Genomic DNA, 57671 nt, shown 5'->3' on the forward strand with positions numbered 1-57671 from the left:
GCGGCCAGGGCGAGGCCGTCCTCTTCGCCCGCTCGGCGACCGCGGGCGGCCAGCAGTACCCCGCCACCCCCCACAGCCCGCCGCAGGCACCCCGCGCAACCGCCGGAGGCCCAGGCGCTCACCCCCGTCGCACAACCGCCCCCGCCCCGCCCAGCGCCCCCCGCTGTGGCGCGATGCCCGCCGGTACCGCGCGTTGGCGGGCCGGGGTGCCGGTCCAGCAGGTGCCGCGGCGGGCGAGAAGGCGACCGAGCCACAGCTCCAGCGAGACGAGGTCGGCCAGCCCGTCCAGCGGCAGCGGCTCACCCGCGGCCACCGCCCGCACCGCCTTGCGCACCACCCGCGCCTCCACGAGCCCCGCCTCCGCGAGCAGCGGCCGGTCGAACAACCCCAGCAGCGAGTCCGCGGCGACCCGCAGCCCCGTCCGCGCCGTGGAGGCGGCCAGCGCCTGCGTGGGCGCCCCCCACCCGCTCGGCAGCTCGCTCACCCCCGACCCCTCCAGCACCGTCCGCAGGATCGCCGCCCGCGCCCCCGGCTGCACCCGCAGCGCCTCCGGCAGGGCACGGCAGGCCCGCACGACCTGGTTGTCGAGGAACGGCGTGTGCAGCCGCTGGAAGCGGATCTCCGCGGCCTGCTCCAGCACCCGCACCTCGGAAGCCTGCCGCGCCAGCGCCGCCCGCGCCCGGAAGTCCCCCGGACGCTGCCCCGGCCCCACCCCCGACCGCTGCGAGGACGTCTGCAGGCGAACCGATACTTCAGCCAACGCCTCTCCGGTCAGCCACCGCGCCGCCGGCCCGGCCCCGGCCCAGGTCAGCGCGGCCAGGGACGCGTCCATCGCCCCGTCACCGGGCGGGTCGAACCGCCGCCGCAGCAACCGCTCGGCGAGCACTTCGAGACCGCTCCGGTACGGCGTGCGCGCCAGCCGCCGCGCCGCCGCGTACACGCGCGCGGGGACCAGCACCGACCCGTCGGCCTTGGCGAGCGCGGCGACCGGCCGGACCAGGTGCCGCCGCTTGCGGTCCATGAGCAGGTCGGCCAGCCGCGCCGGATGCGCGTCGAGCACCTGCCGCGCCCCGTACCCCGTGAAGTGGTCCGCACTGCCCGCCGCCAGCCGCGCCCGGTGCCGTGCCGCGGCGACCAGGACGGAGCCCGGTTCGTCGGTCAGCGGCCCGTCCAGCGCGGCGTACGGCAGCATGTCCTCGCCGCCGGTGACCACCACGTGGTGCAGCCGCGGGTTGGCGGCCAGCGCCCCCGCCCGCGCCAGCTCGGGCTCCTGCCCGCCGACGGCGAGGTCGTTGAAGGTGACGGCCAGCAGCCGCTCCCCCGCCCCGGTGCCGTGCCCCAGCACGGTCCCCGGCATCCCCGGCAGCCCGGCCGCCAGCAGCGCCAGCGTGCCCGAGGCCGGCCCGCCGGACAGGTCGGCCCCGATCCCCGGCACCGGCATCCCGCGCGCCGCACGGCGTTCCGCGGGCCCCATGCCCGGCACCGGCCCGGGGTCGATGCCGTCCCCGGGGACGTGCCGCGGCGCGGCGAGCCGGGTGCGCACCGCCTCGACCAGGGCGTCCCGCACGCCGTCCACCGCACGCTCGGGGTCGGCCGCGGGCGCCGCGACGGCGAGCGAGGCCACCGGCTCGTACCCGGCGATCTCGCGCGCCCCGGCGCGCAGAATCAGCGCGTGCCCCGGCGGAACGCGTTTCACGCCGTCGTACGGGGTGGAGTCGTCCAGCGCGGCCGGCACGTCGGGCGTGGCGAGCAGCGCGGCGAGGTGGCCGAAGTCGAGGTTGGCCTCGACGAGATCGGCGAGCGGCAGCGCGGCGGTCGCGTAGGCGGTGCCGCCGGCCCAGGGGGTGTGGAACACGGGCCGCGCGCCCGCGAGGTCGCCGCAGACGGTGATCCGCCGCCCGACCTGGACGACGGCCGTGTAGCTGCCGGGCCAGGCCGTCAGATGCCGCAGCGCGCCCCCGCGGGCGGCGAACAGCGCGACGCGCAGCTGCTCGTCACTGGCGCCGCAGATGCCGAGGACGGCGATCCGGGTCTGCGGGTCCGCCGTGACGACGCGCACCTCGTCGGGCCGCCAGTCGCCGACCGCCCACAGCGGATCGGGGTCGCCCCACAACGCCTGGGCACCCACGGGCTGCACGGTCTCCCCGTCGTAGCCGGTGACCCCCGCGGAGCCGGTGACCCCGGCGGAGCCGGCCGCTCCGGCGATCCCCGCTGCTCCTGCTCCCACGGCGGCGCTGCTCCACCCCACCAACCACCGCATCGACGCCTCCACAGGCTGGGGACAACCAGTGCACCGTACGAACTGGTTCCCCATGCTGCCATGAAGGGCGCGCCACAGAGCGTCGGCGGAGCCGCGTGTGCTCCCTGAGTGCGCTCTCGCGAAGGCCCACGCGAGGGCGCCGACTCTCTTGCACCGCCCTGGGGAGGCCGTTGGGAGGCCGCTCCGAAGGGAGGTGAAGACGACGCGAATGCGCCCCCGCAACGCGCCCCTTGGCTCCCCCACGCGCCCTCAACTCCCGTGGTGAGGGCGGTAGTACCCCGAAATCACCAGAGGTGATTTTCAGCCAAATCGACGTCACGCAGTCGCACCCGAACACGCTCCGTACAAACTCTGCGCACCACCGGCGGAGTGCGGTCGGCGCGCGGTCCGGGGGACGGGACTCGCCCCCCGGACCGGTCCGCCGCCCGCGGGGATGTAGGCGGCGGCGTCCCCCAGCCCACTGGATCCAGTACAGCGGGCCGACCCACGCACCGCCCATGGAATCGCTCCCGCCGTGGCCGGAGAAGAGCGCACGCACGGGCGCACGGCCACACATCGGGAGCACGCGGCAACGGACCGTACATACACCGCACTTGAGTACGGACCACAATCCCGCCATCCGGAACAATGCCTCTTAACGCCTGGGATGCGGCGAACTACGCTGGGTTTACGAATGCCGCGTGGTTATGCCAGCGCGGCAGCCGTCTGTGTCGAGGGGTGGCGCATGTCCAGGGAGCAACGCGGGCCGAACGAAAAGCTCGGCGCCGTTCTCGCCCTCGCGGGAATCAGCAACGCAGGACTCGCCCGGCGCGTCAACGACCTCGGCGCCCAACGCGGGTTGACACTTCGCTACGACAAGACGTCGGTGGCGCGCTGGGTGTCGAAGGGCATGGTGCCCCAGGGCGCCGCGCCGCACCTCATCGCGGCGGCCATCGGCCAGAAGCTCGGCCGCCCGGTGCCGCTGCACGAGATCGGCCTGGCGGACGCGGACCCGGCACCCGAGGTGGGCCTCGCCTTCCCGAGGGACGTCGGGCAGGCGGTCAGGTCGGCCACCGAGCTGTACCGTCTCGACCTGGCCGGCCGCCGGACCGGCGGCGGCATCTGGCAGTCGCTCGCCGGATCGTTCGCGGTCAGCGCGTACGCGACGCCCGCCTCGCGGTGGCTGATAACCCCGGCCGACAGCTCGGTGGCGCGCGAGGCGAGCCCGGCCGAGGGCTCCGGCGCACCGCTCAAAGTCGGCCACAGTGACGTCCAGAAGCTGCGCGAGGCCGCCGAGGACGCCCGGCGCTGGGACTCCAAGTACGGCGGCGGGGACTGGCGTTCGTCGATGGTCCCCGAGTGCTTACGCGTCGAGGCGGCCCCGCTGCTCCTCGGCTCCTACTCCGACGAGGTCGGCCGCGCCCTGTTCGGCGCCTCGGCCGAACTGACCCGGCTGGCCGGGTGGATGGCCTTCGACACCGGCCAGCAGGAGGCGGCCCAGCGGTACTACATCCAGGCGCTGCGCCTGGCCCGCGCGGCGGCCGACGTCCCGCTCGGCGGCTACGTGCTCGCCTCCATGTCCCTCCAGGCGACCTACCGCGGCTTCGGCGACGAGGGCGTGGACCTCGCCCAGGCCGCCCTGGAACGCAACCGCGGCCTGGCCACGGCCCGCACCATGAGCTTCTTCCGCCTGGTGGAGGCCCGCGCCCACGCGCGCGCGGGCGACGCGGCGGCGGCCGGCGCCGCCCTGAAGGCCGCCGAGAGCTGGCTGGAGCGCGCCCGCCCCGGCGACAGCGATCCGTCGTGGCTGGGTTTCTACTCCTACGACCGGTTCGCCGCCGACGCGGCCGAGTGCTACCGCGACCTGAAGGCACCACGCCAGGTCCGCCGCTTCACCGAGCAGGCGCTGTCGAAACCGACGGAGGAGTTCGTACGCTCGCACGGCCTCAGACTCGTCGTCTCGGCGGTGGCCGAGCTGGAGTCCGGCAATCTGGACGCGGCCTGCGAGCAGGGTGTGCGGGCGGTCGAGGTGGCCGGCCGCATCTCCTCGGCCCGCACCACCGAGTACGTGAAGGACCTCCTGCACCGCCTGGAGCCGTACGGCGACGAGCCGCGCGTCGTGGAGCTGCGCGAGCGCGCCCGCCCGCTGCTGGTGACTCCGGCCTGACCGGCCGGCCCGCCGCACACACCGCATCCGCCCGCCCCGACGGGTTTGAGGGCATTGTCAGTGGCGCAGTGCACTATCGAAGCCGGGAGGTGGACCGGGGAGATGGAACGAGTGTTCGACTGTGATGTGCTGGTGATCGGCGGCGGGATCGTCGGCCTGTCCACGGCGTACGCGATCACGCGCGCCGCCCCGGGCACCCGGGTCACGGTCCTGGAGAAGGAGCCGGGCCCCGCCCGCCACCAGACGGGCCGCAACAGCGGCGTCATCCACAGCGGGGTCTACTACCGCCCCGGCTCCCTCAAGGCGCGCTACGCGGTCCGGGGCGCCGCCGAGATGGTCAAGTTCTGCGCCGAATACGGCATCGACCACGCCGTCACCGGCAAGCTGATCGTCGCCACCGACCGCGCCGAGCTGCCCCGCCTGCACGCTCTCGTCCAGCGCGGCCGGGAGAACGGCATACCGGTGCGCGAGCTGGGCGGCGCCCAGATCCAGGAGTACGAGCCCGAGGTGCGCGGCCTGGCCGCCATCCACGTCGGCACCACCGGCATCTGCGACTACGGCGCCGTGGCCCGGCAGCTCGCCCGTGCCTCCGGCGCGGAGATCCGCTACGGCGCCGAGGTGCACCGCGTCGACCGGCGCCCCGGCCTCGGGGTCGCCGTCCGCACCCGCGCCGGGGACGTGCTCCGGGCCCGGGTCATGGTCAACTGCGGCGGGCTGCACTGCGACGAGATCGCCCGGCTGACCGGGGACGACCCCGGCATGCGGATCGTCCCCTTCCGGGGCGAGTACTACGAGCTGGCGCGACCGGAGCTGGTGCGCGGGCTGGTGTACCCGGTGCCGGACCCGGCGTTCCCGTTCCTCGGGGTGCATCTGACCCGGGGGATCGACGGGGGCGTGCACGTCGGGCCGAACGCGGTGCCGGCGCTGGCCCGCGAGGGGTACGGCTGGGGCGTGGTGCACCCCCGCGAGCTGGCCGCGACCCTGGCCTGGCCCGGGTCGTGGCACATAGCCCGGCGGCACTGGAAGTACGGCGCGGGCGAGCTGCGCCGGTCCCTGTCCAGGACCGCGTTCACGGCGGCGGTCCGCAGGCTGCTGCCGGCGGTGACGGAAGGCGACCTGGTCGCCGCCCCGGCCGGGGTGCGGGCGCAGGCGGTGCTGGCGGACGGCACGCTGGTGGACGACTTCCTGATCAAGGAGGGCGCCCACGCGGTGCACGTGCTGAACGCGCCGTCGCCCGCGGCGACCGCGTCCCTGCCCATCGGCCGTGAGGTGGCGCGCAGGGCACTGGCGATGCTGGGGACGGACCGGCCCTAAGACCTGTCCCCGTCGCCCCCGGGCGCGCTGCTGCCGGCGTACGAGCCGAGGCCCTCGATCAGGGCGACGAGGGCCGGGTCCCCCGCGAAGCGCTCGGCGTGGATCTGCCGGATGAGGTCGCCCGTGGCCGGGTCCTCGTCGTCGGTCAGGTCGTGGGAGACCATGTTCCGCACCAGCGGCAGCCCGATCTCGTCGACCTGCCGGTGCAGCGGGGCGTACATGTACGCCCGGTAGGCCTCGATGTCCTCGACCGCGAACATCGCGCCGTAGTCGAAGTCACCGCCCACGTCCCGCCCAACCGCCCAGTACGCGACGGCGTCGATCTCACGTCCCATCCTGCGGAGCATCTCCAGCGCCTCGTCGACCTTGTCCTGAGGTGCGTCGGGCCGCATGGCGAGGCGGATCTGGTGGTGAATCACGGCGGTTCTCCCCTGCGTGGTCGTCTCTCGTCGTGTCTCGTCGTACTCGCTTAAAGTTATCGCTCGCGTTATAGATTAAAACTGCATCGATAGGTCTTCGCAACCGCGTGCGCCGACTAAAATCGACGCATTGTGTCTGACTCGCACCGCACCCCCGAAGCCCAAGCCGCTCCCCCGCCACCCCCGGGCGGCGCCTCCCTGCGGCACGTCCGCGCCAAGGGCGAGCCCCGATTCCCCGACGGGCCGAAGGCCGATCCCGCCGGTTCGCACTTCGAGCGGCGGATCCGCAGCTTCCAGCCCCGGCGGAGCCGGGTGACCGCCGGCCAGGCCGACGCGCTGCAGCGGCTGTGGGGCGTCTGGGGGCTGGACATCGACGGACAGCGGGTCATCGACCTCGCCGCGCTCTTCGGCAACGCCCGCCCCGTGGTCCTGGAGGTCGGCTTCGGCATGGGCGAGGCGACCGCCCGGATGGCCGCCGCCGACCCGGACACCAACGTCCTCGCCGTCGACGTCCACACCCCCGGCCAGGGAAACCTGCTCGGTCTCGCGGAGCGCAAGGGGCTGTCCAACATCCGGGTGGGCAACGGCGACGCGATCATCCTGCTGCGCGAGATGCTCGCCCCCGGCTCCCTGGCCGGGCTGCGCGTCTACTTCCCCGACCCGTGGCCCAAGAAGCGGCACCACAAGCGGCGGCTGATCCAGCCGGAGTTCCTGACCCTGGCCGCGACCCGGCTCGCCCCGGGTGCCGTCGTGCACTGCGCCACCGACTGGGAGCCGTACGCCGAGCAGATGCTCGACGTGCTCACCGCGCACCCCGACTTCGAGAACACCGTGCCCGGCGGCGGATTCGCGCCACGTCCCGAACACCGGCCGCTGACCCGTTTCGAGGGCCAGGGACTGGACAAGGGACATGTGGTGAACGACCTGCTCTTCCGTCGCGTACAGCACAAGGAGCCGCCCCCCACCGGTTAGGGTCCATGCCGTGGCCACCTGTCCCCCGTATCCGACCCGTGCGCACCGGCATACGCACTGGTGGCAGCGCACCTGGGTCCGTTACGGCGCGCTGATCACCCTGCTCGCGCTCTCCGGCCTGGTGATCCTGGCCCTGGTGCGCCAACAGACGGGTACGCAGGGCTTCCTGGTGGGACTCGGCCTCGCCGTCCTGCCCGTGCCGCTGCTCCTGGCCGCGTTCCGCTGGCTGGACCGGGTGGATCCCGGCCCCTGGCGGAACCTGCTGTTCTGCTTCGCCTGGGGGGCCTGCGCGGCGGCGCTGATAGCGATCGTCGCCAACAGCTTCGCGACCCGCTGGATAGCGACCGCGACCGCCGATCCGGCCGGCGCGGACACCTGGGGTGCCACGGTCATAGCCCCGGTCGTCGAGGAGTCCGCCAAGGCCGCCGCCGTCCTCCTGGTCTTCCTCTTCCGCAGACGGGACTTCACCGGCATCGTCGACGGCGTGGTGGTCGCCGGGGTCACCGCCACCGGCTTCGCCTTCACCGAGAACATCCTGTACCTGGGCACCGCCTTCGGTACCGACCAGTTGACCGGCGACCGCGGCATCGCCTCCGTCACCGCGGCGACCTTCTTCGTGCGGGTCGTGATGTCGCCCTTCGCGCACCCGCTGTTCACCGTGCTGACCGGCATCGGCTTCGGCATCGCCGCGCTCTCGGCCGGGCGGCACCACCTGCGCCGGTCCCTGCTCCCGCTGGCCGGGCTGCTGCTCGCGATGGGCATGCACGCCCTGTGGAACGGCTCGGCCGCGTTCGGCGAGTACGGCTTCTTCGCCGTGTACGCGGCGTTCATGGTGCCGTCCTTCGGCCTGCTGACCTGGCTGGTGATCTGGACCAGACAGCGCGAACTGGGCACCGTACGGGCCGAACTGCCCGCGTACGTCACGGCCGGATGGCTGACGCCCGCGGAGCCCTACGCGCTCGGCTCGATGCGGGCCCGCCGCATCGCCCGGCAGTACGCCCGCCGGCACGCCGGGAAGGAAGGGGCGCGGGCGGTGGCGCGGTACGAGGCCTGCGCGACCTCGGTGGCGTTCCTGCGCCGGCGCGCCCGCCGGGGCCGGGCGGGCGCCGACTTCACGGTGCGGGAGCGGGCACTGCTGGAGGCCCTGTGGCACCTGCGGGACGTGGCCCGCCCGGCGCTGGACCACGCGGCCCGGGCCACGGCACCACCGCCGCGGCCACTGCCGCCGTGGGCGCATCCGTACGGCGGACCGCACGGCGCGTACGCCCCCTGGACGGCACCCACCCCGTACGCCCCGCACCCCGCTCCCACCCCGTACGCCCCCTACGCACCGCACGCGCCGTACGGCCCGGCCTCGGCGCCGTACGGCCCGCCCTCGCCGTACGGCCCGTACGCACCGCCCGGCCCGCACCGGCCGTAGGCCCGCGCCGTCCGTCCGCTCAGGCGGACGCCCGGGTCAGCCGCGCGACCTCGTCCTCCGTGAGGCTCAGCTCGGCGACGCCCAGCAGGTCCGGCAGCTGCTCCACCGTGCGCGCGGACGCGATCGGCGCCGCCACCGTCCGCTGGGCGGCCAGCCAGGCGAGCGCGACCGTGGCGACGGGGGCGTCGTGCGCCGCGGCGACCTCGTCCAGGGCGGCGAGCACCCGGCGGCCCCGCTCGGTCTCCAGGTGCTTGGCCGCACCGCCCGCCCGCGGACTGTCCACGTCGGCGCCGGGGCGGTACTTGCCGGTGAGGAAGCCGGCCGCGAGGGCGTAGTAGGGGACGGCGGCGAGACCGGCCTGCTCGGCGAGGTCGCGCAGCTCGCCCTCGTACGTGTCGCGGGAGACGAGGTTGTAGTGCGGCTGGAGGGCCACGTACCGGGCGAGGCCCTCGCGGTCGGAGAACTCCAGGGACTCCGCGAGCCGTTCGGCGGAGATGTTGGAGGCGGCGATGTGCCGCACCTTGCCGGCCTTCACCAGCTCGTCGAGGGCGCCGATGATCTCCTCGACGGGCACCTCGGGCTTGTCGTAGTGGGTGTAGTAGAGGTCGATGTGGTCGGTGCCCAGGCGGCGCAGCGAGGCGTCGGCCGCGGCCTTGATGTTCGCGGCGGACAGGCCCGGGTACTCGGGGTGCTCGCTGACCTTGGTGGCGAGGACGACGTCGGCACGGTTGCCGCGGGCCGCGAGCCACTGCCCGAGGACGGTCTCGGACTCGCCGCCGCTGTTGCCGTCGACCCAGGCGGAGTAGACGTCGGCCGTGTCGACGAAGTTGCCGCCCGCGGCCGTGTAGGCGTCGAGGACGGCGAAGGAGGTGTCCCGGTCGGCGGTCCAGCCGAAGACGTTGCCGCCCAGGGCGAGCGGGAACACGTCGAGGTCGGAGGAGCCGAGCTTGCGCAGAGAAGTCATGTCACTACTCAACACCCGCACCGGAGCCGACCATTCCGACACGCACCCACGGGCACCCGCACGCAGGCACGCGAAAACCCCGCGAACCGGCAGCCCTGACGTCGGGGGGTTGCCGTCAGGACCGCCGGGGTTCGGCGGGGCGGATCAGGGAGCGGGGCGGATCAGGGGGTGAGCCCCTTGCTCTGCAGCCAGGCCATCGGGTCGATGCCGCTGCCGTCGGCGGTGTGGACCTCCAGGTGGAGGTGGGCGCCGGTGACGTTGCCGGTGGCGCCGACGCGGCCGATGACGTCACCGGTGGTGACCTTCTGGCCGACGCTGACGTTGATGGAGGACTGGTGCGCGTACCAGAGCTCGGTGCCGTCGTCGAGGGTGAGCACGGTCTTGTAGCCGTACGACCCGTCCCAGCCCGCCGACGTGATCGTGCCGCTGTGCACCGCCTTGAGCAGCGTGCCCGTGGGGGCGGCGAAGTCGAGGCCGGTGTGGTGGCCGGAGGCCCACAGGGAGCCCGCCTGGTTGAAGGTGGAGGAGATCGTGTACGAGGAGGTCGGCAGCGTGTACTGCTTGGCCAGCTTCGCCAGCCGCTCGGCCTCGGCCTTCTTCGCGGCCTCCTCCTCCGCCTTCTTCTTGGCGGCGGCGGCCTTCTCCTGGGCTTCCTTCTCCGCCTTGGCGGCGGCTTCCGCGGCCTTCTTCTCGGCGGCGGCCTGCGCTTCGGCGGCGGCCTTGTTCTCGACCTGCGCCTGCTGCTGCTCGGCCTGCGCCATGATCCGGGCCCGCAGCGACTCTCCGGCGCCGGTGGTGCCGGTGCCTTCCGTGCTGTCGGCGGCGACGGCCTGGGTGATGCCGCTGAGCGGGGTGGCGGACCCCTCGGGCTCCGACTCCCCGTCGTCACCGGGCAGGAGCGAGCCGACGTTCGGCAGGTCCGGCATGGAGATGGACACCGGCGGCTTGCCGGTCTGCGCGCTGGCCATGCCGCCCGCGCCGACGGCGGCTATGACACCGACGCCGAGGACGGTGGAGCTGCGGGCGAGCCCGCCGCGCTGCTTGGCGACGCGGTGCCGGCCGCGGACGGGGCGGATGGACTCCGCGGTGGGGTTCCACTCCTCCCAGGGGCCCTCTTCGGCGCGGGGGGCGTCGTAGCCGAAGGTGTCGGTGCCGTGCCCGGTGGGCACGAACGGGGCCTCGGGGGCAGGCCGGTTGGACGCCACGTGGGCGTACTCCTTTCCTTCCTTCTCGCCTACCGGGTTAGCTGACGGGTTCGGAGCAGGAAGGTCTCCTACGAGTGCCCGACGACCGTGTCTCCACGGCGGCATACACCCGATTCACCCCAATGTGGTGGTTCCCCGGTTCCCTTGCGGGATTCGGCGCGTGCGCACGGAGCCGCCTTCTGTGACGGCTGGGACGACCGCGCTGCGTTATCGAACGTTAATAGACGCGGGGCCGTGATTCCAAGCCGTTCCTCTTGATCATTAACGAAAACGGCCCGGACGTACACCTCACGACCGGCGAAAATCGGGCGAGTTGACCCTGCCTCAGTATTCCCCTTCACGCCACATGTTTCTGATGGTGCATCAGTTGTTATGCGGAGGGGGTTCGGGCTGTCACGGCTCGTGACAATGATCATGGTCGCCGCGCCGGGGCCGCCGTACCGCGAGCAGCGCCATGTCGTCCGCCATGCCGCCGCCGGAGTGCCGGCGCACGTCCTCGGCGAGGGTGTCGAGCAGGGTCGCCGGATGCGGGAAGGCGCGGCCGGCCAGCCGCGCCTGCGGATCGTAGAACTCGCCCTTCGCGTCCCGGGCCTCGGTCAGTCCGTCGGTGTACAGCAGCAGCGTGGCCCCACCGGGGAAGGCGACCTCCTCCGCACGGTCGGGCCACACACCCAGCTCGCCCATGCCGAGCGGCAGCGCCGACTCACGGGCGGGCAGCGGGCCCAGGGTGCCGTCGGCGTAGAGCAGCAGGGGCGGCGGATGCCCGCGGTTGACGATGCGGACCGTCCCGTCGCCGTGCGGGAGTTCGGCGAGCACGGCCGTGGTGAAGCCCTCGAAGGCGTCGAGTCCGTCGCGCCGGGTGCCCTCGCGCGCCAGCGCCCGCTCCAGCCGCTGCGCCACCGCCTCCAGCGTCGCCTCCTGCTCGGCGGCCTCCCGGAAGGCGCCGATCACGACGGCGACGGCGGCCACCGCGCCCATGCCCTTGCCGCGCACGTCGCCGACGATGAGCCGGACGCCGCGGGCGCTGTCCTGCACCGCGTACAGGTCGCCGCCGATGAAGGCGTCCGCCTGCGCGGCCTCGTAGCAGACGGCGATCTCGAAGCCCGCGATCCGCTCGGCGGGCTGGGGCAGTACGGCGCGCTGGGCAGCCTCGGCGATCTCGCGGACCGAGACCAGGCGTTCGCTGCTGCGCCGGACCAGGCCGTTCACGATGACGGCCAGCACGGCGACCGTGGCGATGGTGATCAGCTCGGTGAGGGAGTCCACGTAGTGGATGACGCCCTTGCCGAGCTGCAGCCCGATGACGGCGGCGACCACGGCGACGCCGGTGAGCGCCGTGCCGCGCCGGGAGTAGAGCGGGGCGGCGATCAGGGGCGCGGCCGTGTAGAGGGGGCCGGCGGTGAAGTACCTCGGGGTGAGGATGTCGTACAGGATGGCGACGACGATCAGCAGCACCGGGAGCGCGTGCACGAAGGTGCGCCCGTACCGGGCCCGCCGCCGGGGCGGCGGCGCCGGGGGCGGCAGGGGCTGCGACTCGTCGCCGAGGCCGAGGCCCGGGTCGGGCACGGGATCGCCGGGGAGGCGGCCGCCGGCTCTGGCGTACGCTCCCTCGTCGTCCACGTCACCTGGCCGCACCACTCGTCTCCCGCCACCCCGCACGTCCGTGCCGCTTGCCGTCCCGGACTCCAGGTTTCCGGCAGCGGGCGCGGGCGGCGAGCGGTGAGGGCCGACCGGATGACACGGCGGATGCGCACACACGCACCGAGGGCCGGAACCCTTTCGGATTCCGGCCCTCGGCCTTCAGTAGCGGGGACAGGATTTGAACCTGCGACCTCTGGGTTATGAGCCCAGCGAGCTACCGAGCTGCTCCACCCCGCGTCGTTGTGTCCACCACTGTACGTCATCCCCGGGGCGGAATGCACATCGGTATCCCCGCGCCCTGCCCTGCTACCCCTCCAGGTGGCGGTTCGGCGCCTTAGCCCGCGCCTCGTACTCGGCCAGTACGACGACGGTCGCACCGGCGGCGGTGAGCACCCCGGTGCCGTCCGCGCCGGGCACGAAGGTGTCCGGCTCCCGCCAGGCCGTGACCACGCGGCGCACCCCGGCGTCGAGGATCAGCCGGGCACAGGGGGCGGGCCGGGAGGCACGGCGGGCACAGGGCTCCAGGCTGCTGTACACGGTGGCGCCGGCGAGCCGCCGGTCGGCCGGATCGACCTTGGCGAGCGCGGCCTCCTCGGCATGCACCACCGGATCGCCGCCCTCCCGCGAGTACCCCCGCGCCAGCTCGCTCCCGTCGGCGGCGACCACGACCGCCCCGACGCTGAACGCGGTGTCCGACGGCGGGCACAGCTCGGCCAGCTCACAGGCGAGCGCCAGCCAGTGCCGGTCGGCGGCGGCCACCCGTTCGCCGGTGCCGGGCGCGGTGGGCAGGTACCGGTTCAGCACCACGTCCTCGATCCGCCGCGACTCCACCAGCCGCAGCCGCCCGCCCTGATAGGCGCCGGGCCCGAACAGCCGGGGCGCGGCCGGGTCCCCGACCAGGAGCGGCGCGAGGACGAGCTGCAGTTCGTCGGCGAGTTCCTGCTGGAGCAGCTGGGTGTGGACGGTCCCGCCGCCCTCGACCATGAGCCGCCGCACCCCCCGCCGGTCGTGCAGGTACTCCAGCGCGCGGCGCCAGTCGAGCTGCGGCCCCAGGGACACCACATCGGCGCCGATCCCCAGCGCCCGGGCCCGCCGGGCCCCGCCGTCCGTGGTCAGCAGCACCTTCTCGCCGCCCGTGTGCCAGAAGCACGCCGCCGGATCCAGCTCACCGCTGCCGCTGACCGTGACCTTGAGCGGGTACTCCGCCCTGCCCTCCGCGACCCGGGCCGCCCGCCGCTCGGCCGAGTTCACCAGCAACCGCGGATTGTCGGCCCGGACCGTCCCGGCCCCTACCAGGATCGCGTCGACCGAGGCCCGCACCTCGTCGACCCGGTCGAAGTCGGCGGGCCCGGACAGCAGCAGGCGTTCCGGCCCGGTGTCGTCCAGGTAGCCGTCGAGGGAGACGGCGGCGGAGAGGAGGACGTGGGGGAGGGGCATGGGCGGCACTCCGAGGGTGCGGGCGGACGGCTGGGCGGGGAGTGCCGCCATTGTCGGTCATGGCCGGCAGCGGCCCCTTCGCCGCGCGGCGGACGCCCGGAAGCCGGGCAGCGCCCTCCGGCTTGACTCTCCAGTGACTGGAGACCGCAGGGTGGGCTCATGAACGGCGCGACGCCCCCGCACTCGATCGGTGAACTGTCGGCCCGTACCGGCGTCCCGGTCCGGACCATCCGGTTCTACTCGGACACCGGACTGCTGCCGCCCACGGACCGCACCCCCGCCGGCTACCGCCGGTACGGCGAGGCGGCCCTCGGCCGCCTTCACCTCATCTCCGTCCTGCGGGAGCTGGACGTCGGCCTCGCCACCATCCGGCGCGTCCTGGACGGTGACCTCTCCGTCGCCGAGGTCGCCGCCGCGCACGCCGAAGCCACCGCCCTGCAGATCCGCGCGCTGCGGCTGCGCCACAGCCTGCTGCGGCTCGTCGCCCGGCGCGGTTCCGGCCCCGAGGAGACCGTACTCATGCACCGCATCGCCCGCCTCACCTCCGACGAACGGCGGCGCCTGATCGCCGACTTCGTCGCCGCGCTCGATGCCGGCACGCCCCAGGCCCGCACCACCGCCGCCGCCCTGCGCACCGCCCTGCCGGAACTCCCTGACGAACCGTCCGACGCCCGGCTCGCCGCGTGGGTGGAGCTGGCGGAACTCGTCGCCGACGACGACTTCCGGACCCGCATGGCGCACGCGGGGCTCCCGCCCGCCGACGAGGACGTGCTGCCGGGGGCGGCCCCGGAGGCGGTGGCGGAACTCGTCCCGTACGTCCGGCAGGCCGTCGCCGAGGCGAGGGCGGCGGGCATCGACCCGGAGGGCGACGAGGCCGTCCCGGTGGTCGACGCCGTCGTCGCGCGCTTCGCCGCCGTGCTCGGGCGTCCCGACGACGCCGGGCTGCGGGAGTGGATGGCCCGGCGGTTCGAGGCCGGGCACGACCCGCTCGTCGAGCGGTACTGGCGCCTGGTGTGGACCGTCAACGACTGGCAGGTGATCCCCGGCCACCTGCCCTTCCAGCCCTGGATGGTGCGGGCCCTCCGCCGGTCCGGCCCGGTCAGCTCCAGTCGCCGTTGACCCACGCGACCAGGCGGGCGCGCTTCGTGTAGGTGCAGAAGGTGTGGTCCGTACCGGACGTGGCGTACGGTCCGGACCCGTACCGCAGTTCGTACTCCTGGTCGCCGGGGCCGTACTCGCCGTCACGGCGGCCGTCCAGGTCGTCGGCCCAGTCGCGGATACCGAAGTCGAGACCGAGGCTCTCGACGTAGCGGCCGAGGTCGGCCGGTTCCATCGGTTGGCCGCCCTCGGCCCCGGCCGTGGGCCGTTGTTCCTGGCAGCCGTCGGACCGCACGGGCTGGCCCAGCCACCACCCGGCGAGGAACACGGCGTACAGGAAGGTGACGACGCCGAGGCGGCGCCGGGTGATCCAGGCGGGCATCCGGCGCTACCTCCAGTCGCCCTCGAACCAGGCGCCGAGGCGGGGCCGTTCGCTCGTGTCGTTCGTGCAGGCCACGGAGTAGATGGTGGCCGTGAGGGTCACCGTGTGCCCGACGGCGCCGGGCGAGGCGAGGTCCGGGTACGCCGACGGTGCCGGGGCGAAGTCGGTGAGGGAGGGGCGGCTGGGCGCGGGCGTGGGCCTGGACATGGGCGTGGGTGGGGGTGTGGGGGACGGTTCGGGGGCGTACCGCTCGGCGGCCCGGTCGAGTGCGGCCTGGTCGGCCCGGCACTCGGGGGTCACGGGCTGCCCCAGGTACCAGCCCGCGACGAACACGCCGTAGACCACGGCGGCGGCACCGAGGCGGCGCGGGGTGACTCGGCGGGGCCGTAGGTCAACCAGGCCTTCGTCGGGGGGAGTTGCACTCATGCCGGGGGACTCTACCCGTCGGCCCGACGGTCCCTGGGCCCCGCGTCCAGGTCCCGCGGTCCGCCGAGAGGGCCCGCCTTCCCGATGCCCGCTCTCCCCGCTGATCGAGGTCGCGAATCCTCCCCCTACGACGATCCGGACGACGCGACCGCCTTCGGGACCGCAACGTGCTGTACCGGATCAGCGCTGATCGAACCCAGGTCCACCGTTGCCGAGAAGACGCTGGGCTCCCGTGACGAACCGTGAGCGCGACTGCCGGAACTCGGCGTTCTCGCGGTTGAGCCGCTCGTCCATCTCCTCGAAGGTGAGGGCCCGGTCGAACGCGGTCTCGAAGCGGCGCATGTTCACGTCGTAGATCCCTTTCGCGAGGTCGGCCATGTCCTCCGGGCCGGCCACCCGCACGTTCCAGATCGCGCGGCGCAGCATCCTCATGGCCGCCAGGCTCTCCTCGCGCATCCGCTCCCACCCGCTCGCCGCGCCCGGCGGTCCCGCGGTCTCACGCCGGGCGGCCACGATGTCGTCGAGGGAAGCGATGAACCGCTCGGAGGCGTCCATGACCTCCGCGTAGGAGGCGCGGCGGTCGGTGCGGAGTTGGCCGCGCTGCTCGGCTCTCTCCTGAGCGGCGATCTGCTCCAGGGTGGCTCTGCGCTGCATCCAGGCGCCCATGAAGGCTCCGCCCAGGGCACCGGCGACGCCTATGAGTGCCGCCAGCACGGCGGCCGTGTTCTCGTTCACGGGCACCCTGTCTAGAACAGATCATCTTCCCGCTCAAGGGAGAGGAAGGGGAGGGGGAAGGAGGGGGGTGCGCCGGAAAGGACAGGACCCCAGCTCGTACCTGTGGTGAGCTGGGGTCCGGCGGGTAGGCCCTGTGGGACTCGAACCCACAACCAATGGATTAAAAGTCCACTGCTCTGCCAATTGAGCTAAGGGCCCGGGCGGGGTGCCGCGCGGTGTTGCGTGATGTTGCCACACCGAGCATAGCCCGACACGGCCGGGACGCCGATCGGGTATCGGGGTCACGGCCGCGTCGGAGGGCGCGGGGCCCCGGGCTACGGGTCCACCGGCTCGGGAGCGTGGGCCTGGGCGGCGGCGCGGGCGCGGGTGCGTTCGTGTTCGGGGTTGAGGAACCAGTGCCGGGCCGAGGCCAGCCACCAGGTCGCGGCGAAGCCCAGGACGACCAGGACGGCGACCGGCGCGTAGTTGAAGGTCTCCCAGGTGACCGGGGAGACCTGCGGCAGCATGAACAGGACCGTGATGACGCCGACCCACGTCACCGCGACCACGCCCACCGGCTGCGACCAGCGGCCCAGGTGCCAGGGCCCGCGTTCGAAGGCGGCGCCCCTGCGGACGCGCAGCAGGGTCGGGATGACGTAGGCGATGTAGAGGCCGATGACCGCGATCGACGTCACGGCGGCGTATGCCGTCACGTTGATGAGGTAGGGCAGGCCCAGGACCAGCGCGGCCAGGGCGGCCAGCCAGACCGCGGCGACGGGCGTGCGGGTGCGCGGGTTCACCGAGTGCCAGACGTGGGACCAGGGCAGCGCGCCGTCCCGCGAGAAGGCGTAGATCATGCGGCTGTTGGCCGTCACCGACGCCATGCCGCAGAAGAGCTGGGCGCCGATCACCACGAGGAGCAGCAGCTTGCCCGCCGTCGCGCCGAGGGCGTCGAGGAGGATCTGCGCGGGCGGCGCGCCGGTCGGGGACGTCAGGGCGCCGTCGTAGGACTGGATGGCGAAGGTGAAGCCGAGGAGGAGGACGAAGCCCGCGATCCAGGAGGTCCAGATGGAGCGGACGATGCCCTTCGGCCCGGCCGTGGACGCGTCGTGGGTCTCCTCGGTCATGTGGGCGGAGGCGTCGTAGCCGGTGAAGGTGTACTGGGCCATCAGGAGGCCGATCAGGACGACGTACGCCCCGCTGCTCCAGCCGGTGTTGTTCACGAACTCGCCGAAGACGAAGGACGCCGACTGGTGCTGGTCGGGCGCGAAGGTCAGCGCGCCGACGATGACCGCGACGCCGACGACGTGCCACCACACGCTCACGCTGTTCAGCAGGCCGACGATGCGGACGCCGAAGGTGTTGAGGAGACCGTGGAGGATCAGGATCGCGGCGAAGAGGAGGATCGTGCGGCCCGGGGTCACCTCGAAGTCGAACTGCAGGTTCAGGTACGCGCCCAGGAAGGACGCGGCGCCGAAGTCGATGCCGGCGGTGACCGCGACCTGGCCCAGCACGTTGAACCAGCCCGTGAACCAGGCCCAGGCCGCCGCCGTGCGCGGGGGCGCCAGGCGGTGTGCCCAGAAGTACAGGCCCGCCGAGGTCGGGTACGCCGAGCAGATCTCGGCCATCGCCAGGCCGACGAAGAGCGTCATCAGGCCGACGGCGACCCAGCCCCAGGTGATGACGGCGGGGCCGCCCGTGTTCATGCCGAAGAGGTAGAGGGTCAGGCAGCCCGACAGGACCGAGATGATCGTGAAGGAGACCGCGTAGTTGGAGAACGCCGACATGCGGCGGGCCAGAACCTGGGTGTAGCCGAGCTGGGCCAGCCGTTCCTCGTCCGACAGCCCACTTGCCTTGGCGTCATCTGTCATGCTCCCAGCAATTCCCGCGCGGCGAGCGTGACATGCGTCACGCCGTGGACTTCGTGGCCGAAACCGGACCGCAACGCGAAGCGCCGTGGCCTCCGCCCGGTGGGGCGGAGGCCACGGCGCGTCTCAGGTGTTCAGGCGTCAGCCGTTGCGCTTCCAGCGCGGCTTGTCGTCACGGCGGCCGAAGGACGAACCCCGGTGGTCACCGCGGTGGTCGTCGCGGCGGCCGTACGGGCGGTCGTGACCGCCGGAGCGGAAGCCGGGGCGGTCGCCCTGGCGGTCGCGGTTGAACGGACGGTCGCTGCCACGGTGGCCGCCGCGGTCGTCACGGCGCTCGAAGGAACGGCCACCACGGTCGTCCCGGCGGAAGCCACCGCGGTCACCGCGGTCGTCACGGCGGTCGAACGAGCGGCCACCACGGTCGCCCCGGTCGTCGCGACGGTCGAACGAGCGGCCACCACGGTCGTCACGCCGGTCGTCCCGACGGAAACCACCACGGTCACCCCGGTCGTCCCGACGGTCGTCACGGCGCTCGAAGGAACGGCCACCACGGTCGTCCCGGCGGAAGCCACCGCGGTCACCGCGGTCGTCACGGCGGTCGAACGAGCGGCCACCACGGTCGCCCCGGTCGTCGCGACGGTCGAAGGAACGGCCACCACGGTCGTCACGCCGGTCGTCCCGACGGAAACCACCACGGTCACCCCGGTCGTCCCGACGGTCGTCACGGCGGTGGTCACGGCGCTCGTACGGGCGCTCGCGGTCGTTGCCGCTGCCGCCGCGCTCCGTCTTCTCCACGTCCCGGGCGCCGGGCTGCTCGGGCAGCGAGACCTCGGCCTCGGTCGCGGCGGCCACCTCGGCCAGCACCGTCTCCGGGTCCTCGCCGCGCTCCCGCGCGACCCTGGCGACCAGGCGGTCCGCCTCCTCGCGCAGCTCGGTGGCGCGGCGCTGGGCCCGCTCCAGCTCCTTGGTGAGCTGGGTGACCTCGCGCTCGGCCTGCTGCGCCGCGTTGCCCGCGGACTCGGCCTGCACCTCGGTCATCGACCGGGCGCCGGTGATCTCGGCGACCTCGGGGTCGAAGGCGGCGCCGCCCTGGATGATGTGGCGCGTGGCGTCGACGCCCGCGTCCTCCATCAGCCGGAAGATCTGGCGGCGCTGGTGCGGCAGGGAGAGCGAGACGACGGTGCCGGTGCGGCCCGCGCGCGCCGTACGGCCGGCGCGGTGCAGGTAGTCCTTGTGGTCGCCGGCCGGGTCCACGTTCAGGACCAGGTCGATGCCGTCGACGTGGATGCCGCGCGCGGCGACGTCGGTGGCGACCAGGACGTTGACGTAGCCGTCCTTGAAGTCGGCCAGCGTGCGGGTGCGCGCGCCCTGGGTCATGCCGCCGTGCAGCGCGTCCGCCTTGGCACCGGCGTCGCGCAGCTGCTCGGCGACGCGGTCGGCGCCCAGCTGGGTGCGGACGAAGATGATGGTGCGGCCCTTGCGGGAGGCGATGGCGGCGGTGACCGGCGCCTTGTCCTTGGGCTTCACGACCAGGATGTGGTGCGACATGGTCGTCACCGCGCCCTGGGCGGCGTCGACCTCGTGGCTGACCGGGTCCTTCAGGTACCGGTCGACGAGGGTCTTGATCTCGTTCTCCATGGTGGCGGAGAACAGCATCCGCTGACCGCCGGCCGGGACCTGGTCGAGCAGCTCGGTGACCTCGGGCAGGAAGCCCAGGTCGGACATCTGGTCGGCCTCGTCGAGGACCGCGATCTCCACGTTCTCCAGGGAGCAGGCGCCGCGGTTGATGATGTCGCGCAGCCGGCCCGGGGTGGCGACCAGGATGTCGACGCCCTTCTCCAGGGCGTAGATCTGGTTGCCCATCGAGGTGCCGCCGCAGACGACCTTCATCCGCAGGCCCACGACGTCGCCGTACGGCTGGAGCGCGTCGGCGACCTGCATGGCCAGCTCGCGGGTCGGGGTGAGGATGACGGCGCGGGGCTTGTGCTTCTCGGTGCGGCCGCCGGCCAGGGTGGCCAGGGTCGGCAGACCGAAGGAGAGGGTCTTGCCGGAACCGGTGCGGCCCCGGCCGAGGATGTCCTTGCCCGCCAGCGCGTCCGGGATGGTCGCGGCCTGGATCGGGAAGGGGGTGGTCACGCCGTTCTGCGCGAGCTTGCGCACGACGCCCTCGGGCAGACCGAGGTCGGCGAACGTCGGCTCGGCAGCCTCGGGGGTCTCCGTGGCCGCGGCGGCGGCAGCGGCCTCGACGGCCTCCGGCGCGCTCTCGACGCCCTCGGCGTTCTCGGGCACGACGACGTGATCAGTACTGGTCATGGACATGCGAATGCGAAACCTTCCGGAGTCTCTCGTCGGCACGCGCCCGTCAACTCCGTGAATCGCGATTCGCAATACGACCGCCTCGATGCGGTCCACCACGGCAAGGGGAGAGTACGCGCCACACGGCGCGCTCTGCGGTGGCGCCGGGCAAATGGGATCAAACGATCTACCACCATACGCACCCCCCACCCCCGAAGGCAAACCGACCGCACCCGCCCAGGTCAGCGACCCGCCGTCGCCGTACCGACGGGACCCTGCGCACGCCGGCCCGCCGTCCTACGCCGGTGTCCCGGCCGCCGGAGCCGGCTCCCGCTGTGCGAGCTGGGTCCCGGGGGGCTCGTGCGCCGACGAGGACGGCTCGGCCACCGTCGGGTCCGGCGTCGGGGAGGCGGGCGGCTCCTCGGACCGCGTCGGCTCCGGATCGGCCGTCCGGGTGGGCTCGGCCGGGGGCGTCCGGGTCGGCTCGGGGCCGTGGTTGCCGCCCTTCGGCGGCGGGGCCCCGGTCGGGCGCGCGGCCGGGGGCTCCGAGCCGGACCCGGCCCTGCCCTCCTTGCCGCCCTCGCCGTCCTCCCCCTTGCCGTCGCCCTTGGCCCCGTCCCCGTCCTTGCCCTTGTCCTTGCCCCCGGCCTTCTTCCCCTTGCCGTGCCCCTCGTCGGCCGCCGCCGCGCCGTACCCGGCGTTCCCTCCGGAGACCGCGGGGCCGCCGTCCGGCACCGCGCCGCCCCGCTCCCCGGCGGAGTGCGAGGGCCCGGCGCCCCCGCCGGACTCGTCGCCGACGCTCATACAGCCGGCGGCAGCGGCGACGGCCAGGGCGGTGGCGGCCAGACGGACGGGTACGTACAAGGGGCGCACGGGCGGCCACCTCCGGGGGTCAAGGATTCGACGTGCCCAACTCCCGTCACCCACAAGAGGACACGCGCCCGGCGAGGCGGACTTGACCCGAGCGCGTCACCCGTACCCGCGGCCCGCCCCCGCGCGGAGCGCACGTCACCCGCGCCCAGAGCCCGCCCAGGGCCCGTCACCCGCGCGGAGCGCCCGTCACCCGTACCCGAGGGAGTGCAGCCGTGCGTCGTCGATCCCGAAGTGGTGCGCGATCTCGTGAACGACCGTCACCTCGGTCTCGGCCACGACGTCTTCCCGGGTCGCGCAGAACCGCAGCGTCGGCCCCCGGTAGATGGTGATCCGGTCCGGCAGCACGCCCGCGTACCACTCCCCGCGCTCCGTCAGCGGCGTCCCCTCGTACAGCCCGAGCAGCTCGGGATCGTCCGCCGGCGGTTCGTCCTCGACGAACACCGCGACGTTGTCCATCAGCCGCGTCAGCTCCGGCGGGATCCGGTCCAGGGCCTCGGCGACCAGTTCCTCGAACTCCTCGCGCGTCATCTCCAGCACAGGCCCATTGTCGGGTACGACCGTGGAGTACGACCCGCATATCCGCCCCGGGCCACGGGCATACGGGACCAATGGCCCGCGTCCCCGCCGCAGCCCTGCACGTCCTGGCCGAGGTGATGAACCCCATCCGCAATGCGCCGCGCATCCTCACCCGCCGCTGCCGCGACCGGCTCGCCCGCCGGGACCGGCCCCCGTCCGCCGTCCCCGAGCTGGCCGCCCGCCCCCGCCCCTGGTCCCGCGCCGCCGGTCTCGTCGCCGTCGTCCTGCTCGGCGCCTGGCTGGGGCTGCTGGTCGTCGGCAACGTCCGGGTCCCGGTCGGGCCCATGGACACCACGATGACCCTGCGCCCCTCACTGGCCGGCGGCACGAAGATCAACGTCTCGCCGCTGGGCGCCCTCCAGCTCGACAGCCACGTCGCCCCGGTCCGCCTCGACGTCAACGTCGACCAGCTGGACCCCGCCCGCGCCCAGGCCCTCGTCGACCACCCCGAACGCCTCTCCGGCCTCCAGGACGAGGTCGCCCAGGACGTCGAGCACGGCACGCTCGACCTCGCCGTCCGCTCCTGCGTGGCCGTGGTCACCGGCGCCACCGCGCTCGGTCTCGCCGTCTACCGCCGCCCCCGGCGCGCCCTGGCCGCCGGGGGCCTCGCGCTCACCCTCCTGGTCGCCTCCGGCGGCACCGCCTACGCGACCTGGAACCCCGACTCCGTCCTGGAGCCGAAGTTCTCCGGCCTGCTCTCCTCCGCGCCCTCCCTGGTCGGCAACGCGCGCAGCATCGTCACCGAGTTCGACGTCTACCAGAAGGAGCTGGCCCGCCTGGTCACCAACGTGACCAAGCTCTACGACGTCACCTCGACGCTCCCCGCCTACCAGCCCGACCCGACCACGATCCGCGTCCTGCACGTGTCGGACATCCACCTGAACCCGGCGAGCTGGAAGATCATCGGCTCCCTGGTGCGGCAGTACAAGGTGAACGTGATCGTCGACTCCGGCGACACCATGGATCACGGCACGGCCGCGGAGAACGGCTTCCTCGACCCCGTCGAGGACCTCGGCGCCCCCTACGTGTGGGTCCGCGGCAACCACGACTCCCGCGGCACCCAGGAGTACCTGAAGCGGCTGAAGAACGCGCACGTCCTGGACGACGGCCACGCCCGGACCGTCGCGGGCCTGCGCTTCGCCGGCATGGGCGACCCGCAGTACACCCCCGACCGCTCCGAGGCGGACGGCGCCGAGGCCTCCCAGGAGATGGCCGGTGCCCGCCTCGCCTCCGCCCTGCGCGACCAGAGCGCGGCCGGCACCCCCGTGGACGTCGCCGTCATCCACGAGCCGTCGGCCGCCCGCGAGGTCGACGGCGACGTACCGCTGGTGCTCTCCGGGCACCTCCACCACCAGGACATGGAGGTCATGAAGTACGGCACCCGGCTGCGCGTGGAGGGCTCCACCGGCGGCAGCGGGCTGCGCGCGGTCGAGGGCAAGTACCCCGACCCCATCCAGGCGTCCATCCTGTACTTCGACCGGGACACCCGGCGCCTCCAGGCCTGGGACGAGATCGAGCTGGGCGGCCTGGGCCTGACGACGGCCGAGGTCAGCCGTCATCTGCCGAAGGAGAACCAGCCCGGCGCCACCCCGTCCCCCTCCCCGACCGGCCCCTCCCCCTCCGGCAGCGGGCCGTCCCGCACCGCCCCGGGCAGCCCCGCCCCCAGCCCTCCGTAAACCGTTTTGGCGATACCTCCCGCCATCCCATATGCTTCTCACGTCCCCGACGCGCTGAGAAGCGCCCAGGCGGGCCGATAGCCCTCATCGTCTAGCGGCCTAGGACGCCGCCCTTTCAAGGCGGTAGCACGGGTTCGAATCCCGTTGGGGGCACGCAGTACATGTGCGACACTGTCGTACGAAGCTTGGTCCTGTGGAGCAGTTTGGAGTGCTCGCCACCCTGTCAAGGTGGAGGCCGCGGGTTCAAATCCCGTCAGGACCGCTGAGGTTTCACGTGAAACCTCGCGGCTGGGTAGCTCAGTTGGTACGAGCGATCGCCTGAAAAGCGATAGGTCGCCGGTTCGACCCCGGCCCCAGCCACATACAACCCCCGTCGAGATCATCGACGGGGGTTCTGTGTTGCCCGGACGGAAATCGTTCGCCAGGTTTTTCCCGAGGATGAGATCCTGGAACCCGTATGTCTACGCATCCCGCCCCCGCCCTCGGCACCCTCGCCCCCCGGCTGACCGAGCTGTCCCTGCGCGACGCGCACCGGCTCGGCCGCAGGCTGGAGGGTGCGCGGAAGATCCGTAAGCCGGAGGCCCGCGCCGCCGTCCTCGCCGAGATCGAGACGGAGGTGGCCAGGGCCGAGCAGCGCATCGGCGAACGCCGGGCGCGCGTGCCGGCCGTCACCTACCCCGAGCAGCTCCCGGTCAGCCAGAAGAAGGACGAGATCGCGGCGGCCATCCGTGATCACCAGGTCGTGATCGTCGCCGGTGAGACCGGGTCCGGCAAGACCACGCAGATCCCGAAGATCTGTGTGGAGCTGGGCCGTGGCGTCCGCGGCATGATCGGGCACACCCAGCCCCGCCGGATCGCCGCGCGCACCGTCGCCGAACGGGTCGCGGAGGAGCTGGACACCCCGCTCGGGGAGACCGTCGGCTGGAAGGTGCGCTTCACCGACCAGGTGAATGCGCAGTCCACCTTCATCAAGCTGATGACGGACGGCATCCTGCTCGCCGAGATCCAGACCGACCGCGAGCTGCGCGCCTACGACACGATCATCATCGACGAGGCCCACGAGCGGTCCCTCAACATCGACTTCCTGCTGGGCTACCTCGCCCAGCTGCTGCCGAAGCGGCCCGACCTCAAGGTCGTCATCACCTCGGCGACCATCGACCCCGAGCGCTTCTCCCGGCACTTCGGCGACGCCCCGATCATCGAGGTCAGCGGGCGGACGTACCCGGTGGAGGTGCGCTACCGGCCGCTCCTGGAGGAGGACGGCGACGACGCCGACCGGGACCAGATCACGGCGATCACCGACGCCGTCGAGGAGCTGATGGGCGAGGGCAAGGGCGACATCCTCGTCTTCCTCTCCGGCGAGCGCGAGATCCGGGACACGGCGGACGCGCTGGAGAAGAAGAAGTACAGATTCACGGAAGTACTGCCGCTGTACGCGCGGCTCTCGCACGCCGAGCAGCACCGGGTCTTCCAGCAGCACACCGGGCGCCGCATCGTGCTCGCGACCAACGTCGCCGAGACCTCCCTCACGGTCCCCGGCATCAAGTACGTCATCGACCCCGGCTTCGCCCGCATCTCCCGCTACAGCCACCGCACCAAGGTCCAGCGGCTGCCCATCGAGCCGATCTCGCAGGCCAGCGCCAACCAGCGCAAGGGCCGCTGCGGCCGTACCTCCGACGGCATCTGCATCCGGCTGTACTCCGAGGACGACTTCAACGCCCGCCCTGAGTTCACGGACGCGGAGATCCTCCGGACGAACCTCGCCTCCGTGATCCTGCAGATGACCGCGGCCGGCCTCGGCGACATCGAGAAGTTCCCCTTCATCGACCCCCCGGACCACCGCAACATCCGCGACGGCGTGCAGCTGCTCCAGGAGCTGGGGGCGCTCGACCCGGCGCAGAAGGACGTGCGCAAGCGGCTCACCGACACCGGCCGCAAGCTCGCCCAGCTGCCCGTCGACCCGCGGCTGGCCCGGATGGTGCTGGAGGCGGACAAGAACGGCTGTGTCCGCGAGGTCATGGTCATAGCCGCGGCGCTGTCCATCCAGGACCCCCGGGAGCGCCCGGCCGAGAAGCAGGCGCAGGCCGACCAGCAGCACGCCCGGTTCAAGGACGAGAGCAGCGACTTCCTCGCCTTCCTCAACCTCTGGCGGTACGTGCGCGAGCAGCAGAAGGAGCGCGGCTCCTCGTCCTTCCGCCGGATGTGCAAGCAGGAGTACCTCAACTTCCTGCGCATCCGCGAGTGGCAGGACATCTACACCCAGCTGCGCACGGTCGCCAGGCAGATGGGCATCCACCTCAACGACGAGGAACACCCCGCACCGGACGACCGCGTGCACCAGTCGCTGCTCGCCGGGCTGCTGTCCCACGTCGGCATGAAGGACGTGAAGGAGGGCGCGAAGAACGAGTACCTGGGCGCCCGCAACGCCAAGTTCGCGATCTTCCCGGGCTCGGCGCTCTTCAAGAAACCCCCGCGGTTCGTGATGTCGGCCGAGCTGGTGGAGACCTCCCGCCTGTGGGCCCGCGTCAACGCCAGGATCGAGCCCGAATGGGTGGAGCCGCTCGCCGGGCACCTCCTCAAGCGCACCTACAGCGAACCGCACTGGGAGAAGGACCAGGCGGCGGTGATGGCGTACGAGAAGGTCACGCTGTACGGCGTGCCGATCGTCGCCCAGCGCAAGGTGAACTACGGGCGGATCGACCCCGAGGTCAGCCGTGAGCTGTTCATCCGCAACGCCCTGGTGGAGGGCGACTGGCGCACGCACCACAAGTTCTTCGCGGACAACCGCAAGCTCCTGACCGAGGTCGAGGAGCTGGAGCACCGGGCGCGGCGCCGCGACATCCTGGTCGACGACGAGACGCTGTACGACTTCTACGACCAGCGGGTGCCCGAACACGTCGTCTCGGGTGCGCACTTCGACTCGTGGTGGAAGCACAAGCGGCACGAGCAGCCCGACTTCCTCGACTTCGAGCGCGAGATGCTCATCAACGAGAAGGCGGGGGCGGTCACCAAGGACGACTACCCGGACTCCTGGCGCCAGGGTCCGCTGAAGTTCCGGGTGACCTACCAGTTCGAGCCGGGCGCGGACGCCGACGGTGTCACCGTGCACGTGCCGCTCCAGGTGCTCAACCAGGTCACGGACGAGGGCTTCGACTGGCAGATCCCGGGCCTGCGCGAGCAGGTCGTCACGGAGCTGATCCGCTCCCTGCCCAAGCCGGTCCGCCGCAACTACGTCCCCGCGCCGAACTACGCCCAGGCGTTCCTGGACCGGGCGGTGCCCCTCCAGGAGCCGCTGACGGTGACCATGGCGCGGGAGCTGAAGCGCATGGTGGGCGTGCCGTTCGACGCCGAGGACTTCGACTGGTCGAAGGTCCCCGACCACCTGAAGATCACCTTCCGGATCGTCGACGAACGCCGGCGCAAGCTGGCCGAGGACAAGGACCTGGAGGCGCTGAAGCTCCGGCTGCGCCCGAAGGCGCGCAAGGCGCTCTCGCAGGCCGCGGCGGCCACCGCGGAGCGCAGCGGCGGCGAGTCGCTGGAGCGCTCCGGGCTGACGGACTGGACGATCGGCACGCTGACCCGGGTCTTCGAGACCCGCCGGGCCGGTCAGCCGGTGAAGGCGTATCCGGCGCTGGTCGACGACGGCCCGAAGGCCGGCACCGTCTCCGTCCGCCTCTTCGACACCGAGGCCGAGCAGGCGCAGGCCATGTGGAAGGGCACGCGGCGGCTGATCCTGCGCAACATCCCGGTCAACCCGGCGAAGTTCGCGTCCGAAAAGCTGACCAACCAGCAGAAGCTGAACCTGTCCGCGAACCCGCACGGCTCGATCCAGGCCCTGTTCGACGACTGCGCCATGGCGGCGGCCGACAAGCTGATCGCCGACTTCGGCGGCCCGGCGTGGGACGAGGAGTCGTACCGCAAGCTCTACGACAAGGTCCGCGCGGAGATCGTCGACACGACCGTCCGCACGGTGGGCCAGGTGCAGCAGGTGCTGGCCGCCTGGCAGGCCTGCGAGCGCCGGCTGAAGGCCGTACGCAGCCCCGCGCTGCTGGCGAACCTCCAGGACGTACGGGCCCAGCTGGACGCGCTGGTGAAGCCGGGCTTCGTCACGGAGGCCGGGATCAGGCGGCTGCCGGACCTGATGCGCTACCTGGTCGCCGCGGACCGCCGGCTGCAGCAGATGCCGACGGGCGTGCAGCGGGACACGTCCCGCATGGAGAAGGTGCACGAGATGCGGGACGAGTACGCGTGGCTGCTCGAGCAGATGCCGCAGGGCCGGCCGGTGCCGCAGCAGGTCCTGGACATCCGCTGGATGATCGAGGAGCTGCGGGTCAGCTATTTCGCCCACGCGCTGGGCACGGCGTACCCGGTCTCCGACAAGCGGATCGTGAAGGCCATCGACGCGCTCGCGCCCTGACGCGGGGCGTGACGGAGCTTGCACGGAGGGTGAGTTCGACCGGCGGCCCACCCTCCTGTACAGTCTCTTCTCGCAGCGCAACGCAGAACAAGCGCCGCGAAACCTGGTCCTGTGGAGCAGTTTGGAGTGCTCGCCACCCTGTCAAGGTGGAGGCCGCGGGTTCAAATCCCGTCAGGACCGCAGCGAGAGCCCCGCACCGAGCAATCGGCGCGGGGCTCCTTCTTGTGCGCGGCCGCTCCGGAAGACCTCCCGTCCTCGCGGCCACCCGAAAGCCCTCAGCGGCTCTCTGCCGCCCTCTCGCGGCCTTGACGGCGTCACTTTCGCTCGGTACTCCAAAGACAGGGCACATCCCCCGCGTGACCCCTGGAGGTGGCGTATGGCGACATCGGTCAGGCACGAGACGCGGGCCCTGCTCCGCGCGCACCTGTCGGCCGCGTCGTCGTACCGGCATGTGACGCGCCACTGCCCGATCTGCCACCGGCTCCTGAGGCTGGCGCTGGACGCGCCGGCCCCACAGTCTCCGACAGGTCGTCAAGAGGGCGTCGAGGACGGGAGCGCGCCCACGCCCTGACCCCGCGGGCCCCAACACCCTTGCTCCGCAGACCTCCTGGAGGCCACGCCTCCATTAGCGCACCGGCGCCCGGCCCAACAACCACCGCGAGGTGTGACGGGTGTCACCGCATGAGTTTTTGAAACGGCGGCACTTACACCTCTCCTACAACTGATCAATTTAATATGTGCAATTGCACCACCTTCGACGGTGCTCGCACAGCGGATCCGACACCGCTCCCCAGACTCCGACAAGCCCGCTCACAGGACCGGTCAGGACGCACGGGCCCGGACACAAAAAGAATCGCGCTGGACCCGGCGGAGTCCAGCGCGATCAACGACGCACCTCTGTTGGGGCAGGGACGGCGTCGCTTGGAGCTGTGGTCCAGGCGCCCCGACAGGTTGGGGGACCTGCCGTTCTGCCCGGTTATTCAGTTGTTCAGGCCTCGCTGCGCTGCTGCGGAATGCCCGCGAGCAGAGCGCGGACCTCGGCCTCGCGGTAGCGGCGATGCCCGCCGAGCGTGCGGATCGACGTGAGCTTGCCGGCCTTCGCCCAGCGCGTGACCGTCTTCGGGTCGACGCGGAACATGGTGGCGACCTCAGCCGGGGTCAGCAGCGGCTCGGCATCAGGGGTGCGAGCGGTCATGAGCGGCCTCCTCGGGAGAACCGAACCTTCTCGGTTCATTCCTCTAAATTCTGCACCTTGACCCGCGTTGCCCGAAATGGCGGACGCGAGTCGAGTCGGTTATAGGACGAACGGCTTGTCCTCGGCACTACAACTACACCATCTGTCCAGCCGCGTCGGCCAAACCGATGGAATTGCCCTCCCAGGTGTTCATCAGCGACGGAAGCCGATGGACCATGCCATAGCGGACAGTCACGCCTCTGTGACGATCAGTCACAGAGGCGATCAGGAGTCACCAGACCCCCCAAAGCGTGCAATGCTGAGATTCCACCCACAGTGCATCACAGCAGGACGGAAGGAGCCCTCCCCGGGCTCCTTGTCCTATTTTGGCATGAGGAGGGGGAAGGGGCGCAAGAGTGATGTACGTGCGGTCCGTCACGCTTGACGCATACGCCCGGATCGGGACCTACGTCCCTTGTCGGCAAGGGATCAGCCCATCCCGAACAGGTGTCGGAGCGGAAGACGAAACCCCACATCGGGCGGTACGTCAAACGTCAGTTCGCGGAGCGCCGGTCCCGGACCGCCCGCCAGCGCTCCACCAGCCGCCCGTACGCCGCCCCGGCGGTGACCCCGTCGCCGTGGCGCAGCGCCTCGATCCCCTCGGCCACGTCCGCCGCGGAGTGGTCCGCCTCCAACTCACCGGCCGGCAGGGCGTGCACCAGTCCGCCGTAGTCCAACTCGACCAGGGAACGCGGGTGGAACTCCTCCAGCCAGCGCCCCACGTCCACCAGGCCGTCGATGAGCGGTCCCTCGTCCACCGCCTCCCGCAGGGCCCGCAGCCCCCGGGCCACCCGCCGGCGGGCCTGCACCATCGGTGTCCGGTAGCGCAGCACCGGTGCGGCCGCCCGCCCGCCGTCGCCGCCGTCGTACTCCCGCTCCGCGTCGGAGACCAGCACGAACCAGTTGATCGGCACCTGCCAGGTGGCCGTGCGGATCCAGGGGCGGGCGTCCGGGTTCCGCTCCAGCCAGCGCTCGTAGTCCTGCGCGCTCTGGCGGCGCACGACCGGGGGGATCAGCGCGTCCAGGACCGGCTCCGGGAAGTCCTCGGCCAGCTCGCCCAGCGCCTGCCAGCCGCGCAGCCGGGTCCGCCAGGGGCAGACGCAGACCACACCGTCCACCTCGGTCACGAAGGCGTCCGCGCTCTCGTGCACCGGCACCGCGACGGGCGGGGTGGGCAGCAGGTCGGCCAGGGAGCGGCGCAGCTCGTCCTGGTAGGAGGGCCGGTCGGGGCGGCGGGCGTAGCGGGTCCAGTGGGCGCGTTCCTCTTCGGGGAAGGCCGCCAGCGGCTCGTACACGCGCAGGTACGCCGCGTACGGGACGATCACCGAGGACACCTTGGGCACGCCTGCTCCCTCCCCCGCGCACCGAAGCGAAAACCTGCGGAAACTCGTGGAAACGGATCACAAACGCGCGAGAATCTCTGCAAATCGTCGCACGCCCGTACTCCGTGCGGAGGTGATCCTGAGCACTGTGCGGCGGGCCGGCACCCCCAGGCTCTAATCTCGTGCCACAGTCCCCCGCCACCTTCACGGGGGGCTGCCGCCCATCGCCGCACCTACACAGGAGTCACCACCGTGACCGACGTAAACGGCGCACCTGCTGATGTACTGCACACCCTGTTCCACTCGGACCAGGGGGGTCATGAGCAAGTCGTGCTCTGCCAGGACCGTGCCAGCGGTCTCAAGGCCGTCATCGCCCTCCACTCCACCGCCCTGGGCCCCGCCCTCGGCGGCACCCGGTTCTACCCGTACGCGAACGAGGCGGAGGCCGTCGCCGACGCGCTGAACCTCGCGCGCGGGATGTCGTACAAGAACGCCATGGCCGGTCTCGACCACGGCGGCGGCAAGGCCGTGATCATCGGTGATCCGGAGCAGATCAAGAGCGAGGAACTGCTCCTCGCCTACGGCCGGTTCGTCGCCTCGCTCGGCGGCCGCTACGTCACCGCGTGCGACGTCGGCACCTACGTCGCCGACATGGACGTGGTGGCCCGCGAGTGCCGCTGGACCACCGGGCGCTCCCCGGAGAACGGCGGCGCGGGCGACTCCTCCGTACTCACCTCCTTCGGCGTCTACCAGGGCATGCGGGCCGCCGCCCAGCACCTGTGGGGCGACCCGACGCTGCGCGACCGCACCGTCGGCATCGCGGGCGTCGGCAAGGTCGGCCACCACCTGGTCGAGCACCTGCTCGCCGAGGGTGCCCACGTGGTCGTCACGGACGTGCGCAAGGACGTGGTGCGGACCATCACCGAGCGGCACCCGTCGGTGGTGGCCGTCGCCGACACCGACGCGCTGATCCGGGTGGAGAACCTGGACATCTACGCGCCCTGCGCGCTCGGCGGCGCGCTGAACGACGACACCGTGCCGGTGCTGACCGCCAAGGTGGTGTGCGGCGCGGCCAACAACCAGCTCGCCCACCCGGGCGTCGAGAAGGACCTCGCCGACCGCGGGATCCTCTACGCGCCGGACTACGTGGTGAACGCCGGCGGTGTCATCCAGGTCGCCGACGAGCTGCACGGCTTCGACTTCGACCGGTGCAAGGCGAAGGCGTCGAAGATCTACGACACCACGCTGGCCATATTCGCACGTGCGAAGGAGGACGGTATTCCGCCGGCCGCCGCGGCCGACCGGATCGCCGAGCAGCGGATGGCGGAGGCCCGCTCCCGGCGGTGATCCGGGGGTCGTCAAACGGCGGGCCGGCAGGGCCGTCGCGGGTTTGACGGGTACCCGTCGGGGTGGCAGTTGGAGAGAACTCTCACTTATCCCGGCGGGTCGACCGTCGAAAGGTGGTTAAAATCGCCCTTGACCAGCGAGGACGGGGCGCCTCGGCGGTCCTGTGCAGGGCCACGTGCTGCGGGCGACGTACCGTATGGGCGTGGGCTCAGGTACCGTGGAAGCCCTACGGACCGGTCTCTTCACGGAGAGCCCGTTCCGGACCATGAACGCGTGTCAAGACTCTGGGGCCGTCGAGCCCCGTCGTTGAGGGGGTCGAGCCATGGGGCGCGGCCGGGCCAAGGCCAAGCAGACGAAGGTCGCCCGCCAGCTGAAGTACAACAGCGGTGGGACTGATCTCTCCCGCCTGGCCGAGGAGCTGGGCGCATCGCCGTCGAATGCACAACCGCCGAACGGCGGGCCATTCGAGGACGATGAGCAGGACGACGACGTGTACGCAAAGTACGCCGACCTCTATGAGGACGACGACGAGGACGAGGACGGCCAGTCCCCTTCCCAACAGCGACGCGGCGCTTGACCTTGCACTGAACACCTTCCCGGTCGGTGACCTCTGTCACCGACCGGGTTCTGTGCTACCCGCGTCATCCGCCGCACCCGCGGTGCCTCAGGCGGCGTAGTCCCCGACGAGCTCGGCGCCCGTCGTGTGCTCGCCCCGGTCGGTGATCTCGCCGGCCACCCAGGCGTCCACACCGCGGTCGGCGAGGGCCGTCAGGGCCACGTCCGTCGACTCCTCGGGCACGACCGCGATCATGCCCACGCCCATGTTCAGGGTCTTCTCCAGCTCCAGGCGCTCCACCTTGCCGGTCCGGCCGACGAGGTCGAAGACCGCGCCCGGGGTCCAGGTGGACCGGTCGACCACGGCGTGCAGGCCGTCGGGGATCACCCGGGCCAGGTTGGCCGCGAGCCCGCCGCCGGTGACGTGGCTGAAGGCGTGCACCTCGGCGGTGCGCAGGAGGGCCAGGCAGTCCAGGGAGTAGATCTTGGTCGGCTCCAGCAGCTCCTCGCCGAGGGTGCGGCCGAGCCCGTCCAGGTGCGCGTCCAGGGACAGCCCGCCCTCGTTCAGCAGGACGTGGCGGACCAGCGAGTACCCGTTCGAGTGAAGCCCGGAGGACGCCATGGCGATCACCGCGTCACCCGTACGGATGCGATCCGGGCCGAGCAGCCGGTCGGCCTCCACGACGCCCGTGCCGGCGCCGGCGACGTCGAAGTCGTCCTCGCCCAGCAGGCCGGGGTGTTCGGCCGTCTCGCCGCCCACCAGGGCGCATCCCGCCAGCACACAGCCTTCCGCGATGCCCTTGACGATCGCGGCGACCCGCTCGGGGTGGACCTTGCCGACGCAGATGTAGTCGGTCATGAACAGCGGCTCGGCACCGCACACCACGATGTCGTCCATGACCATGGCGACCAGGTCGTGGCCGATGGTGTCGTAGACGCCCAGCTGCCGGGCGATGTCGACCTTGGTGCCGACGCCGTCGGTGGCGGAGGCGAGCAGCGGGCGCTCGTAGTTCTTGAGGGCGGAGGCGTCGAAGAGGCCGGCGAAGCCGCCGAGGCCGCCGAGGACCTCGGGGCGCCGGGTCTTCTTGACCCATTCCTTCATCAGCTCGACGGCGCGGTCGCCCGCCTCGATGTCGACGCCGGCGGCTGCGTAGCTGGCACCAGTTGTGTCAGGCATGACGATGAGAACCTTCGTGTCGTTCGGCAGAGGGGCCGGGAAGCCAGGGAAACGGGCGGCTACGGGCGACGGATGGCGTCGGCGGCGGCCGTACCGGCGGGCCCGGCGGCCAGCTCGGTCTCCAGGAGCTGCTTGCCGAGCAGCTCGGGGTCGGGGAGCTCCATCGGGTACTCCCCGTCGAAGCAGGCGCGGCACAGGTTCGGCTTGGCGATGGTGGTCGCCTCGATCATGCCGTCGATGGAGATGTACGCCAGGGAGTCGGCGCCCATCGAGGTGCCGATCTCCTCGACGCTCATGCCGTTGGCGATCAGCTCGGCGCGGGTGGCGAAGTCGATGCCGAAGAAGCAGGGCCACTTCACCGGCGGGGACGAGATCCGGATGTGGACCTCGGCGGCACCGGCCTCGCGGAGCATGCGGACCAGGGCCCGCTGGGTGTTGCCACGGACGATGGAGTCGTCCACGACGACCAGCCGCTTGCCCTTGATGACTTCCTTCAGCGGGTTCAGCTTCAGGCGGATGCCGAGCTGGCGAATGGTCTGTGAGGGCTGGATGAAGGTCCGGCCGACATAGGCGTTCTTCACCAGGCCGTTGCCGAAGGGGATGCCGGAGGCCTCGGCGTAGCCGATCGCGGCGGGGGTGCCGGACTCCGGGGTCGCTATGACGAGGTCGGCCTCCGCGGGGGCCTCCTTCGCCAGCCTGCGGCCCATCTCGACGCGCGAGAGGTAGACGTTGCGGCCGGCGATGTCGGTGTCCGGGCGGGCCAGGTACACGTACTCGAAGACACAGCCCTTGGGCTTCGCTTCTGCGAATCGCGAGGTGCGCAGGCCGTTCTCGTCGATGGCGACGAACTCGCCCGGCTCGATCTCGCGGACGAAGCTCGCACCGCAGATGTCCAGGGCGGCGGACTCGGAGGCGACCACCCAGCCGCGCTCCAGACGGCCCAGCACCAGCGGGCGGATGCCCTGCGGGTCGCGGGCCGCGTAGAGGGTGTGCTCGTCCATGAAGACGAGGGAGAAGGCGCCGCGCACCTGGGGCAGCACCCGGCCGGCCGCCTCCTCGACGGTCAGCGGCTTGCCGTCGTCGTCGACCTGGCCCGCGAGCAGGGCCGTGATCAGATCGGTGTCGTTGGTCGCCGCGACCCGGGTGGAGCGGCCGTCCTGCTTGGGCAGGTCGGCGACCATCCCGGCGAGCTGGGCGGTGTTGACCAGGTTGCCGTTGTGCCCGAGCGCGATGGAGCCCTGCGCGGTGGCACGGAACGTCGGCTGGGCGTTCTCCCACACGGAGGCCCCGGTGGTCGAGTAGCGGGCGTGACCGACCGCGATGTGACCCTGGAGCGAACCGAGGGAGGTCTCGTCGAAGACCTGGGACACCAGGCCCATGTCCTTGAAGACGAGGATCTGGGAGCCGTTGCTGACCGCGATTCCCGCGGATTCCTGGCCCCGATGCTGGAGGGCGTACAGCCCGAAGTACGTGAGCTTTGCGACCTCTTCGCCCGGAGCCCAGACACCGAAGACGCCGCAAGCGTCCTGGGGGCCCTTCTCGCCGGGAAGCAGATCGTGATTGAGTCGACCGTCACCACGTGGCACGCCTCCGAGTGTAGGCGAGGTCGACCACTGGTCCGAATTGGGGACAGGGCGTCAGCGGTGGATCACTGCTCGGCGACGGCCCGGACCGTGGCGCCGTCTTCGCTGGTCAGCGTGAGGGTTTCTTGATCGATCCGATAGTCGACCCGGCCGTCGAAGAGGGCGAGGAGCCGCTTCTCGGCGTCCATGAGTGAGCCTTCGCACACCATTCGGGTGGTGGACGGGGCGCCGAGGGTGATACTGCCGTCGCTGACGGTGGCCCCGGCGTTCACACGGTTGCAGGGGAGTCGTCCGGCGACGGTCTTCGCGTCCTGGTCGAAGGTGAGGCGGGCGCGGCCCTTGTCGCCCTTCTGGCCCGGGGCGTCCACGACCCACGCCGTGCCGTACAGGGGTGCGTCCTCGGACCTGCTGAGCCGGACGGTGTCGCCGTCGGCGGTGGTGAGGGTGAGCCGCTCGCCCTCGCTCTTCGTGGTGAGCGAGCCGGTGCTGAGGGCGCGGCCGAGGGACTTCTCGAAGCCGGCGGGGGTCGTGGCGCAGGCCTTCTCGGTGAACATGGCGTCGCTGAGCCGGACCCGCTGGTCCTCGCCTGCGCCCTCGACGTCGGCGCGGGCGCTGAAGCTGTTGCAGCCGGTGCTGCCCGCGGCTTCGCCGCCGTCGTCGATCCGTACGTGTGCCGTGTCCGGCGCGCGGTGGGTGGCGCCGTCGACGGTGACGCTGTCGATGCTCCACCGGACGCCGGTGATGCGCTGTTCGCCGGCCCCCACGGAACCACTGCCGGTGTCGTCGGCCTGCTCGCTGCCGCAGGCCGCGGCGAGCGGGACGAGCGCGGCGACGGCGGCCACGGTCAGGGTCATGCTGCGCTGCTTCGTCTGCCTGTACATGCCGATTCGACGGAGACGGGGAAGGTCCGGTTCCCGTCCGTTCCCCCCACGGCTCCTCCCTCAGCCCAGCAGCGGCAGCAGGGCTGCGAGGTCGGCCCGCTCCCCGCTCGCGCTGACCTTCGCCGCGTCCAGGGCGTCCTTCCAGGTCAGCCGCCCGGTGGCCAGCCGGACCCAGGTCAGCGGGTCGGTCTCGACCACGTTGGGCGGGGTGCCCCGGGTGTGCCGGGGGCCCTCGACGCACTGCACGACCGCGTACGGCGGGATTCGCACCTCCGTCGAGCCGCCGGGCGCCTTCACGGCGAGGGTGTCGGCCAGCAGCCGGGTCGCGGCGGCGAGCGCCTGCCGGTCGCAGGGGATGTCGAGGCCGGGGACGGCGGCGTTCAGGTCGTCGGTGTGCACGACCAGTTCGACGGTCCGGGTGACGACGTAGTCGGCCAGCGGCAGGGCGCCCGCGCCGGTGGGGAGCAGCCTGCCGCCGGGGTGGGTGTCGAGCCGCTCGGTGAAGCGCCGCTCCACCTCGGCGAGGTGGGCGTCGAGGTCGCGGTGCTCGGCGGCGAGCCGCCGGGCCGTCCCGGCGATGGCGTCCGCGTCGGCGCCGATCGCGGACGGCCAGTCCAGCAGCCGCCCGTCCTGCCGCGCCGGTTCCGGCTCCCCCAGCAGCCGGTCCACGGCGGTCAGCGCCATCCCGACGTGCGCGACCAGCTCCCGCACGGTCCAGTCCCCGAGCCGCGTGGGCAGCGCGAGCTGCTCGGGGGTGAGGGTGCGGACGGCCGCCCGTACGTTGCCGAACTGAGCGAGGACGGCGGCACGGGTGCGGGCGGGGTCGTAGGCGCGGGGGCGTTTTCTGGCCGGGGGCATGGGGGGAGCTTATGCGGGGGCCGGGAAGGCGGTCACCCGTACGTGTACACGGCCACGGAGAACGCTCCGGGGCACCGCTGCGCGGCCACACTGGTCTGCGCCAGGAAGGACCCGCGGCAGGAGGGACATGGCCGGACACGCGCCTCAGATGTCGGTCGAGGAGTTCGAGACGATCGCTCACGCCGCACCCAGGACCGTCACGCTTGAGTTCATGGGCGGACAGGTCGGAGTCAAGAAGGGCATGGACGGGGACCGGAGCACCGTCGTGTCCTGGCTGGCCCGGCGGTGCATGCAGAGCCGACCCGAGCTGGATCTCTGCTACGGCCGAGGACTCCGGGTCGACGCGTACCGGCGGAGCAGGGCACGACCGGACGCCGTACTCGCGCCCGAGGCCCATTTCGCCGGGCACGGAGCATGGTCCGACCCGGACGGAGCGCTCATGGTCGTCGAGGTCACCTCGTACGACCCGGACACGGACCGGCTGGCCCGGCACGAGAAACCGGGCGCCTACGGGCAGGCCGGGATTCCCCTGTACTTCCTGATCGACCGGGACTCCCGCACGCTCAAGGTGCACACCCACCCGGACCGGCGGATCGGTGGCTACCGCGACGTCCGCGTCGCGAAGTTCGGCGAGACGGTGACCCTCCCCGACCCGGTCGGCATCGAACTCGACACCGAGATCCTCGAGAACTACGTGCGATAGCGACGACAACGCCGAGGCCCCGTCCAGAAGCGGACGGGGCCTCGGCCGTGTGGGGCCCGCTACGCCAGCAGCCCCGGGATCGTGCCCTCGTGCGCCTCGCGCAGCTCGGTCAGGGACAGCGAGAACTCGCCCTGGACCTCGACCGCGTCGCCGTCGACCACGCCGATGCGGGTGACCGGCAGGCCGCGGGCGCCGCACATGTCGTTGAAGCGGACCTCCTCCGAGCGCGGGACGGCGACGACCGCACGGCCCGCCGACTCCGAGAAGAGGAAGGTGAAGGCGTCCAGCCCGTCCGGTACGACCAGACGCGCGCCCTTGCCGCCCAGCAGCGCCGACTCGACGACCGCCTGGACCAGACCGCCGTCGGACAGGTCGTGCGCGGAGTCGATCATGCCGTCGCGGGAGGCGGAGATCAGGATCTCGCCGAGCAGCCGCTCGCGCTCCAGGTCGACCTTCGGGGGCAGGCCGCCGAGGTGGTCGTGGATCACCTGGGACCAGGCCGAGCCGCCGAACTCCTCGCGGGTGTCGCCGAGGAGGTACAGCAGCTGGCCGTCCTCCTGGAAGGCGACCGGCGTGCGGCGGGCCACGTCGTCGATGACGCCGAGGACCGCGACCACCGGGGTGGGGTGGATGGCGGCCTCGCCGGTCTGGTTGTAGAGCGAGACGTTGCCGCCGGTCACCGGGGTGCCGAGCTGGAGGCAGCCGTCGGCCAGGCCGCGCACGGCCTCCGCGAACTGCCACATCACCGCCGGGTCCTCCGGCGAGCCGAAGTTCAGGCAGTCGGAGACCGCGAGCGGCTTCGCGCCGGTCGTGGCGACGTTGCGGTACGCCTCCGCCAGCGCCAGCTGCGCGCCCGTGTACGGGTCGAGCTTGGCGTACCGGCCGTTGCCGTCGGTGGCGATGGCGACGCCGAGGCCGGACTCCTCGTCCACCCGGATCATGCCCGAGTCCTCGGGCTGGGCGAGCACGGTGTTGCCCTGCACGAAGTGGTCGTACTGCTGGGTGATCCACTGCTTGGACGCCTGGTTGGGCGAGCCGACCAGCTTCAGGACCTGGTCCTTCAGCTCGTCGCCCGTCTGCGGGCGCGGCAGCTTGTTCGCGTCGTCGGCCTGGAGGGCGTCCTGCCAGTCCGGGCGGGCGTACGGGCGCTCGTAGACCGGGCCGTCGTGGGCGACGGTGCGCGGGTCGACGTCGACGATCTTGCCGCCGTGCCAGAAGATCTCCAGGCGGTCGCCGTCCGTGACCTCACCGATCACCGTGGCGATGACGTCCCACTTGTCGCAGATCTCCAGGAAGCGGTCGACCTTCTCCGGCTCGACCACCGCGCACATCCGCTCCTGCGACTCGCTCATGAGGATTTCCTCGGGCGAGAGGGTCGAGTCGCGCAGGGGGACGTCGTCCAGGGTGACGCGCATGCCGCCGGAGCCGTTCGAGGCCAGCTCGCTGGTCGCGCAGGACAGGCCCGCCGCGCCCAGGTCCTGGATGCCGACGACCAGCTTCTCGGCGAACGCCTCCAGGGTGCACTCGATGAGGAGCTTCTCCTGGAAGGGGTCGCCGACCTGGACGGCGGGACGCTTGGACGGCTTGGCGTCGTCGAAGGTCTCGGAGGCGAGGATCGACGCTCCGCCGATGCCGTCGCCGCCGGTCCGGGCCCCGTACAGGATGACCTTGTTGCCCGCGCCGGACGCCTTCGCGAGGTGGATGTCCTCGTGCCGCATCACGCCGATGGCACCGGCGTTGACCAGCGGGTTGCCCTGGTAGCAGGCGTCGAAGACGACCTCGCCGCCGATGTTGGGCAGGCCCAGGCAGTTGCCGTAGCCGCCAATGCCCGCGACGACGCCCGGGAGGACCCGCTTGGTGTCGGGGTGGTCCGCCGCGCCGAAGCGCAGGGGGTCCACGACGGCGACCGGGCGGGCGCCCATCGCGATGATGTCGCGGACGATGCCGCCGACGCCCGTGGCCGCGCCCTGGTAGGGCTCGACGTAGGAGGGGTGGTTGTGCGACTCGACCTTGAAGGTGACCGCGTAGCCCTGGCCGACGTCGACGACACCGGCGTTCTCGCCGATGCCGACGAGCATCGCGTCGGACTCGGGTGCCTTCTCGCCGAACTGGCGCAGATGGACCTTGCTGCTCTTGTACGAGCAGTGCTCGGACCACATCACCGAGTACATGGCCAGCTCCGCGCCGGTGGGGCGGCGGCCGAGGATCTCCACGACCCTCTCGTACTCGTCCTTCTTCAGGCCCAGCTCGGCCCAGGGCAGCTCGACGTCGGGGGTCGCGGTCGCGTGCTCGACCGTGTCCAGAGGCGTCCGGCTCATGCGTTGACCAGCTTCTTGAGGATCGAGGTGAAGAACGGCAGGCCGTCGGTACGGCCCGTACCGATCAGCGACTCGACGGCGTGCTCGGGGTGCGGCATGAGGCCGACGACGTTCCCGGCGGCGTTGGTGATGCCGGCGATGTCGTTGAGCGAGCCGTTCGGGTTGAAGTCCAGGTACCGGAAGGCGACCCGGCCCTCGGCCTCCAGCTCGTCCAGCGTCCGCCGGTCGGCGACGTAGCGGCCGTCCATGTTCTTCAGCGGGATGTGGATCTCCTGGCCGGCGGCGTAGTCGCTGGTCCAGGACGTGTCCGCGTTCTCCACCCGCAGCTTCTGGTCGCGGCAGATGAAGTGCAGGTGGTCGTTGCCCAGCATGCCGCCGGGCAGCAGGTGGGCCTCGGTGAGGATCTGGAAGCCGTTGCAGATGCCCAGCACCGGCAGACCGGCCTTGGCCTGGTCGATGACGGTGTCCATCACCGGCGAGAAGCGCGCGATGGCACCGGCGCGCAGATAATCGCCGTACGAGAAACCGCCGCACAGCACCACGGCGTCGACCTGCTTGAGGTCCTTGTCCTTGTGCCAGAGGGCGACGGGTTCGGCACCGGCGACGCGGATGGCGCGCTGCGTGTCCCGGTCGTCGAGGCTGCCGGGGAAAGTGACGACGCCAATACGAGCGGTCACTTCGCCGCCCCCGCGACTACGTCTTCGGACTCGACCTTGACGGTGAAGTCCTCGATCACGGTGTTGGCGAGGAAGGATTCCGCAAGATCATGGATGCGGGCGAGGGCGGCCTCGTCGACCGGCCCGTCCACTTCCAGTTCGAATCGCTTTCCCTGACGGACGTCCGAGATCCCTTCGAAACCCAGTCGCGGCAGTGCGCGCTGCACCGCCTGGCCCTGGGGGTCGAGGATCTCCGGCTTGAGCATGACGTCGACTACGACGCGTGCCACTGGCACTCCCGGTGTGTGGTGCTGAGCAGGTTCCTTCAGACTACCCGTACAAAATTTCTACGCGCGTAGCCTTGGAGGAAACTACGTGAGCCCAGTCACGATCCGGCATCGGGAGGGGGCGGCCGAGAAAAGCTTCTGGAAAGATCCGGGATCGACCGCCGACACCTATTGCCCAGGGGACACGCGGGCAGATTTAGTCGGTCTTCCCATTGCAATGCCGGGCACTGTACAAATGAAATGTCATTAGCCGATACTTTGCCCAATTACAGGCGAACAGTCGGCATCATCGCGGCGTCCTGGCAGGTTCTGGCACGTCACCGCGGAGATGCCGCACGAAGGGACCGATATTCGTGGCGCAGCGTGTCGTGGTCACTCTCTTTGACGACATCGACGGCTCGGAAGCGGCGGAGACGGTCGCCTTCGGAGTCGACGGCCGTATGTACGAGATCGACCTGAACGAAGCCAATGCCCGGAAACTGCGCAAGGCGCTGGAGCCGTACGTCTCGGCCGGCCGCAAGCGCTCCCGGTCCGGCAAGGCCTACCGGCAGACGGAGGTCGCGCCCGACCCGGCGGCGGTCCGCGCCTGGGCGCAGGCGAACCGGATGGACGTGCCCGCGCGGGGCCGGATCCCGAAGAAGGTGTACGAGGCCTTCGCCGAGGCGCAGTGAGCCGGCACCGGTCAGGAGGGGCCGACGGCCGCTCAGCCGCCCCTCGCGGCAACCGACTTGCGCGGCACCCCGGGTGATCAGCTAAAGTCTGGAGCACGCCGAGGGGCGAGGCCGAAAGGCCCAGCTCACGGAACACGCGGGTGTAGTTCAGTAGTAGAACATCCCCCTTCCAGGGGGAAGGCGCAGTGTGCAATTCCTGTCACCCGCTCTGCATCGCCGTACCGGCCGCTCGATTGGATCAGGTAGGCTGGTGCTCGCACCGATCGGTGAAGGCCGGTCGGAGGCATTGCGGACGTAGCTCAGTTGGTAGAGCGCAACCTTGCCAAGGTTGAGGTCGCGAGTTCGAGCCTCGTCGTCCGCTCGGGAATCAGACCCCGGTCCTCCAGGACCGGGGTCTTTTCGTGCCACCGGCGCCGGTGCCCTGTGGGCCGGGTCTGACATTTGTCATGTCCGGTGATGACGGCTCGCACTGTCGTCCCGCCCGGGGCGCCGGAATCCTTGAGGCATGCAAACCAACGGACACGAACACGTGATTGAGGTCACCGACCTTCGGCGTGTGTACGGGGGCGGGTTCGAGGCCGTGCGCGGGGTCGACTTCTCCGTGCGCCGCGGTGAGGTCTTCGCGCTGCTCGGCACCAACGGCGCCGGCAAGACGTCGACGGTCGAGCTGCTGGAGGGGCTCGCCGCTCCGGCCAGCGGGCGGGTGCGCGTCCTCGGGCACGACCCGTACACCGAGCGGGCCGCCGTACGCCCCCGCACCGGGGTGATGCTCCAGGAGGGCGGTTTCCCCTCCGAGCTGACGGTCGCCGAGACGGCACGGATGTGGGCGGGGTGCGTGAGCGGCGCACGGTCGCCCGCCGAGGTGCTGGCGCTGGTCGGTCTGGAGGCGAAGACCGGCACCCGGGTGAAGCAGCTGTCCGGGGGCCAGCGGCGCCGCCTGGACCTGGCGCTCGCCCTGCTCGGCGACCCCGAGGTGCTCTTCCTGGACGAGCCCAGCACCGGCCTCGACGCCGAAGGCCGCCGGGACACCTGGGAGTTGGTGAGCGCGCTGCGCGACCGCGGTACGACGGTGCTGCTGACCACGCACTACCTGGAGGAGGCCGAGAACCTCGCCGACCGGCTCGCGATCATGCACGAGGGCCGGATCGCCGCCACCGGCACCCCGGCCGAGGTGACCGCCGCGCAGCCGTCCCGCATCTCCTTCGAACTGCCCGACGGCTACTTCGTGGGCGACCTGCCGCCGCTCGCGGAACTGGGCGTGAGCGAGCACGAGGTCGACGGCCGCGTGGTGAAGCTGCGCACCCGGGAACTCCAGCGCGCGGCCACCGGCCTGCTGGTGTGGGCCGGGCAGGCCGGAGTGGAGCTGCGCCGCCTGGACGTGCGCTCGGCGTCCCTTGAGGAGGCCTTCCTCAGCATCGCCAAGGAGGTGTCCGCGAAGGCGGGCGGCCCCACGACGAAGAAGGAGTACGCGGCATGAGCGCCACGGACACACCGGCCCGCGCGGGGCGCACCGCCGGGACCGCGACCACCACGCCGATGAGCCGCATGACCGCCCTCGCCCGCGCCGAGATGATCCTGCTCGGACGGAACAAGGGCACCGTCTTCGCCGCGCTGTTCATCCCGTTCGTGATGCCGTTCAGCGTGCGGGCGGGCGCCGAGGAGATGGACCTCGGCAAGGCCGGGCTGACCGTCGGCACGCTCGTGCTGCCCGCCGCGATCGGCTTCTCCCTGCTGTTCGCCGTGTACTCGGCCCTCGTCGGCGTCTTCGTCGTCCGGCGCGAGGAACTCGTCCTCAAGCGGCTGCGCACCGGCGAGCTGCGGGACGTGGAGATCCTCGGCGGCTCCGCGCTGCCCGCCGTGCTCAGCGGGCTGGTGCAGTCGCTGCTGCTCGCGGTGGGCTGCGTGGCACTGCTCGACCTGTCCGCGCCGTCGGCGCCCCACCTGACCGTCCTCGGGCTGCTGCTGGGGCTGGTGATGTGCGCCGCTCTCGCGGCCGTCACCGCGAGCTTCACCAGGACCGGTGAGAGCGCGCAGGTCACGCCGCTGCCGTTCACGTTCGTGTCGATGTTCGGCTCCGGCCTGTTCATTCCGCTGGACCTGCTCCCCGACCGGCTGGCCTCGGTGTGCGAGCTGCTGCCGCTGACGCCCGTCATCACGCTGGTGCGCGGCGGCTGGACCGGCGACCTGTCGGCCTCCGACGCCCTGGGCGCGACGGCGACGGCGGTGGCCTGGACCGTGCTCGCGGTGTTTGCTGTACGGCGGCGGTTCCGCTGGGAGCCGCGGCACTGACGTACAGGAACGTGCGAGGGCGTACGAGGTGAGCGGGAGCGGCGGACGGATGCGCAGGCCGGGCGGATGGTGGCGGACCAAGAGCACGCCGGAGAAGGTGGAGACGTACACACGGTGGTCGTTCCACTTCTTCGGGGTCATCGAGGTGTTCGCCCTCGGGGTGACCGCCTACGGCCGGACCGGCGCCGGACTCGCCACCGTGCTGTGCCTGCTGGTCGCCGTGCACGCCGCCGCCTGCATGGTGGTCTCGTCCCGGGCGCTGGACTGGACGCGCGGCCGGCGCTCCCAGCCGGTGCGCCTGATGTGGGCGCTCGTCGTCGTCTCCGCCGCGGTCTCGGTCACCGCGGTCGGGATCGCGGAGCGCGGACCGGCCGGTGAGGTGGAGACCGCGGCGGGCTCGGTCTACGGCGGGGTCCTGTGCTACGCCGCCGGTGTCATCACGCTCGGGGTGCGGGGGTGGCGGCGCAGGGTCGCCGTCGTCGGGGCCTTCGCGGTGGGCGCCGGGCTGCTGACGTTCCCGCTGGAGATGCCCCTCCTCGCGTCGGTCGTGCTGGCCGGCCTGGTGATGGTGACCGGCGGGTTCCTCGCCGTCACCTCGATCTTCTCCCTCTGGCTGCTCAACGCCGTGTACGCGCTCGACGACGCCAAGGAGACCCGGGCCAGGCTCGCCGTCGCCGAGGAGCGGCTGCGGTTCGGCCGGGACCTGCACGACGTGATGGGCCGGAACCTGGCGGTGATCGCGCTCAAGAGCGAGCTGGCGGTCCAGCTGGCGCGACGGGGCAGGCCCGAGGCGGTGGAGCAGATGATCGAGGTGCAGCGCATCGCGCAGGAGTCGCAGCGCGAGGTCCGGGACGTCGTGCGGGGCTACCGGGAGGCCGCCCTGGAGGTGGAACTGGCCGGTGCGCGGGGCGTGCTCTCGGCGGCGGGCATCGTCTCGGAGGTCACCGGTGAGACGGCCGGGCTGCCCGCCGAGGTGCAGTCGGCGCTGGGCTGGGTGGTGCGGGAGGCGACCACGAACGTGCTGCGGCACGGGGACGCGAAGAAGGTCGCCGTAAAGGTGCGGATGTCGGAGGGGCGGGTCGTGCTGACGGTGGAGAACGACGGTGTGGCGGAGACGACGGGGGACGGACCCCCGGCCGGCCCGGGCGGTTCCGGGCTCTCGGGGCTGCGCGAGCGGCTCTCCGCGGTGGACGGGACCCTGGAGGCGGGGCCCGTCGGCAGGGGTGTCTTCCGGCTGACGGCCGAGGTGCCACTGCCGGCCGCCACGGCCGGGGCCGCGCTGGAGGTCGCCTCGTGACGACGACCGTCCGTGTGCTGCTCGCCGATGACGAACACCTCATCCGCGGGGCCCTGGCGGCCCTGCTGTCCCTGGAGGACGACCTGGTCGTCGTCGCCGAGGCGGCCACCGGTCCCGAGGCCCTGGCGATGGCGCGGGCGCACGCGCCGGACGTCGCCGTACTGGATCTCCAGATGCCCGGTGCCGACGGTGTGAGGGTCGCCACATCGCTTCGGGCCGAGCTGCCCGACTGCAAGGTGCTGATCGTGACCAGTCACGGGCGCCCCGGGCACCTGAAGCGGGCGCTGGCGGCGGGGGTGCGCGGGTTCGTCCCCAAGACGGTCAGCGCCCAGCGGCTCGCCGAGCTGATCCGCACGGTGCACGCCGGAAACCGGTACGTCGACCCCGAGTTGGCCGCCGACGCGATCTCCGCCGGGGACTCGCCGCTGACCGCGCGCGAGGCCGAGGTGCTGGAGCACGCCGCCGACGGGGCGCCCGTCGCGGAGATCGCCGAGCGGGCCGCGCTCGCCGAGGGGACGGTGCGGAACTACCTGTCGTCGGCCGCGAGCAAGCTCGGCGCGGAGAACCGGCATGCGGCGGTGCGGCTCGCGAGGGAGCGGGGTTGGGTATAGTGGCTGTCGCGCCAGGGAGAAATCCCCGGCACGCAGTGCGAACGTAGCTCAGTTGGTAGAGCGCAACCTTGCCAAGGTTGAGGTCGCGAGTTCGAACCTCGTCGTTCGCTCCAGTGAGAAGCCCCCGGCTCCGGCCGGGGGCTTCTTCGTGTGCGGCGGTCCGCCGCTACGACCAGCTCTGGCCGGTCAGCAGCTCGTACGCCTCCACGTACTTGGCGCGGGTGGCGTCCACGACCCGCTGCGGCAGCGCCGGCGGGGGCTGCTCGCTCTTCCGGTCCCAGCCGGACTCGGCCGAGGTCAGCCAGTCCCGCACGAACTGCTTGTCGTACGAGGGCTGCGCGCGGCCCGGCTGCCACTGGTCGGCCGGCCAGAAGCGGGAGGAGTCCGGGGTGAGGACCTCGTCGGCGAGGACCAGGTCGTCCCCGTCGAAGCCGAACTCGAACTTGGTGTCCGCGAGGACGATGCCGCGCTCGCGGGCGATGTCCCGGGCGCGGGAGTAGACGGCGAGGGTCGCCTGGCGCAGGGCGGCGGCGGTGTCGGCGCCGACCTGGCGGGCGACCTCCTCGTAGGAGACGTTCTCGTCGTGCTCGCCGACCTCGGCCTTGGTGGCCGGGGTGAAGATCGGGGCGGGCAGCTCCGAGCCGTCCACGAGACCCTCGGGGAGGGCGAGGCCGCACACGGTGCGGGACTGGTCGTACTCCACCAGGCCGGAGCCGGTGAGGTAGCCGCGGGCCACGCACTCCACCGGGACCATCCGCAGCGACTTGCAGACCAGCGCGCGGCCCTCCCAGTCGGCGGGGGCGCCGGGGGGCAGCTCGGTGCTCAGCACGTGGTTGGGGGCCAGGTCGGCGAGCTGCTCGAACCACCACAGGGAGAGCTGGGTGAGGACCCGGCCCTTGTCGGGGATCTCGGTCGGCAGCACCCAGTCGTAGGCGGAGATGCGGTCGCTGGCGACCATCACGAGGTCGCCCGCCTCGTTCCGGTACAGCTCGCGCACCTTGCCGGTGTGCAGGTGCACCAGACCCGGAACCTGGATCGGTTCGGGCTTTTCAACGAATCCGGACACGGTTCCTCCCCGTGGTTCTGAACAATACGTCGATTGTCCCGCACGTCGGGGGGAGGGTGACGGGCGGGGCAGTGGGCGGGGCGGCGAGGGCGCGCGGCTCAGTCCCGTTTGCAGATGCGGTCGAGGAGGTTGGCGGTGGCGCGCTGGATGCGCGGGTCGACGTGGCCGGGGCGGTCCAGGGCCGGGGACCACGCGAACGTGCCGGACGCGAAGACCCAGGCGCCCGACGGGGCCCGGTACAGCGACGTCTCCTGGTGGCGCCGGACGCCGTCCACGTCGGCGTACGGGGAGTGGGCGAGCAGCACCCGCTCGTCGTGCTCGGGCAGCGCGGTGCGCGGGAAGTAGCGGTCGGCCTCGCCCGCCACCAGATCCTCGATCTCGTCGCCCTCGTGCGCCCCGGTGGCCTCCCAGAGCCAGTGACCGGCGTTGCGGACGATCATCGGGTGCGGTTCGGGGACGCGGCCGGCGTACTGGATGCCGAGCAGTTGCTGCTCCGGGCGGTCGATCTCCCGCCACAGCGCGGGGCGGCCGGGTCCCTTGCGTTTGCGGCAGGTCAGCAGCCGGTCGGGGGCGCCGGACGGGGAGGGGGCCAGCTCGACCTGCCAGTACATGGTGTTGGCGGAGAGGAAGACCAGGGAGGTGCCCCGGTCGCGGGCGAGTTCCGCGGTGCGGCGCATCGGGACGGACCAGTACTCGTCGTGGCCCGGGAAGACCAGGCCCCGGTAGCGGGCCGGGTCGACGCGGCCGGAGTGCAGGTCGCGGGCGTCGGCGTAGGCGAGGTCGTAGCCGTAGCGCTCGGCGAAGCGGATGAAGTCGTAGGCGTGGCCGACGTGCAGGGGCAGTCCGGCGCCCGCGTAGGGGCGGTCGAAGGAGACGGTCGTCGCGGCGTCCGCCTCGCCGAGCAGCCGGCCCTCCTCGTCCCAGGCGTGGTAGAGGCTGGCACCGGTGCGGCCGTCCTCCGGGTAGAGGTTGTACGCCTGCCAGGTCACGTCCGGCAGGAGGAGGAGCAGGTCGGCCGGGTGGTCGTCGCGGACCGTGAAGGGGATGTGGGAGCGGTAGCCGTCGGCGGTGGTGAGGACGGCGACGTACGCGCCGACGTTCCAGTACGACGGGATCTGCAGCCGCCAGGACAGCCACCAGTGGTGGCAGGAGACGGTGCGGTCGGCGGCGAGCGGCGGGGGCTGGACGATGCCGGACAGGCGGGGACTGGTGGTGATCTTGGCGGCGCCGTCACCGCCGTAGTGCCCGATCCGGTAGACGTCGACGCCGAACTCCTGGGGCGGGTCGACGGTGATGTGGAAGTCGATGGCCTCACCCGGGGCGGCGGCCCCCGTCGCGGTGAAGCCCTTGATCTGACGGCGGACGTCGTCGGCGGCGCGGGGGCCGCCGCCGGAGCCGGTACGGGTGCCGGTGCCGGTGCGGTCCTGGTCCGCGTACCAGGCGACTACCTGGCCGGTGTCGCCGAAGTACGTCTCGCCGCCGCGCAGCCAGGGGACGGGCCCCTGCCCGAAGGGGTCCGTCACGGCGTGCGCGAGTGCTCCCGACTCCCAACGGCGGATCTGCTCGGGCCCCATGGGACAGTCCCCTCCCTCGTGCCCCCGTGGTCGTGCGTATGACGAACGCCTTTGCCATGTGCGCGATCGGTCCCAGCACATCACATTTCGCACGCGGGCTGTCACTGTTCGTTGCGAACTGGCCGAAAGTGGAACGGGAGGGTCCGGATTCGCCGGGCCCAGCGCTCACGGGGTGCACGGGGCGCCGGGAACGGACGGGCCCGACGGGGCGTACGGGCGGACGGGGCGCTCCGGTTCAGACCAGGCGCACCGGCTTCTCCGGTCGTATGCCGAGGTCGGTCATCCAGGCGCGCAGCGGGCCCGGGTCGCCGGTCTCGACGAGGCTGAGCACGCAGGGCGCCAGGTCCGTGGTGCGGGCACCGTCGAGCAGGAGCGACGGCCCGTCGAGCCAGTCGAGGGCGGGGGCCGCGCCGGCGGTGTCCATCGCCGCGCAGCACACCATCGCCGTGATGTGCGCGGTGAGGATCTCGCGCCCGGTGCGCGGCGGCTGCAACGGCAGCAGGGGAAGCGCACGGTCGTCCCAAAGGGCGGCGTCGGGGCCGGCGGCCGGCCCCGGGGCGGAGGACGGCGGCCGCACTCCGGCGGGCCGCGCCGCGGCCTCCTCACGGGCCAGCTGAGCACTGAGCCCGGCGGCCAGGGCGGCACCCCGGGCCGTGGTACCGACGAGGTCGTCCTCGTCGTCGACGACGGCGGTGGTGGCGGCGGTCGCGGTCGCGGTGGTTGCGGCGGTGGTGCGGTCGTCGTAGGGGGAACGGGGAGCGTCGTCGTGATCGCCCGACGGCAGGTCCGAGGCATGCTGGTCGCCGGACGGCAGACGCGCGGCGCCCTGGTCGCCCGACGGCAGACGCGCGGCGTCCTGGTCGTCGGACGGCAGACGCGCGGCGTCCTGGTCGCCCGACGGCAGACGCGCGGCGTCCTGGTCGCCCGACGGCAGACGCGCGGCGTCCTGGTCGCCGGACGGCAGACGCGCGGCGTCCTGGTCACCCGACGGCAGACGCGCGGCGTCCTGGTCGCCGGACGGCAGACGCGCGGCGTCGTGGTCACCCGACCGCAGACCCGAGGCGTGCTGGTCGTCGGACGGCGGACGCGGGGCGTCGGTGGAGGGGGGCCGGTCGCTTCCGGGCTGGGTCTCGGCGTCGGTTGCGGCGGTGCGGGGGGCGGGGCTCGCGGCGACCGGGGTCGTGAGGTGGTCCAGGACGCGGGCCAGGGTCGGGCCCTCCGTGCCCGGCGCGGCGCCCTCCGCGGCGCGACGAACGCCCAGGGTGTCCAGCACTCGGTGCAGGCGGGCCGCGTCCGTGCGCCAGGTCCGGTCGACGACCTCCTCGGGATACTCCTCCCACCCGACCGGCGACCAGTCCGGACCGGTCTCGGCGGGTCCGCCGTGGAAGAGGCGCGCGGCGAGGAGCGAGACCGCCTCGTCCATCACCCCGGGCTCCTCCAGCAGGTCGCAGGCGGGACGCTCCCCCAGTCGGGAGGCGAACCCCTCGGCCAGCCGGTCCCGGCGGGACAGCTCGGTGAGGGCGGCGACGACCCCGACGTCCAGGCGCGAGGGCCAGCGGCCCATCCGCCAGGCGGGCAGCGCCACCCGGGTCAGCAGCCGGTCCCAGCCCGCGTAGGCGAGCCCGACCTGCTCCTGGGCGACGATCCGCAGGCCGTAGTCCACAGCCTGTGCACGCTCGGCGGCCGCGGCCGCGACCCCGCGCTCCATCTCGGCCGCGTGCCCCCGGCAACTGCGCAGCAGCAGCCGGGACGCCCAGCCGAGGCCCGCGCACGCCACCCGGGACAGGGGGTCGCGCCGGCCCGCCGAGGCCACCGCCACGGCGGCGTCCAGACCCCGTATGAAACGCCGGGCCGCGGCTATGTCGGGGTGCGCCGAGGGCCCCGTACCGGCGACGACCGGGGCGAGGACGGCGCGCAGCTCGCCCACCCGCATCCACCACAGGAACGGTGAGCCGATGACCAGGACGGGCGCGGCGACGCTCCGGCGGTGGGCTGGTCCGCCCGGCCCGGCCAGGTCGTCGTGGTGGTGCTGCTCCACGGGCGGCGGGCCGTGCGCCGGGTGGGTGCGGTCCTCCAGCCAGCTGTCGCAGTCCGGGGTGAGCGCTATCGCGGAGGGAGCGGGGACGTCGAGCCGGTCGGCCAGGTCACGCACCATCCGGTAGAGATCCGGCGCCGACTCCTCGGCGACCGTGACCGTGGGTGTCATGGCGGGCCGGGAGCGGGCCACGACCAGGGCGACCCCGGCGGCGGCCAGCAGCACGAACAGCGCGAGGACGGACACGACCCAGCGCAGAACGTCCCAGCCACCGCCCGCCAGGCGCCCGGTGGAGCCGCCGACGAGGAGGATCACGGCGGCGGCAGCCGGCAGCAGGGCCACGGCCAGTGCGCGGCTGCGCACCCGCAGTACCGCCAGCGCCCGGGAACGCGCGGCCTGAGCGCCCATCTCCACACCACCGATACCGGTCACGGCCGGACCTCACCCCCTCATCGCCGTCCTGCCTGTCCTGAACCGTCCTGCTGCTCTGCTGCTCTTCGGGTCGTGCTCACTCCACCCACTGTGGCACCCGGCACTGACATCGCAATGCCGGTGGGCCAAGTGCCGGAATGCTTGCGCGGCACCATAGTTGGGGCCCTCGCCCCCGTCAGCCGTATGGCCCATCGGTCACCCGATGGAATGGCTTTGGGGAAAGGTGGAGACGGACAGCAAAGGTCAGGCCCCGACTCCTGGGACGGAGCCGGGGCCTGTCGGGTTCGGTGACCTGGGGGGCGGAGGGGTTACGCGCCCGCCGCCTTCGCCGCGATGTCGGTGCGGTGCTGTGAGCCGTCGAGGCCGATGCGGGCGACGGCCCGGTAGGCGCGGTCGCGGGCCTCGGTGAGGTCGGCACCGGTGGCCGTGACGGACAGGACGCGGCCACCGGCGCTGACGACGGCGTCGCCCTCGGCGCGGGTGCCGGCGTGCAGGACGTAGGCGTGCGGGGCGTCCTCGGCGGCGACCGCGTCGAGGCCGGTGATCGGGTCGCCGGTGCGCGGGGTGCCGGGGTAGTTGTGCGAGGCGACGACCACGGTGACGGCCGCCTCGTCGCTCCAGCGCAGGGGTTCGAGGTCGGCGAGGTTCCCGGTGGCGGCGGCCATCAGCAGCCCCGCGAGCGGGGTCTTCAGGCGGGCCAGCACGACCTGGGTCTCGGGGTCGCCGAAGCGGGCGTTGAACTCGATCACGCGCACACCGCGCGAGGTGATCGCGAGCCCGGCGTACAGCAGCCCGGAGAACGGCGTGCCGCGCCGGCGCATCTCGTCCACGGTCGGCTGGAGCACGCTCTGCACGACCTCGTCGACCAGCTTCGGGTCGGCCCAGGGCAGCGGCGAGTAGGCGCCCATGCCGCCGGTGTTCGGGCCCTCGTCGCCGTCGAGGGCGCGCTTGAAGTCCTGGGCGGGCTGGAGCGGCCGTACGTTCTCGCCGTCGGTGACGGCGAAGAGGGAGACCTCGGGGCCGTCCAGGAACTCCTCGATGACGACGCGCTCGCAGGCGTTCGCGTGCGCGCGGGCCGCCTCCACGTCGTCCGTGACGACGACGCCCTTGCCCGCGGCCAGCCCGTCGTCCTTGACGACGTAGGGCGCGCCGAAGGCGGCGAGGGCCGCGTCGACCTCGGCGGGGTTCGTGCAGACGTAGGAACGGGCCGTGGGCACGCCCGCACCGGCCATCACGTCCTTGGCGAAGGCCTTGGAGCCCTCCAGCCGGGCGGCCTCCGCCGACGGGCCGAAGACCGGGATGCCCGCCTCGCGGACGGCGTCGGCGACCCCGGCGACCAGGGGCGCCTCGGGTCCCACGACGACCAGCTCGGCGCCGAGCCGGGTGGCCAGCGCGGTGACGGCCGCGCCGTCGAGGGCGTCGACCTGGTGCAGTTCGGCGACCTCGGCGATACCGGCGTTGCCGGGTGCGCAGTGCAGCGCGGTGACGTCGGGGTCGAGGGACAGGGAACGGCACAGGGCGTGTTCGCGGGCGCCGCCGCCGATGACAAGGACCTTCACGGGATGCAGCCTAATGGGAACGGGCCGGTGCGGTTTGTGCGGGCTTCCGAAGGGACGGGGCGCGGAGGCTTGTACCTTCCTCCAGATACGGTTCCTCCGTGCCCGGCGGGGCTACTCGTTCGCGATCTCCTCGACCACCGTGGCGCCCAGCTCGCGCACCAGCAGCTCCTTGCCGGACAGGGCCGACTCGTCGAGGTCCGGGTCGTCGTCCTCGGGGATGTCGTCCTCCGGGGAGACCGGGGGCGGCTCGGGCGCCGAGGGCCGGGGTGCGGGGGCGGGCGCCGGGGCCGGTGCGGGGGCCTGGGGCGGCGCGGCGGGCGTGGCCGCGGGCGACGACGGCCGCGGAGCGGGCGCGCCCCCGCCGAAGCCTCCTCCGCCGCCGAAGCCGCCGCCCCCGGATCCGCCGAAGCCGCCGGAGGGGTCGACGACCGCGTCGATCTTCCACTGCACGTTGAACTGCTCGGCCAGGGCCTGCCGCAGCACGTCCTCGCTGCCGCTGCTCACGAAGTTGTCGCGGGCGCCGGCGTTGACGAAGCCGAGCTGCAGGGAGGTGCCGTCGAAGCCGGTGACCTGGGCGTTCTGGCTGAGCAGGATCCAGGTGAACCGGCGGCGGTTCTTGACGGCTTCCAGGATGTTGGGCCAGAGCGAGCGGGGGTCGACCCCGGAAGCACCCGGCGACGGAGCGGCGGGGGCGGGAGCAGGAGCAGGAGCGGCCGCCGCGGGAGCCGGAGCCGAGGCGGGGCCCGCGCCGGGTCCGGCGGAGGGGCCGGGGGCTGCTGGTGTCCGGGGCTGTCCACCGCCCGCCGGGGCCGCCGTGGGCCACCCGCCGGGACGGCGCCCGCCACCCGCGGGGGCCGCGGTCGGCCAGGCACCGGGCGCGGGCGCCGAGCCGGGGGCGGCGGCGGGCGGCGGTGTGGGAGGTGAGGGAGCGGCGGGCTCGGGAGCGGCGGAAGAAGGCGCGGCCTGCGGGTGCCCACCGTCGGCGGGCGACCCACCCGGATCGGATGCGTAACCGGACCCGGACCCGGAACCGGAACCGGACCCGCCGGTGCCACCGGCAGCAGCAGCCGCGTCGGTGTGCGGGCCACCGCCCGGCGCACCGGCGCCCTGCCCCCGTACCGCCGCACGGGCCGCGGCGGGCCCGCCGCCCGGCGGGACCGGAGCCGCGGCGGGCGCCGCGCCCCCCGCACCGGCGTGCGCCTCGGGCCCGGGCACGTACCCCATGGCGGGCGCCCCCGCACCGGCCGAGAACTGCACCCCGCGCTCGATCCGGTCCAGCCGGGCCATCACGGACCGCTCGTCGCCGTACGCGGCGGGCAGCAGCACGCGCGCGCAGATCAGCTCCAGCTGGAGACGCGGCGAGTGGGCGCCGCGCATCTCGGTGAGCCCCTCGTTGACGATGTCGGCGGCGCGGCTCAGCTCTGCGGAGCCGAAGGACCGCGCCTGGGCCTGCATCCGTTCGACGACGTCGGCGGGGGCGTCGATGAGCCCCTTCTCCGCGGCGTCCGGCACGGCGGCGAGGATGAGGAGGTCACGGAGGCGCTCCAGCAGGTCGGTGACGAAGCGCCGCGGGTCGTTGCCCCCCTCGATCACGCGGTCCACGACGCCGAAGGCGGCGGAGCCGTCCCCCGAGACGAAGGACTCGACGACGGAGTCGAGCAGCGAGCCGTCCGTGTAGCCGAGCAGGGCGGTGGTCATGTCGTACGTCACACCGTCGGCACCGGCGCCGGCGAGCAGCTGGTCCATGACGGACATGGAGTCACGCACGGACCCCGCGCCGGCCCGCACCACGAGCGGGAGCACGCCGTCCTCGACCGCGATCCCCTCGCGGCCGCACACCTCGGCGAGGTAGTCGCGCAGGGTGCCCGGGGGCACGAGCCGGAACGGGTAGTGGTGGGTCCGCGACCGGATGGTCCCGATGACCTTCTCGGGCTCGGTGGTCGCGAAGATGAACTTCAGGTGCTCCGGTGGCTCCTCGACGACCTTCAGCAGGGCGTTGAAGCCCTGCGGGGAGACCATGTGGGCCTCGTCGATGATGTAGATCTTGTACCGGCTGGAGGCGGGTCCGAAGAAGGCCTTCTCGCGCAGGTCGCGGGCGTCGTCCACGCCACCGTGCGAGGCGGCGTCGATCTCGATGACGTCGATCGATCCCGGCCCGTTGCGCGCGAGGTCGCGGCAGGACTGGCACTCGCCGCACGGGGTCGGCGTGGGGCCCTGCTCGCAGTTCAGACAGCGGGCCAGGATCCGGGCGCTGGTCGTCTTGCCGCAGCCGCGCGGACCGCTGAACAGGTACGCGTGATTGACCCGGTTGTTCCGCAGCGCCTGCTGCAGCGGGTCGGTGACATGCCCCTGCCCGATGACCTCGGCGAAGGACTCCGGGCGGTAACGGCGGTAGAGCGCGAGAGACGACACGCATACGAGGTTATAGGCGCCCACCGACAACCGGACCGCCCGCAAAGGAGACGCCCCCCACGCACCCGCCAGAGCCGACCTACCCTTGCTGCCTTCCGGCCCTGGGGGAGTTCAGTCAGATAGCGCCGCGTGAGGGGCTGGGCCACACGTTACCCGATGTGGGGGCCTCAGAACGAGTTCGCAAGCACTCCCCGGCGTCATGTAATGTTCTCGGCGGAGGATTCGCCTAGAGGCCTAGGGCGCACGCTTGGAAAGCGTGTTGGGGGCAACCCCTCACGAGTTCGAATCTCGTATCCTCCGCCAGTGCCTCACCGGGCACGATGTCGAAGGGCCCTCTGGAAACAGGGGGCCCTTCGACGTTGTCCTTACGCCTCGTTGTCCTGGTCTTTGTCCACAGCGAGGTGTTCCGGAGCTCCCCAGATGGCGCGCTCAATCTTCCGGGCCGCCTCCTTGAGCATGGGATCGGTCACGTGCAGGTACCGCGCCCGCATCCGGGCGGCGCCGCCCGGTTCCCAACCCATGATCTGGTCGATGACTCGGTCTGGGACCCCGAGCAGCATCAGCACGGTCCCCGCGGTGTGCCGTGCGTCGTGCAGACGCCCGTCCCGGACGCCGGCGTCTTCCAGTAGCCGCTTCCAGTCGTGGTAGTCGGTGTTCGGGCTGAGCGGCCCGCCCAACGGCTTGGTGAACACGTACTCGGACTCGGTCCACAGGTTCGCGGCCGTCGCCCGCTCCCGGGCCTGCGCCTCCCGGTGGGAGCGGAGCATCACGACCAGGGGGCCCGGGAGGGGCACGGCGCGGCGTCCGGCGCGTGACTTCGTGTTCTTCGTCTCGCGCCGCACCTGCACCCGCGCCGGGCAGTAGCCGGCTTTCCGGCCGCACGGCGCCGCCTCGCCGCACCCGTGCTCGTACTTCGGCCGCAACCGGTTCCGGCGAAGCTTCAGGTACTCGTTGTCCAGGTCCACGTCTGACCACCGCAGGCCGAGCGTCTCCCCCTGCCGCAGTCCGAGTGCCAGGGCCAGCATCCAGCGGGCACTGTTCCGGCGCTTGTTCACTTCGAGTAGGAGACTCTGCACCTCGTCGACCGAGTAGGGCTCTACCTCGTTCTCGTCCTCTTCGATCCGGGGCGGCTTCGCGAGCGCGGCAGCGTTCTTTGCGGCGTGACCGCGTCGCACGGCTTCACCCAGGGCCGTACGGGCCGTCCGGTGAGCCTGGTGGGCGGTGCCTGCCTTGCTGCCGGCGCTCTGCATCCGGCGGTACAGGCTCTCCAGGTGTTCGGGCTCCAGGCGGTCGATGCGGTGCCGACCGATGCCGGGCACGAGGTGCACCCGGACCGCTACTTCGTATCCGTCGTACGTGTTCTCGCTCACGACGGGCTTGGCGATGTTCTGGACCCAGTGTTCAAGCCACTTGGCGACCGTCCACGGCTTCCCGGGCTGCCGAGCGGACCCCTCGTCGCGCTGCTTCTCTAGGCGTCGGACCTCGTCCACCAACTCCTTGCGAGTGGGGCGCGTGAGGTGGCGGCGGTAGGGCGTTCCGTCGTCCTTGTAGCCCATGGGCACACGGGCGTGCCAGCGTCCGTCTTTGCCCAGGTAGATGGCCGATTCGCCGTTGGCTCGGCGAGTGCGCTTCTTCTCCTCTGCCACTGGCAGTTCCTCCGGTTGGTACGAGGCAGACAGACCGGAGCGCCGCCCGCATGTCGGGCGGCGCTCCGGAAGGGGCGAGATCAGGCGGCGCGCTGTTCGGCGCGGCGCCGGGCGAGGTAGGCGGCCGGGGCGTCGGCGGGGACGCGTCGGAGTCCGCCGATGGTCAGGGACTCCAGCTCTCCGGCGCGGATCAGGGCGTAGCACGTGGTGCGCCCGACGCGGAGGCACCGGGCAGCCTCCTCGACGGTCAGCAGCACGGGTGCCGGTTCGCCAGCGTCAGCGAGAGGTGCGATGTCCACGGTGGCGATGCTCATGGAACGGTCTCCTCTGGGCGGAGTCTCGGGAGGTTGCGTCTGTCCGAGGTGTGGATTTCTGCGTCACCTGCGTCATCTGCGTCACTCGCCGCTGTGACCTGCGGCTTCGTGGTGACGCAGCACGGTGGGGGTGCGTCACCGGTGACACAGACCTGCGCCATTGGGTGACGCAGGTGACGCGGGGTGACGCAGGAATCAGCCGTCTGTGTCACTCGTCTTTCAGCAGGTCACCAGACGTTTTTGGGGCCCGGGTGACGCAGGTGACGCAGCGTCTTTCTACTTAGGACAAAGAGGGGTGGTGTCTGTTGTGGCGCGCGGCTCAGAGAGTGAAAGAAGGAGCCGCTTCGCGGCACGTCCATCGCAGGGCGGCGCGGCCGCCGAACAGCAAGAGGAGCACGCGCCCGGGTGCTCCTCTTGCTCGTGAGCGGTAGTAGCGCCGCGCGCTTAGAAGGCCGCTTCCTGCGCGGACGCCGGCGGCGCGGCGGCCGGACGCGCGATCTCGATATAGCGGGATGCGTTGGTGCGTCCCCAGTCGATGAGGACGCCCCGGGCGGCGAGGGTGGGCTGTAGGCGCTTGAGGCGGTCCGAGAGCACCTTGCCCGTGGTCGGCCAGCCTTTCGGCAGTGGACGGAAGTCCTCGCCGGTGTAGAGGCCGGTGAGGCAGTGCAGCCATTCGGCCGACGTCATCCGCTGCTCGGTGCCCGGCTCCATGCTGGCGGCGTGCTTGAGCACCGTCTGTGC

At 72.3% G+C, this 57671-nt stretch carries 46 protein-coding genes, 10 tRNA genes, 1 other RNA gene and 1 riboswitch (1 of these 58 running past the window's edge); of the genes, 24 read left to right on the top strand and 33 right to left on the bottom strand.

The annotated features are described in order from the left end of the window. Positions 1 to 118: 118 nt before the first annotated feature. Positions 119 to 2260 (bottom strand): asparagine synthase-related protein, encoded by a 2142-nt coding sequence (locus tag K7854_RS23830; RefSeq protein WP_226028603.1) that lies wholly within the window; start codon positions 2258 to 2260, stop codon positions 119 to 121. Positions 2261 to 2984: 724 nt separating this feature from the next. Between K7854_RS23830 and K7854_RS23835 the strand changes: the two genes are divergently transcribed. After that, positions 2985 to 4406 carry an NsdA family TPR-like regulatory protein gene (locus tag K7854_RS23835; protein ID WP_226028604.1) on the top strand — a complete coding sequence of 474 codons (1422 nt, stop codon included), beginning with the start codon at positions 2985 to 2987 and terminating at the stop codon, positions 4404 to 4406. A gap of 102 nt (positions 4407 to 4508) precedes the next feature. Next, positions 4509 to 5720, top strand: a complete 1212-nt coding sequence (gene lhgD, locus K7854_RS23840) for an L-2-hydroxyglutarate dehydrogenase (protein WP_226028605.1) — start codon at positions 4509 to 4511, stop codon at positions 5718 to 5720. Here lhgD and K7854_RS23845 read toward each other — a convergent pair. Then, positions 5717 to 6139, bottom strand: a complete 423-nt coding sequence (locus K7854_RS23845) for a Dabb family protein (protein WP_226028606.1) — start codon at positions 6137 to 6139, stop codon at positions 5717 to 5719. The genes lhgD and K7854_RS23845 overlap by 4 nt on opposite strands. A gap of 132 nt (positions 6140 to 6271) precedes the next feature. Between K7854_RS23845 and trmB the strand changes: the two genes are divergently transcribed. Together trmB and K7854_RS23855 are read left to right on the top strand one after the other, a co-directional pair. Continuing rightward, on the top strand, positions 6272 to 7111 hold the full coding sequence (gene trmB, locus K7854_RS23850; RefSeq protein WP_226028607.1) for a tRNA (guanosine(46)-N7)-methyltransferase TrmB: 840 nt from the start codon (positions 6272 to 6274) through the stop codon (positions 7109 to 7111). A gap of 10 nt (positions 7112 to 7121) precedes the next feature. Next, positions 7122 to 8531, top strand: coding sequence for a PrsW family intramembrane metalloprotease (locus K7854_RS23855; RefSeq protein ID WP_226028608.1), 1410 nt, complete (start codon positions 7122 to 7124; stop codon positions 8529 to 8531). A gap of 19 nt (positions 8532 to 8550) precedes the next feature. Here K7854_RS23855 and K7854_RS23860 read toward each other — a convergent pair whose 3' ends face one another. The 5 genes from K7854_RS23860 to K7854_RS23880 all read right to left on the bottom strand — a co-directional run bounded on the left by K7854_RS23860 (position 8551) and on the right by K7854_RS23880 (position 13778). After that, complete coding sequence (locus K7854_RS23860) at positions 8551 to 9495, bottom strand: aldo/keto reductase (protein ID WP_226028609.1); 945 nt, start codon at positions 9493 to 9495, stop codon at positions 8551 to 8553. 161 nt (positions 9496 to 9656) lie between these two features. Further along, positions 9657 to 10700 carry a M23 family metallopeptidase gene (locus K7854_RS23865; protein ID WP_226028610.1) on the bottom strand — a complete coding sequence of 348 codons (1044 nt, stop codon included), beginning with the start codon at positions 10698 to 10700 and terminating at the stop codon, positions 9657 to 9659. Positions 10701 to 10711: 11 nt separating this feature from the next. Continuing rightward, positions 10712 to 10869: riboswitch (cyclic di-AMP (ydaO/yuaA leader) on the bottom strand. A gap of 224 nt (positions 10870 to 11093) precedes the next feature. Further along, complete coding sequence (locus tag K7854_RS23870; RefSeq protein ID WP_226028611.1) at positions 11094 to 12320, bottom strand: PP2C family protein-serine/threonine phosphatase; 1227 nt, start codon at positions 12318 to 12320, stop codon at positions 11094 to 11096. A 184-nt stretch (positions 12321 to 12504) separates the two neighbouring features. Further along, positions 12505 to 12578, bottom strand: a tRNA-Met gene (locus K7854_RS23875). Between the two features lie 69 nt (positions 12579 to 12647). Next, complete coding sequence (locus tag K7854_RS23880; protein ID WP_226028612.1) at positions 12648 to 13778, bottom strand: dihydrofolate reductase family protein; 1131 nt, start codon at positions 13776 to 13778, stop codon at positions 12648 to 12650. Positions 13779 to 13937: 159 nt separating this feature from the next. Here K7854_RS23880 and K7854_RS23885 point away from each other — a divergent pair, with 159 nt between their 5' ends. Next, positions 13938 to 14897: a MerR family transcriptional regulator gene (locus K7854_RS23885; RefSeq protein WP_226028613.1), complete on the top strand. Its 960-nt coding sequence runs from the start codon at positions 13938 to 13940 to the stop codon at positions 14895 to 14897. Here K7854_RS23885 and K7854_RS23890 read toward each other — a convergent pair. The 8 genes from K7854_RS23890 to K7854_RS23925 all read right to left on the bottom strand — a co-directional run bounded on the left by K7854_RS23890 (position 14878) and on the right by K7854_RS23925 (position 21971). Beyond that, positions 14878 to 15258 carry a hypothetical protein gene (locus K7854_RS23890; protein WP_226028614.1) on the bottom strand — a complete coding sequence of 127 codons (381 nt, stop codon included), beginning with the start codon at positions 15256 to 15258 and terminating at the stop codon, positions 14878 to 14880. The two genes, K7854_RS23885 and K7854_RS23890, sit on opposite strands and share 20 nt — an antisense overlap. Positions 15259 to 15264: 6 nt before the next feature. Beyond that, on the bottom strand, positions 15265 to 15684 hold the full coding sequence (locus K7854_RS23895) for a hypothetical protein (RefSeq protein ID WP_226028615.1): 420 nt from the start codon (positions 15682 to 15684) through the stop codon (positions 15265 to 15267). A 180-nt stretch (positions 15685 to 15864) separates the two neighbouring features. Then, positions 15865 to 16419 (bottom strand): hypothetical protein, encoded by a 555-nt coding sequence (locus tag K7854_RS23900; RefSeq protein WP_226028616.1) that lies wholly within the window; start codon positions 16417 to 16419, stop codon positions 15865 to 15867. 125 nt (positions 16420 to 16544) lie between these two features. Then, a tRNA-Lys gene (locus tag K7854_RS23905) sits at positions 16545 to 16617 on the bottom strand. Positions 16618 to 16733: 116 nt separating this feature from the next. After that, the gene (locus tag K7854_RS23910; RefSeq protein ID WP_226028617.1) at positions 16734 to 18269 is read right to left on the bottom strand and encodes an amino acid permease; all 1536 of its coding nucleotides are present in this window, start codon (positions 18267 to 18269) and stop codon (positions 16734 to 16736) included. A 138-nt stretch (positions 18270 to 18407) separates the two neighbouring features. Then, on the bottom strand, positions 18408 to 20585 hold the full coding sequence (locus tag K7854_RS23915; protein WP_226028618.1) for a DEAD/DEAH box helicase: 2178 nt from the start codon (positions 20583 to 20585) through the stop codon (positions 18408 to 18410). A 273-nt stretch (positions 20586 to 20858) separates the two neighbouring features. Then, positions 20859 to 21434, bottom strand: a complete 576-nt coding sequence (locus K7854_RS23920) for a hypothetical protein (RefSeq protein WP_226028619.1) — start codon at positions 21432 to 21434, stop codon at positions 20859 to 20861. A gap of 186 nt (positions 21435 to 21620) precedes the next feature. Continuing rightward, positions 21621 to 21971, bottom strand: a complete 351-nt coding sequence (locus K7854_RS23925; RefSeq protein WP_011029427.1) for a metallopeptidase family protein — start codon at positions 21969 to 21971, stop codon at positions 21621 to 21623. Positions 21972 to 22042: 71 nt separating this feature from the next. Here K7854_RS23925 and K7854_RS23930 point away from each other — a divergent pair, with 71 nt between their 5' ends. The 7 genes from K7854_RS23930 to K7854_RS23960 all read left to right on the top strand — a co-directional run bounded on the left by K7854_RS23930 (position 22043) and on the right by K7854_RS23960 (position 28674). Next, positions 22043 to 23686 (top strand): metallophosphoesterase family protein, encoded by a 1644-nt coding sequence (locus K7854_RS23930; RefSeq protein WP_226028620.1) that lies wholly within the window; start codon positions 22043 to 22045, stop codon positions 23684 to 23686. Between the two features lie 80 nt (positions 23687 to 23766). Further along, positions 23767 to 23839: transfer RNA gene (locus K7854_RS23935), tRNA-Glu, on the top strand. Positions 23840 to 23873: 34 nt separating this feature from the next. After that, positions 23874 to 23948 (top strand) — tRNA-Asp (locus tag K7854_RS23940). Between the two features lie 24 nt (positions 23949 to 23972). Next, positions 23973 to 24046 (top strand) — tRNA-Phe (locus tag K7854_RS23945). A 97-nt stretch (positions 24047 to 24143) separates the two neighbouring features. Beyond that, positions 24144 to 28103 (top strand): ATP-dependent RNA helicase HrpA, encoded by a 3960-nt coding sequence (gene hrpA, locus K7854_RS23950; RefSeq protein WP_226028621.1) that lies wholly within the window; start codon positions 24144 to 24146, stop codon positions 28101 to 28103. A 105-nt stretch (positions 28104 to 28208) separates the two neighbouring features. After that, positions 28209 to 28283 (top strand) — tRNA-Asp (locus tag K7854_RS23955). Between the two features lie 196 nt (positions 28284 to 28479). Continuing rightward, positions 28480 to 28674, top strand: a complete 195-nt coding sequence (locus tag K7854_RS23960; RefSeq protein ID WP_226028622.1) for a DUF6274 family protein — start codon at positions 28480 to 28482, stop codon at positions 28672 to 28674. A gap of 417 nt (positions 28675 to 29091) precedes the next feature. Here the strand turns inward: K7854_RS23960 and bldC are convergent, their stop codons facing one another. Both bldC and K7854_RS23970 read right to left on the bottom strand, forming a co-directional pair. Further along, positions 29092 to 29298, bottom strand: coding sequence for a developmental transcriptional regulator BldC (bldC, locus tag K7854_RS23965; RefSeq protein ID WP_003949541.1), 207 nt, complete (start codon positions 29296 to 29298; stop codon positions 29092 to 29094). Between the two features lie 533 nt (positions 29299 to 29831). Further along, entirely contained in the window at positions 29832 to 30680 is an 849-nt protein-coding gene (locus K7854_RS23970) for a DUF8083 family protein (protein ID WP_226028623.1), read from the bottom strand. Positions 30681 to 30911: 231 nt separating this feature from the next. Here K7854_RS23970 and K7854_RS23975 point away from each other — a divergent pair, with 231 nt between their 5' ends. Then, positions 30912 to 32006, top strand: coding sequence for a Leu/Phe/Val dehydrogenase (locus K7854_RS23975; RefSeq protein ID WP_226028624.1), 1095 nt, complete (start codon positions 30912 to 30914; stop codon positions 32004 to 32006). Between the two features lie 322 nt (positions 32007 to 32328). Further along, positions 32329 to 32583: a DUF3073 domain-containing protein gene (locus tag K7854_RS23980; RefSeq protein WP_052843058.1), complete on the top strand. Its 255-nt coding sequence runs from the start codon at positions 32329 to 32331 to the stop codon at positions 32581 to 32583. Between the two features lie 87 nt (positions 32584 to 32670). On the opposite strand, the gene purM is transcribed toward K7854_RS23980, so the two are convergent. The 4 genes from purM to K7854_RS24000 all read right to left on the bottom strand — a co-directional run bounded on the left by purM (position 32671) and on the right by K7854_RS24000 (position 37060). After that, on the bottom strand, positions 32671 to 33738 hold the full coding sequence (gene purM / locus K7854_RS23985) for a phosphoribosylformylglycinamidine cyclo-ligase (RefSeq protein ID WP_226028625.1): 1068 nt from the start codon (positions 33736 to 33738) through the stop codon (positions 32671 to 32673). Between the two features lie 59 nt (positions 33739 to 33797). Then, positions 33798 to 35324, bottom strand: a complete 1527-nt coding sequence (gene purF, locus K7854_RS23990; protein WP_226028626.1) for an amidophosphoribosyltransferase — start codon at positions 35322 to 35324, stop codon at positions 33798 to 33800. Between the two features lie 62 nt (positions 35325 to 35386). Further along, positions 35387 to 36202, bottom strand: a complete 816-nt coding sequence (locus K7854_RS23995; protein WP_226028627.1) for an META domain-containing protein — start codon at positions 36200 to 36202, stop codon at positions 35387 to 35389. 60 nt (positions 36203 to 36262) lie between these two features. After that, positions 36263 to 37060, bottom strand: a complete 798-nt coding sequence (locus K7854_RS24000; protein ID WP_226028628.1) for a maleylpyruvate isomerase family mycothiol-dependent enzyme — start codon at positions 37058 to 37060, stop codon at positions 36263 to 36265. Positions 37061 to 37187: 127 nt separating this feature from the next. Here K7854_RS24000 and K7854_RS24005 point away from each other — a divergent pair, with 127 nt between their 5' ends. Beyond that, on the top strand, positions 37188 to 37763 hold the full coding sequence (locus tag K7854_RS24005; protein WP_226028629.1) for a Uma2 family endonuclease: 576 nt from the start codon (positions 37188 to 37190) through the stop codon (positions 37761 to 37763). Positions 37764 to 37822: 59 nt separating this feature from the next. On the opposite strand, the gene purL is transcribed toward K7854_RS24005, so the two are convergent. From purL to purS, 3 genes are read right to left on the bottom strand one after another with little or no spacing between them, the layout of a single operon-like run. Continuing rightward, positions 37823 to 40081, bottom strand: a complete 2259-nt coding sequence (gene purL, locus K7854_RS24010) for a phosphoribosylformylglycinamidine synthase subunit PurL (RefSeq protein WP_226028630.1) — start codon at positions 40079 to 40081, stop codon at positions 37823 to 37825. Continuing rightward, positions 40078 to 40758, bottom strand: a complete 681-nt coding sequence (gene purQ, locus K7854_RS24015; protein WP_226028631.1) for a phosphoribosylformylglycinamidine synthase subunit PurQ — start codon at positions 40756 to 40758, stop codon at positions 40078 to 40080. The genes purL and purQ overlap by 4 nt, the downstream gene beginning before the upstream one ends. Further along, a complete protein-coding gene (gene purS, locus K7854_RS24020; RefSeq protein WP_031037010.1) occupies positions 40755 to 41027 on the bottom strand; it encodes a phosphoribosylformylglycinamidine synthase subunit PurS in 273 nt (90 codons plus the stop codon). Before purS ends, purQ begins: the two co-directional genes overlap by 4 nt. Before the next feature lie 350 nt (positions 41028 to 41377). On the opposite strand from purS, the gene K7854_RS24025 reads away from it, so the two are divergent. From K7854_RS24025 to K7854_RS24060, 8 genes are all read left to right on the top strand, one after another. Beyond that, complete coding sequence (locus tag K7854_RS24025) at positions 41378 to 41695, top strand: histone-like nucleoid-structuring protein Lsr2 (protein WP_226028632.1); 318 nt, start codon at positions 41378 to 41380, stop codon at positions 41693 to 41695. A 136-nt stretch (positions 41696 to 41831) separates the two neighbouring features. Then, a tRNA-Gly gene (locus tag K7854_RS24030) sits at positions 41832 to 41903 on the top strand. Positions 41904 to 41983: 80 nt separating this feature from the next. Beyond that, positions 41984 to 42056, top strand: a tRNA-Gly gene (locus K7854_RS24035). A 144-nt stretch (positions 42057 to 42200) separates the two neighbouring features. After that, a complete protein-coding gene (locus K7854_RS24040; protein WP_226028633.1) occupies positions 42201 to 43172 on the top strand; it encodes an ABC transporter ATP-binding protein in 972 nt (323 codons plus the stop codon). Then, positions 43169 to 43984, top strand: a complete 816-nt coding sequence (locus K7854_RS24045) for an ABC transporter permease (RefSeq protein ID WP_226028634.1) — start codon at positions 43169 to 43171, stop codon at positions 43982 to 43984. Before K7854_RS24040 ends, K7854_RS24045 begins: the two co-directional genes overlap by 4 nt. Positions 43985 to 44033: 49 nt before the next feature. Continuing rightward, positions 44034 to 45281 carry a sensor histidine kinase gene (locus K7854_RS24050; RefSeq protein WP_226028635.1) on the top strand — a complete coding sequence of 416 codons (1248 nt, stop codon included), beginning with the start codon at positions 44034 to 44036 and terminating at the stop codon, positions 45279 to 45281. Next, positions 45278 to 45892 carry a response regulator transcription factor gene (locus K7854_RS24055; protein ID WP_226028636.1) on the top strand — a complete coding sequence of 205 codons (615 nt, stop codon included), beginning with the start codon at positions 45278 to 45280 and terminating at the stop codon, positions 45890 to 45892. The genes K7854_RS24050 and K7854_RS24055 overlap by 4 nt, the downstream gene beginning before the upstream one ends. A 37-nt stretch (positions 45893 to 45929) precedes the next feature. Beyond that, positions 45930 to 46005 (top strand) — tRNA-Gly (locus K7854_RS24060). Between the two features lie 53 nt (positions 46006 to 46058). Here K7854_RS24060 and K7854_RS24065 read toward each other — a convergent pair. From K7854_RS24065 to ffs, 6 genes are all read right to left on the bottom strand, one after another. Next, the gene (locus K7854_RS24065; RefSeq protein WP_226028637.1) at positions 46059 to 46958 is read right to left on the bottom strand and encodes a phosphoribosylaminoimidazolesuccinocarboxamide synthase; all 900 of its coding nucleotides are present in this window, start codon (positions 46956 to 46958) and stop codon (positions 46059 to 46061) included. 98 nt (positions 46959 to 47056) lie between these two features. Further along, the gene (locus K7854_RS24070; protein ID WP_226028638.1) at positions 47057 to 48532 is read right to left on the bottom strand and encodes a N,N-dimethylformamidase beta subunit family domain-containing protein; all 1476 of its coding nucleotides are present in this window, start codon (positions 48530 to 48532) and stop codon (positions 47057 to 47059) included. 235 nt (positions 48533 to 48767) lie between these two features. Beyond that, positions 48768 to 50999, bottom strand: coding sequence for a hypothetical protein (locus K7854_RS24075; protein WP_226028639.1), 2232 nt, complete (start codon positions 50997 to 50999; stop codon positions 48768 to 48770). 308 nt (positions 51000 to 51307) lie between these two features. Next, a complete protein-coding gene (gene purD, locus K7854_RS24080) occupies positions 51308 to 52558 on the bottom strand; it encodes a phosphoribosylamine--glycine ligase (protein ID WP_226028640.1) in 1251 nt (416 codons plus the stop codon). 111 nt (positions 52559 to 52669) lie between these two features. Beyond that, on the bottom strand, positions 52670 to 54970 hold the full coding sequence (locus tag K7854_RS24085; RefSeq protein WP_226028641.1) for a DNA polymerase III subunit gamma and tau: 2301 nt from the start codon (positions 54968 to 54970) through the stop codon (positions 52670 to 52672). A gap of 46 nt (positions 54971 to 55016) precedes the next feature. Further along, positions 55017 to 55111: signal recognition particle sRNA small type (gene ffs, locus K7854_RS24090), an RNA gene on the bottom strand. A 74-nt stretch (positions 55112 to 55185) separates the two neighbouring features. Between ffs and K7854_RS24095 the strand changes: the two genes are divergently transcribed. Continuing rightward, positions 55186 to 55273 (top strand) — tRNA-Ser (locus K7854_RS24095). Between the two features lie 62 nt (positions 55274 to 55335). Here the strand turns inward: K7854_RS24095 and K7854_RS24100 are convergent. The 3 genes from K7854_RS24100 to K7854_RS24110 form a co-directional block, all read right to left on the bottom strand. Further along, a complete protein-coding gene (locus tag K7854_RS24100; protein ID WP_226028642.1) occupies positions 55336 to 56616 on the bottom strand; it encodes a tyrosine-type recombinase/integrase in 1281 nt (426 codons plus the stop codon). An 80-nt stretch (positions 56617 to 56696) separates the two neighbouring features. Then, positions 56697 to 56930, bottom strand: coding sequence for a helix-turn-helix domain-containing protein (locus K7854_RS24105; RefSeq protein ID WP_226028643.1), 234 nt, complete (start codon positions 56928 to 56930; stop codon positions 56697 to 56699). A 444-nt stretch (positions 56931 to 57374) separates the two neighbouring features. Next, a protein-coding gene (locus K7854_RS24110) for an AICE element replication initiation protein (RefSeq protein ID WP_226028644.1) crosses the window boundary here: on the bottom strand, positions 57375 to 57671 show its final stretch. It continues 1182 nt past the right edge of the window; the window shows 297 of its 1479 coding nt (coding positions 1183-1479); the start codon falls outside the window, past its right edge; its stop codon occupies positions 57375 to 57377.

It is taken from the genome of Streptomyces hyderabadensis, from assembly GCF_020404845.1.
GTDB classification, from domain to species: Bacteria; Actinomycetota; Actinomycetes; order Streptomycetales; family Streptomycetaceae; genus Streptomyces; species Streptomyces hyderabadensis.

Bases quoted from the DNA above. Each gene is read 5' to 3' on its own strand.
- K7854_RS23995 (WP_226028627.1), bottom strand. From the start codon at position 36,202: ATGTACAGGCAGACGAAGCAGCGCAGCATGACCCTGACCGTGGCCGCC.
- K7854_RS24000 (WP_226028628.1), bottom strand. From the start codon at position 37,060: ATGCCCCCGGCCAGAAAACGCCCCCGCGCCTACGACCCCGCCCGCACC.
- K7854_RS23910 (WP_226028617.1), bottom strand. From the start codon at position 18,269: ATGACAGATGACGCCAAGGCAAGTGGGCTGTCGGACGAGGAACGGCTG.
- lhgD (WP_226028605.1), top strand. From the start codon at position 4,509: ATGGAACGAGTGTTCGACTGTGATGTGCTGGTGATCGGCGGCGGGATC.
- K7854_RS23890 (WP_226028614.1), bottom strand. From the start codon at position 15,258: ATGCCCGCCTGGATCACCCGGCGCCGCCTCGGCGTCGTCACCTTCCTG.
- K7854_RS23830 (WP_226028603.1), bottom strand. From the start codon at position 2,260: ATGCGGTGGTTGGTGGGGTGGAGCAGCGCCGCCGTGGGAGCAGGAGCA.
- purL (WP_226028630.1), bottom strand. From the start codon at position 40,081: ATGAGCCGGACGCCTCTGGACACGGTCGAGCACGCGACCGCGACCCCC.
- K7854_RS23930 (WP_226028620.1), top strand. From the start codon at position 22,043: ATGGCCCGCGTCCCCGCCGCAGCCCTGCACGTCCTGGCCGAGGTGATG.
- bldC (WP_003949541.1), bottom strand. From the start codon at position 29,298: ATGACCGCTCGCACCCCTGATGCCGAGCCGCTGCTGACCCCGGCTGAG.
- K7854_RS23895 (WP_226028615.1), bottom strand. From the start codon at position 15,684: ATGAGTGCAACTCCCCCCGACGAAGGCCTGGTTGACCTACGGCCCCGC.
- purM (WP_226028625.1), bottom strand. From the start codon at position 33,738: ATGCCTGACACAACTGGTGCCAGCTACGCAGCCGCCGGCGTCGACATC.
- K7854_RS23960 (WP_226028622.1), top strand. From the start codon at position 28,480: ATGGCGACATCGGTCAGGCACGAGACGCGGGCCCTGCTCCGCGCGCAC.
- hrpA (WP_226028621.1), top strand. From the start codon at position 24,144: ATGTCTACGCATCCCGCCCCCGCCCTCGGCACCCTCGCCCCCCGGCTG.
- K7854_RS24050 (WP_226028635.1), top strand. From the start codon at position 44,034: ATGCGCAGGCCGGGCGGATGGTGGCGGACCAAGAGCACGCCGGAGAAG.
- K7854_RS23885 (WP_226028613.1), top strand. From the start codon at position 13,938: ATGAACGGCGCGACGCCCCCGCACTCGATCGGTGAACTGTCGGCCCGT.
- K7854_RS24045 (WP_226028634.1), top strand. From the start codon at position 43,169: ATGAGCGCCACGGACACACCGGCCCGCGCGGGGCGCACCGCCGGGACC.
- K7854_RS23835 (WP_226028604.1), top strand. From the start codon at position 2,985: ATGTCCAGGGAGCAACGCGGGCCGAACGAAAAGCTCGGCGCCGTTCTC.
- K7854_RS24070 (WP_226028638.1), bottom strand. From the start codon at position 48,532: ATGGGGCCCGAGCAGATCCGCCGTTGGGAGTCGGGAGCACTCGCGCAC.
- K7854_RS23880 (WP_226028612.1), bottom strand. From the start codon at position 13,778: ATGCCCCTCCCCCACGTCCTCCTCTCCGCCGCCGTCTCCCTCGACGGC.
- K7854_RS23915 (WP_226028618.1), bottom strand. From the start codon at position 20,585: ATGTCCATGACCAGTACTGATCACGTCGTCGTGCCCGAGAACGCCGAG.
- K7854_RS24005 (WP_226028629.1), top strand. From the start codon at position 37,188: ATGGCCGGACACGCGCCTCAGATGTCGGTCGAGGAGTTCGAGACGATC.
- K7854_RS23980 (WP_052843058.1), top strand. From the start codon at position 32,329: ATGGGGCGCGGCCGGGCCAAGGCCAAGCAGACGAAGGTCGCCCGCCAG.
- K7854_RS24105 (WP_226028643.1), bottom strand. From the start codon at position 56,930: ATGAGCATCGCCACCGTGGACATCGCACCTCTCGCTGACGCTGGCGAA.
- K7854_RS23860 (WP_226028609.1), bottom strand. From the start codon at position 9,495: ATGACTTCTCTGCGCAAGCTCGGCTCCTCCGACCTCGACGTGTTCCCG.
- K7854_RS24040 (WP_226028633.1), top strand. From the start codon at position 42,201: ATGCAAACCAACGGACACGAACACGTGATTGAGGTCACCGACCTTCGG.